General features: G+C 33.4%; 35 protein-coding genes and 1 other RNA gene. 22 read left to right on the plus strand and 14 right to left on the minus strand.

Features of this window, described 5'->3' with window-relative positions; all coding sequences use genetic code 11:
* The first annotated feature begins 108 nt into the window (after positions 1-108).
* The gene (locus tag PLA12_06910) at positions 109-1,083 is read left to right on the plus strand and encodes a hypothetical protein (GenBank protein ID HOQ32224.1); all 975 of its coding nucleotides are present in this window, start codon (positions 109-111) and stop codon (positions 1,081-1,083) included.
* 8 nt (positions 1,084-1,091) lie between these two features.
* Here the strand turns inward: PLA12_06910 and PLA12_06915 are convergent, their stop codons facing one another.
* The 7 genes from PLA12_06915 to PLA12_06945 form a co-directional block, all read right to left on the minus strand.
* On the minus strand, positions 1,092-3,071 hold the full coding sequence (locus PLA12_06915) for an alkaline phosphatase family protein (protein ID HOQ32225.1): 1,980 nt from the start codon (positions 3,069-3,071) through the stop codon (positions 1,092-1,094).
* A gap of 9 nt (positions 3,072-3,080) precedes the next feature.
* On the minus strand, positions 3,081-3,428 hold the full coding sequence (locus tag PLA12_06920; protein HOQ32226.1) for a J domain-containing protein: 348 nt from the start codon (positions 3,426-3,428) through the stop codon (positions 3,081-3,083).
* 39 nt (positions 3,429-3,467) lie between these two features.
* Positions 3,468-3,974: a rhomboid family intramembrane serine protease gene (locus PLA12_06925; GenBank protein HOQ32227.1), complete on the minus strand. Its 507-nt coding sequence runs from the start codon at positions 3,972-3,974 to the stop codon at positions 3,468-3,470.
* 238 nt (positions 3,975-4,212) lie between these two features.
* Entirely contained in the window at positions 4,213-5,322 is a 1,110-nt protein-coding gene (locus PLA12_06930; GenBank protein ID HOQ32228.1) for a hypothetical protein, read from the minus strand.
* A gap of 11 nt (positions 5,323-5,333) precedes the next feature.
* Positions 5,334-6,551, minus strand: a complete 1,218-nt coding sequence (gene glgC / locus PLA12_06935) for a glucose-1-phosphate adenylyltransferase (GenBank protein HOQ32229.1) — start codon at positions 6,549-6,551, stop codon at positions 5,334-5,336.
* A 9-nt stretch (positions 6,552-6,560) separates the two neighbouring features.
* Positions 6,561-7,274, minus strand: a complete 714-nt coding sequence (locus PLA12_06940; GenBank protein HOQ32230.1) for a Crp/Fnr family transcriptional regulator — start codon at positions 7,272-7,274, stop codon at positions 6,561-6,563.
* 50 nt (positions 7,275-7,324) lie between these two features.
* Positions 7,325-7,915: a superoxide dismutase gene (locus PLA12_06945; protein ID HOQ32231.1), complete on the minus strand. Its 591-nt coding sequence runs from the start codon at positions 7,913-7,915 to the stop codon at positions 7,325-7,327.
* A gap of 143 nt (positions 7,916-8,058) precedes the next feature.
* On the opposite strand from PLA12_06945, the gene PLA12_06950 reads away from it, so the two are divergent.
* The 3 genes from PLA12_06950 (at position 8,059) to PLA12_06960 (ending at position 11,251) form a co-directional block, all read left to right on the plus strand.
* Positions 8,059-9,285, plus strand: a complete 1,227-nt coding sequence (locus tag PLA12_06950) for a type II secretion system F family protein (GenBank protein ID HOQ32232.1) — start codon at positions 8,059-8,061, stop codon at positions 9,283-9,285.
* A 125-nt stretch (positions 9,286-9,410) separates the two neighbouring features.
* Positions 9,411-9,776: RNase P RNA component class A (rnpB, locus tag PLA12_06955), an RNA gene on the plus strand.
* Positions 9,777-9,883: 107 nt separating this feature from the next.
* Complete coding sequence (locus tag PLA12_06960) at positions 9,884-11,251, plus strand: TrpB-like pyridoxal phosphate-dependent enzyme (protein ID HOQ32233.1); 1,368 nt, start codon at positions 9,884-9,886, stop codon at positions 11,249-11,251.
* Between the two features lie 23 nt (positions 11,252-11,274).
* On the opposite strand, the gene PLA12_06965 is transcribed toward PLA12_06960, so the two are convergent.
* Complete coding sequence (locus PLA12_06965) at positions 11,275-12,633, minus strand: NCS2 family permease (GenBank protein HOQ32234.1); 1,359 nt, start codon at positions 12,631-12,633, stop codon at positions 11,275-11,277.
* A 17-nt stretch (positions 12,634-12,650) separates the two neighbouring features.
* On the minus strand, positions 12,651-14,549 hold the full coding sequence (locus PLA12_06970) for a hypothetical protein (protein ID HOQ32235.1): 1,899 nt from the start codon (positions 14,547-14,549) through the stop codon (positions 12,651-12,653).
* A gap of 64 nt (positions 14,550-14,613) precedes the next feature.
* Between PLA12_06970 and PLA12_06975 the strand changes: the two genes are divergently transcribed.
* The 10 genes from PLA12_06975 (at position 14,614) to PLA12_07020 (ending at position 26,831) form a co-directional block, all read left to right on the plus strand.
* A complete protein-coding gene (locus tag PLA12_06975) occupies positions 14,614-16,773 on the plus strand; it encodes a hypothetical protein (GenBank protein HOQ32236.1) in 2,160 nt (719 codons plus the stop codon).
* Between the two features lie 100 nt (positions 16,774-16,873).
* Positions 16,874-19,294, plus strand: coding sequence for a Tex-like N-terminal domain-containing protein (locus tag PLA12_06980; GenBank protein HOQ32237.1), 2,421 nt, complete (start codon positions 16,874-16,876; stop codon positions 19,292-19,294).
* 49 nt (positions 19,295-19,343) lie between these two features.
* Positions 19,344-19,742: a TraR/DksA C4-type zinc finger protein gene (locus PLA12_06985; GenBank protein ID HOQ32238.1), complete on the plus strand. Its 399-nt coding sequence runs from the start codon at positions 19,344-19,346 to the stop codon at positions 19,740-19,742.
* A gap of 26 nt (positions 19,743-19,768) precedes the next feature.
* Positions 19,769-20,611 (plus strand): prolipoprotein diacylglyceryl transferase, encoded by an 843-nt coding sequence (gene lgt, locus PLA12_06990; protein ID HOQ32239.1) that lies wholly within the window; start codon positions 19,769-19,771, stop codon positions 20,609-20,611.
* A gap of 64 nt (positions 20,612-20,675) precedes the next feature.
* Positions 20,676-22,607 (plus strand): DNA mismatch repair endonuclease MutL, encoded by a 1,932-nt coding sequence (mutL, locus tag PLA12_06995; GenBank protein ID HOQ32240.1) that lies wholly within the window; start codon positions 20,676-20,678, stop codon positions 22,605-22,607.
* Positions 22,607-23,584: a tRNA (adenosine(37)-N6)-dimethylallyltransferase MiaA gene (miaA, locus tag PLA12_07000; GenBank protein ID HOQ32241.1), complete on the plus strand. Its 978-nt coding sequence runs from the start codon at positions 22,607-22,609 to the stop codon at positions 23,582-23,584. The genes mutL and miaA overlap by 1 nt, the downstream gene beginning before the upstream one ends.
* Positions 23,585-23,710: 126 nt before the next feature.
* A complete protein-coding gene (locus tag PLA12_07005) occupies positions 23,711-24,358 on the plus strand; it encodes a 2-oxoacid:acceptor oxidoreductase family protein (GenBank protein HOQ32242.1) in 648 nt (215 codons plus the stop codon).
* Positions 24,355-24,666 carry a 4Fe-4S binding protein gene (locus PLA12_07010; protein ID HOQ32243.1) on the plus strand — a complete coding sequence of 104 codons (312 nt, stop codon included), beginning with the start codon at positions 24,355-24,357 and terminating at the stop codon, positions 24,664-24,666. Before PLA12_07005 ends, PLA12_07010 begins: the two co-directional genes overlap by 4 nt.
* Entirely contained in the window at positions 24,635-25,918 is a 1,284-nt protein-coding gene (locus tag PLA12_07015; GenBank protein HOQ32244.1) for a pyruvate ferredoxin oxidoreductase, read from the plus strand. Before PLA12_07010 ends, PLA12_07015 begins: the two co-directional genes overlap by 32 nt.
* 10 nt (positions 25,919-25,928) lie before the next feature.
* Complete coding sequence (locus PLA12_07020) at positions 25,929-26,831, plus strand: thiamine pyrophosphate-dependent enzyme (protein ID HOQ32245.1); 903 nt, start codon at positions 25,929-25,931, stop codon at positions 26,829-26,831.
* A gap of 4 nt (positions 26,832-26,835) precedes the next feature.
* Here PLA12_07020 and PLA12_07025 read toward each other — a convergent pair whose 3' ends face one another.
* Positions 26,836-28,134 carry an anaerobic sulfatase maturase gene (locus PLA12_07025; GenBank protein ID HOQ32246.1) on the minus strand — a complete coding sequence of 433 codons (1,299 nt, stop codon included), beginning with the start codon at positions 28,132-28,134 and terminating at the stop codon, positions 26,836-26,838.
* Between the two features lie 86 nt (positions 28,135-28,220).
* Between PLA12_07025 and PLA12_07030 the strand changes: the two genes are divergently transcribed.
* Both PLA12_07030 and PLA12_07035 read left to right on the plus strand, forming a co-directional pair.
* Positions 28,221-28,646 carry an amino acid-binding protein gene (locus PLA12_07030; protein HOQ32247.1) on the plus strand — a complete coding sequence of 142 codons (426 nt, stop codon included), beginning with the start codon at positions 28,221-28,223 and terminating at the stop codon, positions 28,644-28,646.
* Positions 28,647-28,734: 88 nt separating this feature from the next.
* Positions 28,735-29,967, plus strand: a complete 1,233-nt coding sequence (locus PLA12_07035) for an aminotransferase class I/II-fold pyridoxal phosphate-dependent enzyme (GenBank protein ID HOQ32248.1) — start codon at positions 28,735-28,737, stop codon at positions 29,965-29,967.
* Positions 29,968-29,971: 4 nt separating this feature from the next.
* Here the strand turns inward: PLA12_07035 and PLA12_07040 are convergent, their stop codons facing one another.
* Genes PLA12_07040 through PLA12_07050 form a run of 3 tightly spaced genes read right to left on the minus strand, consistent with a single transcriptional unit; the run spans position 29,972 to position 32,601 of the window.
* Positions 29,972-30,622, minus strand: a complete 651-nt coding sequence (locus tag PLA12_07040) for a DUF3299 domain-containing protein (protein HOQ32249.1) — start codon at positions 30,620-30,622, stop codon at positions 29,972-29,974.
* 21 nt (positions 30,623-30,643) lie between these two features.
* Entirely contained in the window at positions 30,644-31,939 is a 1,296-nt protein-coding gene (locus PLA12_07045; GenBank protein ID HOQ32250.1) for an ABC transporter permease, read from the minus strand.
* Positions 31,936-32,601 carry an ABC transporter ATP-binding protein gene (locus tag PLA12_07050; GenBank protein ID HOQ32251.1) on the minus strand — a complete coding sequence of 222 codons (666 nt, stop codon included), beginning with the start codon at positions 32,599-32,601 and terminating at the stop codon, positions 31,936-31,938. Before PLA12_07050 ends, PLA12_07045 begins: the two co-directional genes overlap by 4 nt.
* Before the next feature lie 139 nt (positions 32,602-32,740).
* Between PLA12_07050 and PLA12_07055 the strand changes: the two genes are divergently transcribed.
* Genes PLA12_07055 through PLA12_07080 form a run of 6 tightly spaced genes read left to right on the plus strand, consistent with a single transcriptional unit; the run spans position 32,741 to position 41,305 of the window.
* On the plus strand, positions 32,741-36,184 hold the full coding sequence (locus PLA12_07055; GenBank protein ID HOQ32252.1) for a mechanosensitive ion channel: 3,444 nt from the start codon (positions 32,741-32,743) through the stop codon (positions 36,182-36,184).
* Positions 36,171-38,024 (plus strand): excinuclease ABC subunit UvrC, encoded by a 1,854-nt coding sequence (gene uvrC / locus PLA12_07060; GenBank protein HOQ32253.1) that lies wholly within the window; start codon positions 36,171-36,173, stop codon positions 38,022-38,024. The genes PLA12_07055 and uvrC overlap by 14 nt, the downstream gene beginning before the upstream one ends.
* 60 nt (positions 38,025-38,084) lie before the next feature.
* A complete protein-coding gene (locus PLA12_07065; GenBank protein HOQ32254.1) occupies positions 38,085-39,326 on the plus strand; it encodes an alpha/beta fold hydrolase in 1,242 nt (413 codons plus the stop codon).
* On the plus strand, positions 39,327-40,238 hold the full coding sequence (locus PLA12_07070) for a sugar phosphate isomerase/epimerase family protein (protein ID HOQ32255.1): 912 nt from the start codon (positions 39,327-39,329) through the stop codon (positions 40,236-40,238).
* Between the two features lie 27 nt (positions 40,239-40,265).
* Positions 40,266-41,123: a sugar phosphate isomerase/epimerase family protein gene (locus PLA12_07075; protein HOQ32256.1), complete on the plus strand. Its 858-nt coding sequence runs from the start codon at positions 40,266-40,268 to the stop codon at positions 41,121-41,123.
* Positions 41,124-41,161: 38 nt separating this feature from the next.
* Entirely contained in the window at positions 41,162-41,305 is a 144-nt protein-coding gene (locus tag PLA12_07080; GenBank protein ID HOQ32257.1) for a hypothetical protein, read from the plus strand.
* Between the two features lie 4 nt (positions 41,306-41,309).
* Here the strand turns inward: PLA12_07080 and PLA12_07085 are convergent.
* A partial coding sequence (locus PLA12_07085) for a DUF1015 domain-containing protein (protein HOQ32258.1) occupies positions 41,310-41,580 on the minus strand: 271 nt, incomplete at its 5' end.

Genomic DNA, 41,580 nt, shown 5'->3' on the forward strand with positions numbered 1-41,580 from the left:
TATATCTGTCATAATATTTACCTGTCTGTTAGTTTTTATATTCGATATTACTTTTTATAATAATTATATCATAGAGTTTTTACATCTTTAATATATTGGAGTAATCAAATGAATAAACGAATATCAAGAAGAAAGTTTGTTGCAGGTGTTTCTTTATCCCCTATTCTGGCAAATTCAGTCCTAAATCAAGATGATTCAATACCTCTGATTGAAGAACAAGGAGATTTATTAGAGGAACAAGATTATTTAAACACCGTTGAAGACCTCCCGAAAAATATGCCTATGGGTAAAATTAAACATCTTGAAGTTAGCCGATTAATTGCTGGTGGTAATCTAATTAGTGGAATATCTCATAGTAGAGATTTAATTTATGTTAGTGCGTTAATGAAAAACTACTTCACGGAACAAAAAATATTGCAAACATTACATTTATATGAGCAGGCAGGAATAAATACGGCTATATTGAGATTAGATGATAATACATTAAAAATTATCAGTCGCTATTGGAAAGAATATCATGGAAAGATACAATGGATTGCCCAGATAAAACCTAAAAAATCTAATCTTTTTGAGGATGCAGATATAGCAATTGATAACGGTGCAACTGGGGTATATATTCAAGGACAGATAGGAGATGATTTTGTAAAAAAAGGAGATACGAAGCTTTTGGGAAAAATAGTGGACCATATTCGAGATAAAGGTGTTGTAGGTGGGATTGGTGGTCATTCTATTGATGTTATTCTTGCATGTGAAAAAGAGGGTATTTATCCCGATTTTTATATGAAAACATTTCACTCTTTAGATTATTGGTCAGCCCAACCTGCTGAATATCACGATAACAAATGGGATATGAACCCAGATAAAACAAAGGATGTAATGAAAAATGTTAAAGTTCCATGGATAGCATTTAAAGTTCTTGCTGCAGGAGCTATCCCTCCTAAAAAAGGCTTTGATTTTGCATTTAAACATGGGGCTGATTTTATTTGTGTAGGAATGTTTGATTTTCAAGTCAAAGAAGATGCTACCATCGCTATACAAATGTATAACCGTAATAAAGACCGTTCCCGTAAATGGTTTGCTTAGTTATTATTTCAACCTTCAAGAATATTTTTACCCTGCAAATCTTGAGGGACATTTAAATTCAGATAGGATAAAATAGAAATGCCAATATCTTGAATATGGGGTGAATGGGTATTAATACCTTTGTTTGTTACCATCATTCCGGGGATTAATTTGTAATCGGTTGCTACATGGTCTCCACTCCATTTATCTAAATTATCTTCAAATATAGATTGAGGAGCAGAACCTTTGGCAGTTGCTTTAGTGGATTGGTACCCTTCATGATAGCCTAAGATTAAGTCCGGAGCATTTTCTACTTCATTTCCACTAAAATTTTCACAACTGTATACATTACTAATTACGGGGGCACTTGTTTGTGGGTCTTTTACACTTAATAATTTATTTCTTATTTCTTCTCTTAATGCTTTAACTTGTTCCTTTTTAACAATTCCATTTTTTTCTCGACCTTCCATATTTAGATATATAGAACCCAATCCTAAAGCATATGCTTTTGTTTTATTCCAATCATATCCTAAAAGAAAAGCCTGGTCATTGTAAGCAGTTTCTGGATTTGTCTGTCCTTCTACAACAAGGTATCCCTCCCGTATAAGCCATGTTCCCAGATTAAAACCTTTTCGATATGTATTAAATCCGTGGTCCGACATTACAATTAACCAATCTTCTTCCCGTATAGATTTTAGAGCATTACCAATAATTCTATCCATTATTCGATATGTTTCTTCAAGAGCCTCTCCATAGATTTTTGCTTTCTCGGCATTGTATTCAGGATGTTGATGGTCACGAAACCTCCAGAATAAATGGGCTACTCTATCAGTAGCCATCCACATAATCATTAATAATTTCCAATCGTCTTCTTTGTTTAGCTCGTCTAACATCAGTGTTTCATGCCATGCCATTGTTTTCCTTACATCGTCCATGAAAACATCTTCGGTCAAGACATCCTGACGCAAAGCATGTGTATCATAATTCCATCCGATGGTTTTATACAGTCCATACCTTTCTGCTAATTCTTGAGCATATTTAACGGGATGGGTAAAAGGTATATAAGGGTAACGCGGATGAAATTGTAAACAAGACATATAGATATTTACTTCTTCACTTATTTTTTTTACGAAGAATTTACTTATTGCCTTTACGGAATATTTTTCAGTTACAGGGAATTCCCATTCAATCCAATCAGACCAATTTCCTTGTTCTATCTGTAGGGTATTTTGGTTTGGTAAATTAATCGTTACCTTTTTTGATGGTTTATCTACTTTGAAACTAATATTTGCTTCTATAAATCCATTTTTGGGATTAATGGGATTACGAAGGGCAGGTAATTTTACCTCTGCAACGGAATCTTTAAAGTTTAGTTTAATTCTCATCCCACCAGAAATGCTTTGTTTTAATTCTTCATCTGTAAATCTATCTGAAAACACAAAAAATAAACTCTCTGTTCCTCTAATATCTGGCACACCTAAACCGCTTAACATTAAACTATTTTTTAATGTATCGGGGGGATACGAATAAGGCATATTTAGAATCTTACAACGAACTCCCTGTTCATCAGCAATTTTCCAAAAAGGAGTCCCTTTTCGATAGGTTTCAAAGTAAGGTTCTTTTTTGAGATTCCCTTGTTCATCAAATTCAGGAGCATGAACAGAACCTAATGCTAAACCCGGGAAATATGTTTTGGGGTCTCTACGAAGAAAATCATAAATGCCATGTTCTCCGGGATTCTTACATGTAGCGAAACTTGACCATGCAGTTGGAGATTGAGGAGGAATTGTAGATGTAAGGTTAAAAAAATCTCCCTGTTTCATTACTGTTTTAAGATTGGGTAATTGTTCTTTTTCTATCATACCCCTTACGATACGAGGTTCAACACCATCAAAACCAAGAAGAATAACTCTCCTTTTATTATTGTCGGCAAATAAACTCCTTGATTTTGTCATTAAACCTAAAGTAACTGCTGTTGAAAATATAAATTTTCTTCTACTTATTTTCATCAATCTATTTCATTTCCTTTTGTAAATCTTTTTTAACATTTCATACGCTTCATTTAATGCTTTCATGGTATCTTCATCACCACCGAGGTCAGGATGATGTATTTTTGCTTTTCTTCGATATGCTTTTTCTATTTCTTCCCAACTACTACTGGGAGAAATACCTAATAGACGATAGGATATTTCTATGTTTTGTGGATTTATATTGTTTTTTATATTTTTACTTTCACTATCTTTATAACCATCATAATCTCCACGAAATTCCTTAATTGTCCGTATAACAATAGGTAGTATCCCTGTAAAATTTAACAGGATGATAATTATAATAAACATCAAAAATTCTTGGAAACTCGGAAACATATAATAGAAACACCTTACTATATATAACGAAAATATCTGCTATATTACATCAAATTTACTCAAACCGAGTGCTTTTTTTATTTTATGTATAATCCCTAAGTAATCTGCGGAAATGTAAAGATAACCTATTCCCATACCCGCAAAATGTGTCAATACAGAGTATTGGGTTTCCCCTAAAGTATAAAATAAATTCATTAATATCACCAAAATAACGATTCCTCTCGCATTAATAGGAATAGGCAATGGGAACAGAATAAATTCTCGTTCGGGGTTAATATAAGCAAAGGCAATCAGAACTGCCATAATGCTGCCACTTGCACCTATAACAGGAGGTTGGAATCCTCGTATAATATAAGGGATAAAGTTTACCAATACAGAAATAACCCCACAAAATAAATAAAATGTGATAAATCTTTTTTTTGTAAAATATATTTCCACTTCAGGACCGAATACATAAAGCCATAACATATTAAAAAACAGATGCATTAAACTTGAATGGATAAACATATATGTAAAAGGCTGCCATAAAGCACCTTTCATAAACATTGGAACAGTAAAGCCTAACCAATAAAATATGTTGAAATAAGATAAAGATTGACTTATAAAGAAAGACTCATTAAATAGGGAGTTTGATATTGAGATCAATAACCCAATAATTAGTTGAATTACAAATACAGTAATATTGATTAATATAAGTGTTCGAACTCCAGATGTTATAGGAGGACGAAAATAACTTATATTTTCATAATAATAACTTTTTTGATAATAGGACATAATAAAATAATCAGTTTTTCTTATTCTCTGGTTTAATTTGTTGTGGATATAAGGGTGTTTTGTTCTTCTTACCTGAAAAGTTCTTAAAAGGAGATATTAAAGGATTCCTGTATTCTTTTTCAGGCGGATTATTCTTTGCTCTTTTTTGTTCTTCTATATCCTCTTTAATCTCTCCCGAATCAATCTGTGACAAAATATCTTTAACTACTGCACTATCCGGACGTATTTTTATAGCTTCTACAAGACATTCTTTCGCTTTTTTTAGTTCGTTTATGGCTAACCATGCTCTTCCTTCATTTACCCAAGTATAAAAAACTTCATCATCTGTTCGTGCATGTTTTCTGGCACTTTGCCATGCAATAGCAGATTTTTTCCCATCTATGGGTAAATCAAATTGTGCAGCTGCAAAAAAATTTAGTGCATAATCTTTCAACAATTCAAAATCATCTTGGCTTATCTTTGCTGCTTTTTCTGAATAATCCATTGCTTTTTTATAAATTTTTTCTTTACTCCAACCGGTTCTCTCTTGAATTTGATTTCTATAAATTATAAATATCTGTGCTGAATTATATAATATATTAGGTTCGCTCTCGCCATATTTTAATGCATTTTGCAAATGTTCCCAACCTCTATCATATTCACCTATATGAAAATAATGAAGGGCTAAATTATTATTTATACTTGCATCTTTTTCATTAAGTCTATATCCTTGTTCCCATAAACGAACAGAATTTATATAATCTTCTTTATAATCATATAAAAAAGAACCATAATCATCATATACCCTTATATTATTAGGGTATTTTGATAAACCTTCTTTATATATTTCTTCTACCGATAACATTATCTTTTCTATTACATCCTTTTCCTTTCGTTCTTTAAAATAATCTATTAAATTTAACAAATTATTTGCTTTTTTGAGAAAATCTTCAGGGGATTTGTATTCTTTATTTTTGTTTATCTCATTCTCTAAAAAAGTATCTATATCATCAAAGGTTGGTTTCACTGTTATTTCGGCAGTGTTAGGGACATCGGAATAAATTCGTAAAGAGAATCCATATACTCCAATTGCAAGTAAAATAAATATTACTTTATTTCTTTCACAAATATGTATTTTCATAAATAACCGTTTTATTCTGGTTTTTCGACTACTACAACACCTGTGGGTGTAAGACGATATTTTTTAGAATCTTCTTCAAGGTCATATCCAATAACTGTGTTATCTGGTATCTGAACATTTTTTTCGATAATAGCACGGCGTATTTTTGAATGCCGTCCTATGTTGCAGCCATCAAAAAGGATAGATTCTTCGACATAAGCATAACTATTTATACGGACATCTGTTGATAGGACACTTCTCTTAACCATACCTCCACTAATAATACATCCTGGACTTACAATAGAATCTAATGCTACACCGATACGGTGTCCAAAATCAGCAAAGACAAATTTTGCGGGAGGTCGAGATGGAACAACTGTTCTTATAGGCCATTCACGGTCATATAAATTAAACAAAGGGGTTACTTCGACTAAATCCATATTGGCTTCCCAGTAGCTATCTAATGTCCCAACATCTCGCCAATAGGGTATATCTTTTTTGTTTAAATCTTCAAAAGGATAAGCATACACATTGTTTTTCTCTATTAATCTTGGAATAATGTTTTTTCCGAAATCATGGTCGGAATTGACTTTTTCAGCATCTTCTTTTACAGCATTGGTAAGCAAATCTCTATTAAATACATATATCCCCATTGAAGCAAGGCACTTATCGGGTTTATCAGGTATTGGTTTTGGATTGTTTGGTTTTTCCTCAAATCCGATAATTTTATTGTTTCTGTCTATTTGCATAATTCCGAAACGATTACCTTCTTCAATTGGAACTTCAAGGGCAGATATAGTTAACTCTGCTTCTCTTTCCAGGTGGTAACGAATCATTTTTTGATAGTCCATTTTATAAATATGGTCTCCTGCCAAAACAAGAACTATCTTGGGGTCTTCCTGGTCTATGGAATATAAATTTTGATAAATAGCATCTGCTGTTCCACGATACCAGCTGTCATTTATTCGCATTTGTGGTGGGATAATATCTATAAATTCTCCTAATTCTCTATGGACGATATTCCATGCATTTCTTATATGTCTTGAAAGAGAATTTGATTTGTATTGAACAAGAACCTGAATTCTTCTGCAGTTTGAGTTAATACAATTAGAAAGTGTAAAGTCCACAATTCTATAAATACCCCCAAACGGAACTGCAGGTTTGGCTCTATTTTTTGTCAGAGGATGTAACCTTTCTCCAGCTCCTCCGGCAAGCAATACAGCGAGTACATCTTTCATTGATACTTCCATAACTACTCCTTAGTGATTTCCTTTTATTGTATTATTTTTTTCTATCCAATTCTCAAAATTTATTTGATTTTTTATTATTATACTACCCTTTTTCTTCTCAATAAATCCTTCTTTTTCTAAAATCTTTAAACAAACGGTGATGGTTTCTCTACGAATGCCTAATAAGTTAGCCAATTCTTGATGAGTAATAACTAACTTTTTAGTCGGGTTTATTTCCCTTTTTATTTCTCTAATTATTTTCCTTGCTACTCGATTGATAGCACTATAGAAAACACTATCTGCAAATGTTTCTTCATATTCTTTAGCTCTCTCTAATAATTTTTTTTCATAAAGTTTTGCAAATATATGATTTTCTTCTTTTCCTTTTAAGAATTCCATAAGAGGCATTAGCCAGACCTCTGATTTTGTAATTGCTTCTGCATATTCCTCCCTTTGTTTTTTGCTTAATAACGCTTCATCTCCAAATATATCTCCTGTTATTACATGTCTAAAAGTAACTACTTTCCCGTTTTCACTAACTCTCGTAATACGAATTTTCCCTTTATGGACGATATAGACATGTGTAATTTTTTCTTTCGGGAAATAAATAATCTGATTTTTGTCGTATGTTCTTAAATGAATTTTCCTTTTTATATTTTCTTTAAATTCGTTTGATAAATGAGAAAAGAAACTATCGTTTTCAATTATCTTATCAAACTCTTTTCTCTCATTTAGGTTTTGCATAATATCCTTATTATTTTCATACTTACAACTCGTAATACGACAGAAAATCTCTATTGATTTATCGCTTTTATAAAGTTTTCTTCTACAAATACCCAATTAATTAAATTATCAAGAAGATTTTTGACATATTTAGCTCTGTCGTTTCTCACATCAATATAATAAGCATGTTCCCACACATCTATTGTAAACAGGGCAATTTGATTATATTTCATGGGTAAATCGGCATTGCTTGTTTGTGTTATTTTTAACGAACCAGCATCATACACCAGCCATGCCCAACCTGAACCGAATAAGGAAACAGCGGATTGATGTAATGTTTGTATCATTTTTTCTACAGTCCCAAAATTTTTTTCAATTTCTTGTATTAATGCACTGCTTGGTTCTGTTTTTTGGGGGCTTAAACAGTTCCAATAAAATGTATGATTCCACACCTGCGCTGAATTATTAAATACAGGACCCTCTGAATTCATAATAATTTCTTCTAAACTTTTTTCTTTTAGTGGGGAATTTTCTAATAACCTGTTTAGGTTATTTACATAAGCCTGATGATGCTTACCATAATGGTAATTAATGGTTTCTAAACTGATATAAGGTTCTAATGCAGTAGGTTCAAAAGGAAGTTGGGGAAGTGATATACTCATTTTTATGCTCCTTTTTAAAATTAAAAGTTGATATAATTTTTCATTATTTATTGTATAATACTATTATTAATGAGATGGTTATAAAAAATCAATTATGCGTTTTGAAATAGAAAAAAATTAAAATATGTTTTAAGGAGGAAAATATGGCTGTATTTAGTTATGTAGCAAGAGATACCAAAGGCACCAAGCAAAGAGGGACAATTAACGCAGAGAGTAGACAAAATGCCCTCCAACAACTTCAATTGAGGGGATTAGCCGTAGATAAGTTGGTTGAAGAGGAGAAAAAGATTTTGGGCTTTTCCTTAGGAGGTGGAGCCAAATTAAAAAGAGTAAAAACAGCAGACTTGCTTGTCTTTACCCGCCAATTATCTACAATTGTTAGTGCAGGATTACCTCTTTTGCAAGGGCTTGATATTTTAGCTGATCAAACAGAGGATCCGAATTTTGCAGTTGTTATAGATTCCGTTGCACAAGATGTGGAGGCAGGTGAAACATTTTCAGATGCTTTACGTAAATATCCCAGGGCTTTTCCAGATTTATATGTCAGTATGGTTCGCGCCGGTGAAGCAGGCGGAGATTTAGATGGTGTCTTGATGCAACTCGCAGATTATTTAGAAGCATCTGAAGATTTAAAACGGAGAATTCGTTCTGCAATGACATACCCTGTTGTTGCTTTTAGCATGATAATTTTAATAGCAACAGGATTGATTATTTTTGTTGTTCCTCAATTTGCAGAGATTTTCGGAAGTTTTGGTAAAAAATTACCTGCACCTACACAGTTTCTAATTAATTTAAGTCATGCATTAAGGACACCGTATGCATGGTTTATTATAATAGGTTCCATTGTTGGAATAGTTGCCTTCCTTCGTATTTACAGTTCAACTGAAATAGGGCGATACAATCTTGACCAGATAAAATTAAGATTACCTGTATTCGGAGATTTAATCCGAAAGGTATCCATAAGTCGATTTACAAGAACATTGAGTACCCTCATAAGAAGTGGTGTGCCTATTTTACAAGCATTGGAAATTGTAGAGAGGACAGCGGGAAATGAAGTATTTGCCCGTGCAGTTCGCCAGTCGGGTGAAAGTGTTCGAAATGGTGAAGCACTATCTGAACCTTTAGGTCGTTCAGGAGTTTTTCCTCCTATGGTAACTCGAATGATTGCTGTAGGCGAAAAAACGGGTGAGTTAGAGTCTATGTTAAAGAAAATATCTGACTTCTATGATTCAGAAGTTCATGCTAAAGTAGATGGGTTAACAAGTCTTATTGAACCCCTGCTTATTGGTTTGATGGGTATTGTAGTAGGTTCTATTATTGTTGCCCTGTTCTTACCGATTCTGCAGCTATCCAGCCTTGTTCAGGTATAAAAGCCAAATATTGATATAGAAATTGTTTAATATACTATTTTTGTTCTTTGTATAAATCTCTATATTTACTTTCGTTATTTATTTTGGCTAATAAGGAAATTATATTGTAAAATTTTAATACTCTGAGAGTAATCTGGACGGTCGCGGCAGAAATGTCGAGGAAAGTCCGGACTCCACAGGGCACAGTGCTTCGTAACACGAAGGCGGGGCGACCCGACGGAAAGTGGAACAGAAAAGACACAGCCTAAATAGTTATCTTTGATAGCTATCGGCAATGGTGAAAAGGTGCGGTAAGAGCGCACCAGCATCATGGTGACATGATGGCTTGCTAAACCCCACTGGGAGCAATTCCAAATAGGGGAACAATAGCGTGTGCCCGCGCTGTTCCCGGGTAGGAAGCTTGAGGTATAGGGCGACCTATATCCCAGAGGAATGACCGTCTCGAAGGGTTTCCCTTTAGACAGAATCCGGCTTATAGGATTACTCTCAGAGTAGTATTTTATCTTAATTAGATTTTTGATTTTTGTTTTTTGTATTATTTTACATCTAATCAAATATTAACTAAATGTAAAATTTAATTTTCTATGAGGGAAAGGTTATGAAAGATTACTACTACAACATACTTTTAGACCCTGCAAAACTTCCTGACGCATGGTATAACATAAACCCTGATTTACCTTCTCCCCTACCTCCTCCTCTTCATCCCGCAACACAACAACCTATTAATCCTTCGGATTTACAGGCTATTTTCCCAAATGCTTTGATAGAGCAGGAAGTTTCTACTCAACAATTTATTTCTATTCCTGGAGCCATAATGGACATTTATCGTTTATGGAGACCCACTCCGTTACGAAGAGCCTATCGTTTAGAAAAAGCATTAGGAACACCTGCAAAGATATTTTATAAAAATGAAAGTGTAAGTCCTTCGGGTAGTCATAAATTAAATACAGCCGTTGCTCAGGCTTATTATAATCAGCAAGAAGGAATTCATGGACTTACAACAGAAACAGGTGCTGGACAATGGGGAACTGCTTTATCTATCGCATGTAGCATGTTTGATATGACCTGTATCGTATATATGGTTAAGATTAGTTTCCAACAGAAACCTTATCGTAGAACATTAATGCAAAGTTATGGTGGAAAAGTTATTGCGAGTCCGAGTGACACAACTGACTTTGGAAAAGAAATTCTTAAACAGTATCCTGACAGTACTGGAAGTTTAGGGATTGCCATTTCTGAAGCAATAGAAGTAGCTGTAAAAAGCGAAGGGAAAATGAAATATACATTAGGAAGTGTTTTAAATCATGTTTTATTACATCAGACAATTATTGGTGAAGAAGCAAAACTTCAAATGGACAGTGTTGGAGAATATCCTGATATTGTTATAGGTTGTGTTGGTGGGGGTTCCAATTTTGCTGGACTTGCTTTTCCTTATGTACACGATGTATTGAAGAAAGGCAAAAAGATTAAATTCTTAGCTGTTGAACCTGCTGCATGCCCAACAATGACCCGTGGTCTTTATGCCTATGATTTTGGTGATACTGCCGGTATGACACCTCTATTAAAACAATACACATTGGGACATAATTTTATGCCACCCGGAATTCATGCAGGTGGATTAAGATATCATGGTGTGGCGGCACAACTTGCCCATCTAATACGCCATGATATTGTTGATCCTGTAGCAGTTCTTCAGAATCCTGTATTCGAAGCAAATATGCTATTCGCTAAATGTGAAGGTATTATTCCGGCTCCGGAAAGTGGGCATGCTATTCGCGTTGCCATTGATGAAGCTTTAAAATGCAAAGAAACAGGTGAAAGCAAGACCATTTTGTTTAATCTCAGTGGACATGGTCATTTTGATATGACTGCATACGAAGCCTATATAAATAAGAATCTGCCTGATTATGAACTGAGTGAGGATATATTAAAATCTGGTTTTGCAAGTATTCCAAAAGTAGAATAGCCAATTTAGAGACTGATTATATTTTATTTTAAGAAAATGTATCTCAATAAAAATGCGATAGCAATGGGATACATCCATATATTGATTTCACGGTGTTTCCCGAGTAGACATTTTATAACAACATAAGAAATACAACTAATACTTATTCCCTCTGTTATTCCATAGCCAAATGCCATAAATATAATGGTCAAAAAAGCGGGAAAACCTTCTGAAATATTCTCCCATAAAATTCTTTTAACACTGCCCATCATTAAAAAGCCAATAACTATTAGGGCAGGAGCTACAGTGGGATACATACTAAAATTAATCCCTTTCATTCCAATTTGCTCGTAGTATTCAGGTCCCGCATTATAGCCTAATATTGATAGAAAGGGGATAAGTGGTATCGTTATAAAAAAACAAATACCTGTAATAATAGAAGCCAAACCTGTTCTTGCTCCGACAGCAACTCCAGAAGCACTTTCCACATAACTTGTTACTGTTGATGTTCCACATAGTGCTCCAATACATGTTGCTAATGCATCTGATAGAAAGGCACCACCGGCTCTGGGTAATTTTCCCTCTTTAATAAAACCGGCTGTAGTTCCTACACCAACCAAAGTACCTACAGTATCAAATAAATCAAGAAAGAAAAAAATCAAAATCGCCGGAATAGCATCATGCCATCTATCTACTAAAGAATAAAAGTCCAATTGAAAAAATGTAGAAAAGGAGTAATGAAACTCGGGTTTAGTTATAGGAATAATACCTAACAACAAATAAGCAACCGATGAGAAGGATATTCCAACTAATATAGCACCTGTAAATCGGATATTTTGTAAAAAGAGAATTATAAATAAAGAAAAAATCGTTACTAATGGTATAGCCGTTTTTAAATTTCCGACGGATACCATTGTTCCTTGATTTACAACAATGAGTCCCGCCCATTGTAATCCTACAAATGTAATTAATAGACCAATACCTGCGGGTATAGCATTTTTTAAGCAATCTGGAAAGATTTCTATTATTTTTTCTCTTGTTTTAAATAGCGATAGGAAAACAAACAAAAGACCAGATATAAATACAATTGCTAAAGAAGATTGCCATGTAAATTTCATTCCAAGACACAAGGTAAATGTGAATAAGAAATTTTCTCCCATCCCTGGTGCTAATGCGAATGGATAATTTGCCAAAAACGCCATAAGAAAGCAGGCAATAGCGGAGGATATACAGGTAGCAAGGATAACAGAATTATAGTCCATTCCTGCAATTGATAATATTGCGGGTTGAACAAATACGATATAACTCATTGTGCAAAAAGTTGTAATTCCACCAATAATCTCTTTTTTTATGGTTGTTTCTTCCTCTTTTAACCTAAATATACGATTTAATAAAGGATACATGGATTCCACTTTCCTTTTTATTTTGAATCTATCCCAACTAATATTCTACTTACAATAATAACAAAATTTTCATCATTGGGCTCCCAACTGCGGGGTTCTTTGTTATATATTATTAAAACTTTATCCGTTTTTTCGCTTTTATTATGACGAATAGGAGCAAAAATGAACGATTCTGCTTCTAACGATTTTGTCCACAAATTAGAACGATAATCTTGTTGTGCAGACCTGATAGTCAATATCTCAGACCATTCAAGAGTTTCTACAATAAACTTGCAATTATGAATATGACTTTTTTCTTCTTGAACAACTATATAAATAGGTAACAAAATATCTTTTTCAATATCTACCTTCCAAATACCTGCATTTTCTGTTTTTAATGTGTTTTTGACTATGTCTAAAATATCTTTGATTTTTTCTTCGCAGGTTTTGTCCTTGTCATTGGAAATCAAAATAATGTCTCTTAATGCAATAACAAACCCCTGTATTTTTGCTTTTTCTTTTGTATCTATTTCTAACTTTTTTGAGTAATATTGATTTAAGGACTCAATTTGCCTTTGCAGTCTAATATTTTCTCTATACAAACTATTCACCGTTTCAATGGGAATACCTCCTTTCCCTTCTTCCGAAAAAATAAAGACATTTTTATCTTTCTCTGTATTAAATTCTCCTCCTGTTATGTCTGTTTTATCTTTATTTATTTCTGCCGTCCAAAACTTCCAAAAGTATAAAATGGAGTATATTTTATTCATTAATGTTTCAAATTCAACTATCCAGAAATGTATAGGTGATTCTTGCCCTTCAACCTTGGGATTCTCTAACCAAAAGAATATTTCTTTAATAGGATTTGTTAATACATATCCCAAAAGAACCGCTATAAGAACAACTATTAAAAGGCTTATTGCAAACAGGATAATAATATTCCTGTCTGTATTCATTATTTCTGTGCTTTGAGGAATATCAAAAACACATACCAATGGGATGTTATACATAAATAAATATTTTTGAACTACGAGCATACCGTTGGTTGTTTTTTGGAAATAAGGATTTTCTCTTTCCTTTTTTAATAAAATATTTTTTATTTCTTCGGGAAGATTTTGGAGAGATGATGACCTAACAATATCCCGATTTGAAACACTTTCCATTCCCAATTTACAAATAATATATTTGTCATTAAGAATATATGTGTATACAGAATAATCTCTGTAGATATCTGATATAATGTTCTGTAACCACGACCAGTCTATTTCCCATGATATTACTGAAAATGGAGAATCTTCATAACCAACAGCCATAGCCAATCGGGAATTTATAGAAGGTCCAATTTCTTGGATTTCAGGTTGTGTAAACCATATTTTAGGTATGCCTTCTCTATTTTGGGCATTTTGTTGTAAACATAGGGCAACGGATTCTTTATACCAGTCACTATTTGTCATACTCTGGTCTGGAGATACTTCTTCTATTTCTTCATCTAATAATTGTGTTCCGTCTTCCGTCCATGTAGCTACTTTTTTTATGAACCCTTTACTACTACCGGAAGTAAGAGATATCGTTTTCCAACCAGAAGATATAGGAACTATTTTATATTCAAACTTGTTGGGTAATACTAACTCAAAAGATTTTATAAATCGATTTTTTTGTAATATTGTTGCAAAAAAGAGATTTAATAATATCCTGTCTGTAGTGTTTATTGTTTTCCTGGAAAGAGATGTTCTAAGGGTCTCTATAATATCACATAACTGTTCATCAGATTTTTCTATCCTCTCCAGAGATAGTTTATAATTGCTTTCTGTAATTGAATTAAAACTTACAGATTTATAAAAAATAACCTCTTTTTTCCATGATAAAATAAATGCGATACTAACAAATAAAAAACAAATCAAAAAAATTACAACTATAATACTTTTTATACGAACCATAAATATTGCCCTACATTAATTATGTATATATTAAAGAAAATTTAATACGAAAGGAAAATATAATATGTTTACACTTTTATTGTTATCATTATGTTTTTTTCATCAAACCCAAGAAAAACCTATTGAGAATACAATAATAACAAAAGAACCATTTATGAATTTTAATACTTGTTTTCAAACTTCTCAAGGTTTTGACCCTTTAATGGATATAGCATCCGATGTAGCCATTGTATATGGAACAACCCATAAGCTTTCGGAGGAATTAATAAGTTGGAGAGAACAAGGGTATCGGACTGCTTATATGACCGGTATTTCATGGGGCAATTACGATAGTTATTACCAGACAGAAAACGGATTAAAAAAGGAAGAAATACAAACAGATAAAACGGGCAAATTATGGATGCATGGGCATAGTGATACTGTTGGTTATAATGTGCCTACACCGGGTTATGTTGAATATATTAAAAGTATATTAATACCTCCTTTAGAAAATCGCGTAGAAAGTATATATTTAGAAGAACCTGAATTTTGGGCAGTGACAGGATGGAGTAAAGCATTTAAACAACTCTGGGAAAAATATTATAGTGAGCCATGGTCTCCACCCAATCAATCTATCGAAACACAGTATAAAGCGAGTTTATTAAAATATAAGTTATATACAGACGCATTAACGGAAGTTTTTAAATTTGTAAAAGAATATGCTCAAAAAAACAATTTTCAAGTTGGCTGTTATGTTCCAACACACTCATTAATTAACTATGCCCAATGGAGAATTGTAAGTCCAGAGTCCCAATTAACAAAAATAGAACATTGCGATGGCATAATTGCTCAGGTATGGACAGGGACAGCACGCTCCAAGCATCATTATCAAGGAATTTCCAGAGAAAGAACTTTTGAAACAGCCTATTTAGAATATGCACAAATGGTTGGAATGGTGCTACCTGCTCAAAAACATCTTATCTTTCTTGCAGACCCTATTGAGGACAATCCGAACTATGACTGGCATGATTATAAATATAATTATGAATGTACTGTATTGGCTTCATTATTCTTTCCGGAAGTTTCTACATTTGAAGTTATGCCATGGCCTGAAAGAATTTTTAAAGGGAAATATTCAAAATCCAAAGAAGAAAAGGATATTAAAATAAATATTATTCCGGAATTTGCTACAGAACTTCTTGCGGTAATAAATACATTAAACGATATGAAACAGGAAGAAGTTGAATGGATTTCCGGTATTTACCCTATAGGTGTAATGGTATCAGATACTTTGATGTTTCAACGAGCAGAACCCTATCCAAGTCATCCTAATCTGAATTGCTTCTATGGAATAGCAACTCCCTTTATAAAAAATGGCGTTCCTTTAAAAATTATACAAATGGAGCACTTGACAGATTACCAACCTCTAAAAGATATAAAAATCTTATTATTATCATACGAAGGGCAAAAACCGTTAAACAAAGAATACCATAATGTTATTAAAGATTGGGTGAATAATGGTGGAAGTTTGCTTATTATTGATGATAATACAGACCAATATAACGCACTTAATAATTGGTGGAAAAGTGAAGGATGTAATTCTCCCCTGGAACATTTAATCAAAACACTGTTGGGGAATAAAGAACCTGATGACAATATAACACAGGTTGGCAAAGGATATATATGGTGGGTAAAACGCAGTCCATCCGCATTAAGTCTTGACAAAGAAGGTGCTAATCAATTATTAAATTGGGTTAAAGAATTGTCTAATAAATCAGGAATAAATATTGAATATAAGAATTACCTTCATCTCAAAAGAGGTCCTTATCATATTTGTTCTGTTCAGGATGAATCTATTAACGGTTCACCTTATAAAATACAGGGAAGATTTATTAATCTTTTTAATCCCGAATTGAAAGTGGAAGAAGATGTTTTATTAAATCCCTCGAATCGTGCTTTACTATTAGACCTCAATTCAGGCCAATTAAAGAAAGAAAAACTTTCCATAATTGCTTCTGCTGGTAGAATACGGGATAAGAAAATAGAAGGAAATCGTTTCCTTTTTACAACACGGGGGCCATTAGGAATACCTGGAAAAGTTGTTATTTTATGTAATAAACAGCCTGAAAAAATTGCAAATTTAGAGGCACTTGACTTTCAACTACAATACGATAGTAAAAATCAATTACTTTATATTCATTTCACCCATCATGGTAAGGATATTCATTTTGAGATTGACTTGTAATGATTGATAGTATATATATCTTAATTTTGAATTTTTAACAAATGTTTATATTTTAACTTTGTCATATTTTGGGCAAAATGAATTGAAGGTGTAAGAGACTATGCTAACACAAGAACAAATTACCAAATTTACAGAAAAAATTCGTTTTAATCCTCAAAAAATTGAAACTCTTATAAACCTGATTAACAAAGGGAATCATTTAGAATATATATATCACTATCACCGAGATGAAATAGGGATAGACAATTGGGGATTCCTTGTCCATATTATTGATGAATATAGAAAGTTTTCAGAAATTGAAAGTAAGAAAGAGAGTGTATTAACACAATTAGAAAAGAATGAACTTTTAACTGATGAATTGAAGCAAATCATTTCTGATACATCCGATACAGCCTTATTAGATGATTTACTTCTCCCCTTAAAGAAAAAAAATCGCAGTCGCTCCCAAAAACCCATACAGCAGGGGTTGCAGGAATTAGCGGATTTTATATGGCAACAATTACCCGTAAATCAACCTATAGAAGTAACTGCGGAAGCATTTGTCGAATCATCAAAATTGTCTATTACTCCTCAGGAAGCAATTGAGGGTGCTTTAATTATTCTTGCGGAACGGATTGAACAAGATTACAAGGCAAGAACGATTGTTAAAGAAATGTTCTGGAAGAAAGGGCTTTTAGTTTCGACATCAACAAAAACAGCCCAAAGTCAGAAAACACAATTTGAAGCCTTCTATAATTATTCTGAGCCTATTCGTAAAATTAGTTCTATCCGTTTTCTTCAAATTTTAAGGGGAATGCGATTGGGCTTCTTAAAAGTTAGTCTTGAAATTGATGAAAACGAAGCCATTGAAGAATTATCCAAAATATATGTTAAAGATAGTGGGAGTGTGTTTGAACCTTTTATCCGTTTGAGCATTCAAGATGCCTTTCGTAAGCAATTAAAAACGGTTTGTGAGAATAGGGTTTTTACAGAATTAAAGGATAATATAGAACAACAATTCGTGTCTGAGTTACGCGATGATTTAATAGACATATTAATGTTTCCTCCGGCAAATCTGGAGACTGTCATATCTATTATTCCTGGAATTGAGGAAGAATGGGCAGTATGTGTTGTAGACCGCGATGGAAATTTGCTGGAATCTTCCCATATCTCTCCAATGGCTCCCAAAAATGAAATTAAAGAAGCACAGGATATTATCAAATCCTATATTGAAAGATATAAATCGAGACATATTGTAATAGGAAATGGAGCAGGTGTTGAAGAAGCCGTTCAATTCGTTGGAGAATTAGCCTCACAATATACAAACCCGCGTGTGCGTTTTGTAACATTTGAACAAAGATTTGCACAAAGTTTTGCTCGTTCCAAAATAGCAGAAATTGATTTGCCCAATCTTTCGGAAAAAATACGGGAAGCATATTATCTTGCACGCTATTTTAATTCTCCACTTAAAGAACTTATAAAGTTAAATCTTTTGAGTTTGCCTGAGGGTATCCTCCACCGGGAAATAAATGAGAGGAAGTTCACTGCAGTTGCCCATCAAGTAATAGAACATTGTATTAATAGTATCGGTATTGATATTAATCAAGCCAGTATTAATGAATTGCGGCATATCGCAGGGCTAAAACATAATATTGCAGAAAACATCGTTGAATATAGAACCGCCAAAGGAGGATTTAAAAACCGTAAAGAACTCCTTGAAGTCCCTGGTATAAATGAATCTGTATTTCAGCAATGTGCTGGTTTTCTTTATATAAAAAATGGAGATAATCCCTTAGACCAGACTCGTATACATCCTCAATGGTATGAACACATTGAAACTACAGCACAAGAATTGAATATTGAGATTTCCTCTTTATTCCGTTCTTTTAGAAGTGCACGAACATTAATAAGACGGCTTGAAGAAAAAAAGATATTCGGGAAACATACCCTAAAGACGATTTTAAAAGAGTTAAAGTCACCGGCTCGTGACCCAAGAGGATATTTTATATTCCCCAGGTATACTGATGGGATTTATCGTGTATCTGATTTGAAGGTAGGAATGCAGACAGAAGGGATTATTAAGAAAATTTTAAATAATTTGATTATTGTAGATATTGGAATTCCTATTGATGCAATTATTCATTTAAGAAACAACCCTTCTTTAACAAAAACACTAAAAAGAAACTTGCTGGATAAACGAATTGGAGATTTCATAAAGGTCAATATAGAATCCATAGATTTTGACAATCAAAAAGTAATTCTAATACCTTATTTTCCACCTAAAAAAGAGAAAAAAGAAGAGGATAAAAAAGAGAGAAAGGAAAAATCTTTTTCATCTCAAAAGCAAAATACTACAAAAGTAACCGATTCCAAAGAATCGGCAAGTAGTGACAAACCTAAGTTTGAAAGAAAGTTTTCAAAATTTCAAAAACCTAATGTAGAAAAAGAAAGTAAAAAATCGTCATCTATTTTAGAAAACCAATTGTTAAATACTCAGTTAGCAGACCAATTAGCAATACTCAAAGATAAATTACAATCTTGAACCTAATAAAGGAATTGTAAAAATCTGATTATTAAAAAGGAGTAACTTGATGAAGAAAAAAAATGTTACCTCAAAAGGTATAAATAAAAAAGATTACAAATACTTTGAAACATTGCTATTGGCAGAGAGAAAAAAAGTTATTCAGAATTTAACAAATCTGGATACGAGTGATTTGGTAGAAGAAAATTCAGGACCTGGGGAAGATATATCTGATTATGCGGAAACAGGTACCGATGCTTTTGATATACAAATTGCTCTCTCTCTGGCAAGCGGGGAATCTCAACAATTACAAGAAATTGATGACGCAATAGAAAGAATTAGAAATAAAACCTATGGTATATGTGAAATGTGTAAAGAGCCTATCCCACGAAAAAGATTAGAGGCTATTCCTCATGCTCGCTTTTGTGTGCAATGTCAAAGTGAGTATGAAAAACAGCAAGAATCATAATACTAACATACTATTGTCATTACATTATGTATCCCACAATTATAGAATTTGGTTGGCTTAAAATACACAGTTATGGTTTATGTATTGCCATAGCCTTTTTATTATCACTCCATCTCACACAACGCGATGCACGCAAACGAGGAATTGACCCGGAAATTATCCAGAGTGAAGCTATATTTGCTCTTCTTGCCGGTATCATAGGTGCTCGTGTTTTCCATATTATCATGTTTCCTTATGAATACTCCATTACCAATCCTATTGGGTGGATTGCTATATGGCAGGGTGGACTTGTTTTTCAAGGTGCTCTCCCCTTTGCCTTTGGTTATGTTTTTTGGGCTATGCGTCGAAGAAAAGTTTCTTTCCTATTAATATCGGATTGTGCCGTTCCTTACTTAGCATTAGGACAAGGAATAGGTAGGATAGGATGTTTTTTCAATGGTTGCTGTTATGGGAAACCTTCCAATCTTCCCTTTGCTATTTCTTTCCCAGAAGGTTGCCCTGTTTACCAGTCTTATCCTGGAAACAATGGATGGTCTCTTCCTGTTCATCCAACACAATTGTATGCTGTAGTAGGTCTCGTTTTTCTTTGTGTTGTATTGATATATCTTCGTGATGAATGGAATCCATTTACAGGTTTTACCATTCCCTCATATTTATTTTTACATGGATTACTTCGATTCATCAATGAATTTTTCCGTGGCGACCATAACTCTACTGTTTTAGGTTTTGGTGTTTTAAGCGACCAACAAATGTTTTGCATTCTGGAAATTTTACTGGGAATTTTCCTCTTCTGGTTATTACGGACCTATCACAAAATTCAACAAACTTCTGCAGAAATTCAACAAAGTTCCAAGAAAAAGAAAAAATAATCTATTCCCTATCTCTTTTTTTTATAATATTATAATCATATTAATTTTGTAATCAGGTCTTATTATGTCAGACAAAGAAAATAAAATAAGAGTACTTCCTGAAGAAATAACTAACAAGATTGCCGCTGGAGAAGTTGTTGAAAGACCTGCATCTGTTGTAAAAGAACTCATTGAAAATAGCATAGATGCTGGGGCAAAACGAATTACAATTCGTCTTTCTGCATCCGGTTTAAGGCTTATTGAAGTTATTGATGATGGTATCGGAATGTCTGAACAAGACGCCATTCTTGCTATAGAGAGACATGCGACAAGTAAAATTACCTCAGCGAAAGATCTCGAAGCGATACATACCTTTGGATTTCGTGGTGAAGCATTGAGCAGTATTTCTGCTGTATCTCAGTTTGTTTTAACCACAAAACGATTGCAGGATAATACAGGCACGCAAATTGTTGTTAATGGTGGCATATTAAAATCTGTTTCCTCTGTAGGTAGCCCACAGGGAACAAAAATCTCTGTAAATCGCCTCTTTTTTAATACCCCTGTAAGGTTAAAATTCTTAAAAGGCTTAACTACAGAATTAAGCCATTGTATTGATATTGTCCAGAAATATGCCCTTGCTCATGAAGATGTTGGTTTTAAATTATTCCATAACGACAAACTTCTTTTTGATATTCCCCCTGGCATAAATTTATACAATAGGATTTCTCTTATTTGGGGTAAGTCTACTGTATCAGAGATGTTACACATAAAACCTGTAACTCATAATCTTTTCTCTAACGAATCCGAAGTTATGCCTATTACTATTTATGGGTATGTTGGATTACCTTCTCTGACTCGTTCTCATCGTTCCCATCAATTATTTTTTGTCAATAAAAGGCCTGTTTCCAGTCGAACTTTACAATACAGTCTGGAAGAAGCCTATAGAAACCTTGTTATGGTGGGCAGATACCCTGTCGCTATTCTTTTTATAGAACTACCTCCACAATGGGTTGATGTCAACATTCATCCTACTAAAAAAGAAATTAAATTTAGAGATGAAAGAATTATTTCCAAGCATATCGTAACAACTCTTCGTAATCAATTATCCCTCATACCGGGACAAAAACATTACGATTCCCCACAAATAACCCCACAAATAACTGAAAAGCAACAACCCGTTCCTGCTGTTTCGGCTTATTCTAATATAGATACCTCATCTACATTTATCGATAACTCCGATATTGAGGCGATTCCTAAAAGCACTAATGATTCGGTAGAAAATGAACCTGTAGAATCTCAACAAAAAACCATTACAGAAGATACCCATATTTTTTTTAATACGGATAGGGACAAAACACATATTTCTTCAAATGAGAAACAAGCACAAGAGGAGCAACCTTCACTTTTACCCCATCCCATTTTTTCCGAATTTGTTCCGGGAGAAGAAATTCCAATACAAGTTTTTGATTCTTATTTAGTTCTTCCGGAAAAAGACCGTATTTTAATTATTGACCAACATGCTCTACATGAACGATTAAATTTTGAACAGTTAAAGAAAGAATTGCAGGAAAAGGATTTTGTCTTTCAGCAGCTTGTTATACCTATTCTTATAGAAGTTCCATCTAATTATTTTAAGATTTTGGAAGATAAAAAGGAAATATTCCAAAAGATAGGTATTGATATTGAACCCTTTGGAGAAAACACATTTCAAATAACATCTATATGTGAATTATATGATGAAGGTAAAATAAAAGATATTGTTTTTGAACTACTTGAAGAAATGGTACAGGGCGATTTGTTTGAAAAAGAAAATTATTTTGAATCCCTATTGAGTATTGCAACTAAAGCATGTAAAAAATCAGTTAAAGCAGGCGATAAATTAGAACCTATGGAACGATTGTATTTAATAAAAGGATTTAAATCCCTAACACCTCCATATACATGCCCTCACGGAAGGCCTATTTTAATAGAATTAACCTTGCAACAAATGGAAAAAAGCTTCCGGAGAAGACAGTAATGGATGCAATAGCCGTAGTAGGACCCACCGCATCTGGGAAAACAGCTCTTTCTATTCGACTGGCAGAAGAATTTAATAGTGAAATTATTTCCTCGGATTCCATGCAGTTTTATCAAGGTATGGAGATTGGGACAGCTGTTCCATCTACGGAAATAAGGAAAAGAATACCCCATCATTTTTTAGTTTTTGTTCCTCCTGATTTCCGTATGAATGCGGGTATATTTCAGGAATTAGCGAGAAGAGAATTGAATAGAATTAAAAATGAGGGAAAGGTTCCTATTATTGTGGGTGGTTCGGGTCTTTACACATCTGCTCTCATAGATGGATTATTCGAAGGCCCTGCCTCTTCTGAGGATATAAGAAAAAGACTAAAAAAACAATTGGTGGAACAGGGGCCAGAACATCTTGTAAAAATATTAAAAGATGTTGACCCTGTATACTTTTCAAAATTAACAAGTCCTAATGATATTGTTCGTGTTATTCGAGCATTAGAAGTATATGAGTTAACAGGAATTCCCTTTTCTGAATGGCACAGACAACATCAACAACAAGCCCAGCCCCTAAATGTATTACAAATTGCGATAAATTGGGAACGAGATATTTTGTATGAGCGAATTAATAATCGAGTAGATGAAATGATCAAAGAAGGTTGGATAGATGAGGTAAAAATTCTATTAGAAAAAGGTTATGAAAAAGATATATACCGATTAAAAGCATTGGGATATAGAGAAATTGTTTACTTTTTGAAGGGGATGCAAGACATTTCTACGACTATGTGCAATATAAAATTACATCATCGAAGATATGCGAAACGCCAGATAACATGGTTTCGGTCTGACAAAAGGGTAAACTGGATTGATGCAAACCCCATCAAATCTATAAACGACTTATTATATTCTATATATCCTCTTATAGAAAATTTTAATAAAAATAACCTGCCAGAGACATATCCTTGTTTTTTGTTTAGAAATTATTAGTAATCTTTTGTGTTGTTTCTTTTATCATTTAAATCCGTTTTTTTGCAAATTACCTATAAATAATGTTAAATTTTTAATTAAATAACTTCTAAATTATTTTATTATTTATATTAGTTAGGTTTTTACATGGAGCAGTATAAAGAAGTTTCTAATTTTTTCCGAAATTATAAAAAAGACAATATAATACAAATACGATGGCATGGTAGAGGTGGACAGGGTGCTGTAACATCCGCAAAAATTCTTGCAGTGGCGGGATTTATTTCGGGTTACAAAGGTGTTACTTCTGCCCCATTTTTTGGTGCTGAAAGAAGAGGTGCCCCTGTAATAGCAACAACAAAATTAAGTAAAGATGTTATTTGCGATTTCAGTCAGATTGATTCGCCGGATATTGTAGTTATACTCGATAATACATTGTTAAAATCCACAAATATTACTCAGGGATTGAAATCCCATGGATGGGTTGTTTTAAACACTCCGCCGCAATTTGAATATGACTTTTTACAAAATCACTTTAATTTTATAAGGGTAAATGCAACAAAGATTGCAGAGGAAGCGGGGCTTATCTATGCAGGGATACCATTAGTAAACACCCCTATGTTAGGGACTTTTCTTCATATCTTACCGAATATAGACTTTTCACATATTCACAGAGCATTAGAACAATTTTTTTCTCCTAAGGCGGTATCAAAGAATTTTGATGTTATTTCCCGTGTTTATAAAGAATGTATTGTAGAGAAATCAGAAAGTAATTTTCAGGAGTTACAAAAATCATGAATACACGCGATTGTGGACATATAATATCAGGTTCTTCTCCTGCGAAAGGGGAAGCCGGTAAAACAGGTGAATGGAGAACCCAACGCCCCGTTGTTAATAAAGAAAAATGTTTGGCTGCAAAGGCGAACAAAGATATTTGTTATCAATGTTGGGCTTTTTGTCCAGAAGGTGCTATAGAAAGAAAACCGGGGGGACCTGTAGATTTAACATATTGTAAAGGTTGTGGGATTTGTGCACAAATATGTCCTGCGGACGCTATACAAATGGAAAACGAATATGACAGTTCTGAACAACGAAAAAACGATTAATATTCACAATCACTCATCAAATCCTAAAGCATATCCTCCCGGGGAATATGTGCTTACGGGGAATCAATCTGCCGCTATTGGAGCGTTTCTTTGTGGAGTGCAGGTTATCGCCGCATATCCTATCACTCCCCAATCACCCGTTGTAGAAGATTTGGCTAAGTTTGTAGAAGATGGAGAATTACCTGCAGAATTTGTTCCTGTAGAGAGTGAACATAGTGCCATGGGGGTATGTATAGGTGCTTCAATTGCTGGTGCTCGTGTTTTCACGGCAACAAGTGCCAATGGATTGGCATACATGTGCGAACAACTTCATTGGGCATCGGGTTCGCGTTTGCCTATCGTAATGGCTTGCGTAAATCGGGCAATGGCGGCACCATGGAGTGTTCTTAATGACCAACAGGATTCCATGTCTCAAAGAGACGCAGGATGGATACAATTATTTTGTAAAGATAATCAGGAAATAATTGATACGATTATACAGGCATATCGTATTGCAGAAAAAGTATATCTTCCGGTTATGGTTTGTTATGATGGTTATATACTTTCTCACACTGTAATGCCTCTTGAAGTTCCCGATGGTAATAAGGTAAAAAATTTTTTACCGTCTTACACACCCCATACTCCATTAGATATAAATAATCCGGTTAATATCAATCCTGTTACTCTTGCCGAGCCCAGATACAATGCAGAGGGGGTTCTCTGCCATGGATATATGGAACACAAATATCTTCATCATAAAGCCCTTCGGGATAGCCTAAATACAATTGAAGAAGTTGATTTGGAATATAAAGATATCTTTGGCAGAAGTGCCGGAGGATTATTTTCACTTTATAAAACCGATGATGCAGAAGTTGTAATTGTTTGTGCTGGTAGTTTGTCTAAAATGAACATTTTAGTCGTGGACATGTTACGAGAACAAAATGTCCCCATAGGATTGGTTTCTTTAAGGTCATATAGGCCTTTTCCTAATCAAAAACTATCGTCAGCATTAAAAAACAAAAAACTCATATTAACCATTGATAAAAGTCTTAGTTATGGATATCAGGGTCCTATATGTATTGATGTAAAATCCTGTTTGCTTGAAGCAGGTATTTCCTCTATCGTTATCAGTTTTATAGCAGGACTTGGTGGAAGAGATATAAAACCTTATGAAATAGCAGAAACAGCATACGATTACTGGAATAAGTATTTAAATAAGGGATTAACCCCTGAAAATATATACGAATCCCAATGGATTAACTGTAAATATTAGGAAAAGTAGTATGACTTCGATACTTGAATTACCTGTTGATGAATACATGTTGCCAGGCAACCGTTCCTGTGCGGGATGCGGTCTTGGAATAGGTTTGCGATATATTTTAAAGGCATTAGAAGGCAAATGCGTTATGACTGTTCCTGCTTCCTGTCTTACGGTATTAGGGGGAATGTACCCTGTTTCTTCCGTTACGGTACCCTGGATTAATTCCGTTTTCCCGGGCACAGCGGCTATGGCATCAGGTGTCGTAGCAGGATTAAAAGCCTTAAAAAAGGAAGATATTACCGTATTAGCAATGGCTGGAGATGGTGGAACTTATGATATTGGTATTCAGGCTCTCAGTGGTGCAGCTGAAAGAAATGCCAACTTTTTATTTATCTGCTACGATAATGAAGCATACATGAATACAGGGACACAGCGGTCAGGTGCCACTCCTAAAGGAGTTAAAACGACAACAACTCCTATAATTGGGAAAATGCATAGTCCTAAAGATATGGGACAAATTATGGAGGCACATCATATTCCTTATGTAGCAACGACATGTGTATCTTACCCCACAGACTTATATGACAAAGTAAAAAAAGCAAGGGGGATATATGGATTAAGATATATTCATCTCTGCGTTCCCTGTCCCTCTGGCTGGCAATATGACCCTCAAAATACGGTAACAATTGGACAACTGGCTGTAGAAACAGGGGCGGTTGTTCTGTATGAAATTGAAAACGGGATATTTCGCTTGACAGGACGAAGTAGACGACTTGCTAAAGATGGCAAATTAAAACCCCTTACAGAATACTTATCTGCTCAAAAACGATTTGGAAATATCAATTCTGATGTATTAGAGGAATTACAGGAATATATCAACAAACGATGGGAAGAATTTATAGCAAAAGATAAAACGCTTTGTTGAATAATTATATCTCTCTATTCGCTCCACAACACTTTTTAAATTTCTTTCCACTCCCACATGGGCATAAATCATTAGGGTTAATATTAGAAATGGAATTTGTTTTTTGTTTGCCACGAATCTCATTCATAATATTTGCGGGTGCCTGACCTTTACGAAGTTGATTTGCCATATATTGCATATAGGGTTCTGTATGCTTGAAGAAATTAAAATATCCTTTGCATAGATAGTTTTGCTTTGTCACCTCACCTGGAATTTTTATAAAACGATGTTTTGGACAAGCTCCATTACATAAAAAAAGATACTTGCACCTTCGACATTTATTCGTTAAATTTGATTTCTCACGGGCAAAATTATCCTGAAATTCTGAATTTATCATCTCTGATAATGATGTTTCCAATATATTCCCAAGACGATATTCGGGATATACAAAATGGTCACAGGAATATACATCCCCATTCGATTCTAAAATAACAGCTTTGCCGCAATTTTTACTATGAATACATAAAGGAGGTTCGATACCCATCCACCCTGCAAGGGTCATATCAAACATCTGCACAAATATTTTTCCAACATCCTGCCTTACCCATTCATCAAAAATGGCATTCAGGAAATATCCCCATTGTTCTGGTAATATTGACCAATTGGTTATTTCTGCTTCCTCATCACCCGGGTGTACCAATTTTAATCCATCAGAACGACTGTCTCCCATTCTTTCTACAATAGGGATAAATTGCAAAAACTGACTTCCAATAGATTTCAAAAATTGATATATTTCTTTTCCTTTCATCCAGTTTTTTCGATGAACACAAGTAAGTGTATTAAATTCTACTTTCTCTTCCTTTAATAGTTGAACTACCTGTATCACTTTCTCAAATGTTCCCACTCCATTACTATCTACCCGAAATTGATTATTAATTTCTTCCGGTCCGTCAATAGAAATACCTACTAAAAAACGATTGCTCTTTAAGAAATTTGCCCAGTCTTTATCTAATAATATTCCATTGGTTTGTAATGTATTCAATATTTTTTTAGAGCCTTTATATTTTTCCTGCAATTCAACAACTTTTACAAAGAATGGAAGTCCTACTAATGTGGGTTCTCCTCCTTGCCATCCAAAAATAACTTCTTCTGCGGGGTTGCTTTTAATATAATCCTCAATATAACGATTCAGTATTTCATCCGACATTATTTTTTGCTTTTTGAAAATATTTTTCTTTTCGTAATAAAAGCAATAGATACATCTTAGATTACAAGCAGAACTTGCAGGTTTTGCCATTACATGAAAAGGAATTGTTTTATCCATAAAATTTGTAATTTTTGATATTATATTGTTAACTTTGTTATATGATTATAAACACTACGAAACCTTAATTATAAAGGAGATAAGTTATGGGATATGAAATTAAAAAGGTAGATGTTTGGTCTGTAGAAATATTAGACCAGCCCGGTGGCTTAAGTAATGTACTTCAGCCTCTTGTGGAAGTCGGAGCTAATCTTAACTTTTTATTAGCCCGCAGAACCTCTTCGGGTAAAGGAGTTGCATTTTTATGTCCGTTAGAAGGGACAGCTGTTATTAAAAAAGCAAAGTTGTTAGGTTTTCAAAAAAATAAAGATATTTCGGTATTAAAAATAACAGGACCAGATAAAGTAGGTTTGGGTTTACTGCTGGTAAAGACACTTGCATCGGCAGGGATTAATATCCGTGGTATATCTGCTTCTTCTATCGGTAAAAATTGCAGTATATGGATTTCTTTTGATAACAGCAAAGATTCAAATAAAGCACTGAAATTAATCCAAAAGATTCTGTCAAAATAGTAAATCTGAAATACAAATTTCCTTTTTTATTTATAGAGAGGGGTTGTTTTAAAATATCTACATTCCCTTCTAATTTTGGAGTTTTTTTATGAGTAAAAAGAAAACAAAAGTCTTGAATGATAATACAATATTTCATTCTGATACTCTCGGTATGTCAACCCAGTCTGTACATGCAGGAGAAGACCGTACCCGTTATGCAGACTCAATAACCACTCCTATTGTTCAAACCAGCACCTATGTGTTTAAAAATTCGAAAGAAATCGAAGATTATACGAAACACGGAAAAACACGATTTGAATATGGAAGGTATGGGAATCCAACTGAATTAGTAGCAGAACGAAGACTTTCTGCATTAGAAGGTGCTGAAGATTGTCTTGTCTTCGGTTCTGGCATGAGTGCCATTACCACAACAATTCTTGCTCTTGTTCGTAGTAATGACCATATCGTTATTACAGATGATGCCTATAAAAAAACATTGGAGTTTTGTAGTTCCTATCTTCTACGATTTGGAGTTGAATGCACCATAGTCCCCTTTGGTGATTATGATGCTCTTGAAAAAGCCATTCAACCCAATACAAAATTTATCTTTTCTGAATCCCCAACCAATCCTTATTTAAATATATTTGACCTGGAAAGACTTCACAAAATTGCAAAAAAATACGGGGTTTTAACTTTAATTGATTCTACTTTTAGCACACCTTATAATCAAAGACCTTTAGAGTTCGGTGTGGACCTTGTTTTACATAGTTGCACGAAATATCTTGCAGGGCATAATGATATATTAGCTGGAGCGGTATTAGGCCGTAGTGAATTGGTAGAAGAAGTAAGAAAACTCCATAAAGCAATGGGAGGGGTTATTGACCCGCATTGTTGTTATCTTCTTTTGAGAGGCTTGAAAACTTTTTCTTTAAGAATGGAAAGACAAAACAATACCGCTATGTTAATAGCGAGATTTTTAGAAGGTCATCCACAAATTAAAAAGGTATATTATCCAGGATTAGAAAGCCATCCACACCATCAGATAGCCAAAGCACAAATGAAAGGATTTGGCGGAGTTGTAACATTTGACATAAAAGGGAATTTAAATACTGCAAAAAAATTCATGGATTCATTACAACTATGCTATATTGCCCCGAGTTTAGGTGGTGTGGAAACGCTCATTACTCATCCTGCCCTTGTTAGTTATTACGATTACACACGAAAAGAAAGATATGAATTAGGTATAACAGATACCTTATTCCGTCTGGCTGTAGGGATTGAAGAACCTGAGGATATTATTGCGGATATTGACCAGGCATTAAAAAAGAGTGTAAAAAAATAGTAGTTTATTTGTTTGTATTTTCTGTTGTTCCCGTGGAAGATGGGGATTCCACCCCTTCTAATAACTGTTCTTGAGGGGCAGGCTGAACATGCATCATGTGTTGTGGCTGGACAGTTTTAATTGTTAGTTGCCCACCTTCTTTCGCTGGTCCAATACGGGCATCGGTTACAATATAGAAAAACTTAACACCTTTCCCCTTTTGAAGATTTAATGTGCCATTAATAAGAACAGGTTCTCTATATAAGTTGGTCTTTTCATTTTCAGCCATTTGCACAATAACAACATCTCTCATGGGTGGAGCCTGACAAAAATAACATTCTATGGGTAATGGTAGTAGTAAGAATTCTTTTATATTACGGAATTCATTTAAAGGTACCATAAAACCAACAATATGTATATTTTGTTTATCATAAGGTAAAAGTGCTTCATCAAAAGTAGGTCCGGTTCGCATATTTCCTTTTGTCTTTTGTAATAATTTCCATGAAATTATGTCAATACCCTTTTTCTCCCTTTCCTTTTCTACCATCTGTCTCCATTTTTCACTTCGTTCTGCTAAACTGCTTCGTTCAAAAAAGTTATTCATTAAAGCAACAACAGAAATAATAAAAATAACCCCTACAAAAATAGTTAAATCTCTTTTGGCTCTGAATCTCATATCACTCCAAACTACTCTTTCTTATAGTTCCATTAAATCTCTTGCAATGTTTCGCTTATAGGCTTGCCATGCAGGGATTATTCCTGCCAGTAAGCCGACCACTGCTACTGTTGCAAATGATGTAATATGTTCTGATGTTAATATAAAAGAAGTTATGCTTAATCCATATTTTTGGGATAAATAATATCCTACTATATGGGATATAATTCCACTTAAAAAATAACCCGCCAGGATACCTAATACAGTAACCCAGAAAGATTCGATTAGAACAGAACCAAATATTTCTATTCTCGATGCACCTAAGGCTCTCATTATGGCTAAATCCCGTCTTCTTTGGATAATGGCTAAATATAAACCAATCATAATTGATAATGCAGATATTATAACAACTAAGTACCCCACAGCTAAAAGTACGGTCTTGGCTGTCCCTAAAAATTGCTCAAATAATTTTGAAATTTCTTCTACGGGGGTTGCTGCCATCGCAACTGTGGATTCTCGAATCATTTCACGATATTGAAATCGTAATGCTGGACTTTGTAACTGGACTAAAATAGCTGTAATCATAGAATGTGGGTCTTTGCCCCATTCTTCATATTTTATATCACCTTCTCCTTTCGTATTTTGGTTGTCTTCATGTATTTCTTCATGATGTTCCCCATGAATGTCCCAGACAGAATTGACGGATGTAAAAATAGCCCTATCAAAAGGAGAATTAGAAAAATCAAATATTCCCACTACTGTATAAGGATTTTGCTCATGGTTATGTCCCCCCAACATTTCCGGTAATTTAACAAACCCATGACTACTTATAAAAGTATCTCCAACATGTAGCCCTGTCTCTCGGGCTACTAATGCCCCTAACACTGCTTCAAAGGGCTTTTCAAAAACTTTACCTTCTTTTAATTTAAATGGATGCCGCTCCTCTCCTGATATAGGGCTTATCCATTTATGCTCAAACAAACTTGCGTCTGTTCCTACAATCCTAAATCCTTGAAAATTATCTCCAAGAGCAATCGGGTATGCGGATTGAACATATTCTTTATCATTTTTTATCTGCTCGTAAACTGTCCAGGGTATATTTCCTGTAGGGTTGTCCATGAAATATACACTACTCAATACAAGTTGCAAAGGACTTCCTTTAGCACCTACTACTAAATCAAATGCTTGTCCTTCTTCCTCAAATCTTTTTCTCGTTTCCTCTCGAAGGGTCAAAACCGAACTGATAAGTGCAACTGCTAATGCTACAGATAAAATAGTCAGGAAAGTCGTAAATTTCCTATTCCATAAATATCCCCATGCTATACCCCATAAAGTCATACTTCCACCTCCTCACTTACTAAATTGGAACAATCATAAATTTGAGGAAGCCTTTCAGCAATTCCTCTATCATGGGTTACTAATAACAATGTTAACTCTTGTTCTTCACATAGTTTTAGTAATAAATCCATAACATTATTTGCTGTTTTGGGGTCAAGACTACCTGTAGGCTCATCAGCTACAATTAATTTTTGCTTATTAGCAACAGCCCGTGCAATAGCAACTCTTTGTTGTTCACCCACACTTAATTGCGAAGGTTTGTTATTCAATCGGTTTCCCAAACCAACATAATTTAGTAAATTTTTAGCATTCTTTTTCCATTCTGATGACGGAATTGTATCGCTAAAACGCATTCCTAATACCACATTTTGTAATGCGGTAAAAGGTGGAAGAAGGTTAAATGTCTGAAATATAAAGCCTATATTTTCACCTCGAAATTGGTCTAATTTTGATTCAGACATAGATGATATTTCTACCCCATTTACGATAATTTTACCTCTATCTGGTCGTAATAAACCTGAGATTAAATTTAGCAATGTGCTTTTTCCACAACCACTCGGTCCCCAAAGTGCAAGTTTTGATTTGGGAGGAGCATAAAATTTTTCACAATAGAACTTTGTTTTTGGACCTAATTTTACAAAACAATCTTCTACTCTAACCATAAAATCCTCATAAAACTTGTTTTATATAAACGGAACAAATATTTTTTGGTAATACAAATTAATACTTTATATCACGGTAATCGTTTTATTTGCAAATCATGTTAAAATATAAATTTAAGTTATAACAAAAGGTTAATTTATGAGAGTATTTTATCCAATATTTACTTTTTTCTTTCTTCTTTCTCTGTTACTAACGCTATCCTCTTCTTATTCAGAGGAAATAGAAATAAACTCTGAAGCCATTGAAACATTGAGAGGAGAAATTCAAAAAGATACTTCTTTAGCAGATGATTTAAAAAATTCTACTGAAAAAATATTAAACGATACAATAACATTTATACAGTCTGTAAATGATTGGAGTAAAAAATTAGAAGATTTAAATCAAGAAATAAAAAACGCTCCCGAAGAAATTAAATCCAATGAAGATTTTCTTTCTTCTCCCCCTAAAACGGAACTACCCAATACAAAAAATTTATCAATAGATGAAATTAATCAATATTTAATTCAATCGGAAACAGAATATAAGCAAAAACAAACTGAATTTGAAAATCTTTATAAAGAATTTGAGGATAGGAATGAATATCGGAAATCTCTTTTATCAAGAATAGGTGATATAAAAAAGCAACTTACAACATTAAAAGATACAACAATACCTTCACAAGACTCTCCTTTAATTCAAAAAGCAAAACTTTTGTTTAACAATGCTCAAATTTTATCTTTAGAAAAAGAATTAGAATATTTAAACAAAGAATTTGATAGTTTTGAATTAAAAACAAATTTAATTTCATCAAGAATTGAGAAACTTCGCTTTGAATTAAGAGAAAAAGAAAAAACTTATAATTTTTGGAACGATGAATTCAATAATCGGAAACAGGAAGAAGTACAGAAGAATATTCGTGATTCATTAAATCTTTTAAAGTCTTTAACAAAAACAAATTCGCTATTTACAGATGAACTTTCTAATTTAGCACAGGAAAACTTAAAATTGGCTTTAAAAGCTCGTGAATCTGATGGTATAGAGAGTAAAATATCATCTATAAGTGAAGAATATAAGAATTACAATCAAGAATATAAAAAGCAGCAAACACAATTAGATTTATTAAAACAAAAATCTATAGCCGGGGCTTCAACATCGGGATGGGCATTTTCATTACGACAGGAGAAGTCAAAATTAACCAATCCTAAGGAGATAAAAAACTTACAAAAGAAATTCAATAATGAATTGTTATTAATTGAAAATGAATATAACGACTTGTTATCAAGAAGACTAAAAATATCTGAAATTGAAAATCAGTTGTGGAACACATTTAACCAGTACACACAGAATATCTCCGAATTTGAAAAAAAGAACATAAAAAAATCCATAGATGACTTAATAAAAACACAAAAAAATATTCTATCCACATTAATTAGTGACTATGAAAAATATATTTCATTACTTTCTCAAGCAATAGAGACATTAAATCTATGGCTACAACATACTTATGAATTTAATAATTTTATAGATGAAAATATTATCTGGATTCGTTCACCATTTCCTCGTTTAACCTTATTAAAAGCCGAATTCAATAAATTATATGAGATATTACTTCAATTCAATACATATCCCCATCGAGAATTAGCATATAAAGTTATTTTTATCTTTTCCATAGGGTTATTGGGACTTATCATTTTAATTTTTATAAACAATCGATTTGAGAAACAAATAGAATTTACAGCCACACAAATAAAAGTCCCTTTGAATTTTACTATCAGCAAACTAATCCGTTTTATATATCTATTTCTTATACGGATATTTTTAGTTCCGTTATGGTTCTTTTTAATTGGCATGTATTTAGATACCTTTTCATCAGGTATTGAGTTAGTCCATATACTTGCTAATGGATTAAAATTCCTGCTCTTCCCTATTGCGTTTTTTGAAATATTCTGTATTCTTATTAGGATTCCTTCTCTTTCTGAAATAATTCTCAAACCTTTAAAAAATAATCTCAGTGAATTACGATTTAAGTTTCGCATTTCTTTTATCTGGCTAATTATTAATCTATTTGTAATTCTCATTAGTAGCCAACTCATTCCGGAGTTTATGCTTGCAGATATTGTGTTTAGAATTTCCTTTTCTTTGTTTTTATTATCATCTGCCACTATCTCTTTTTATGTTTCTTTTTTATTAAAAAACAAATATCTGCTTCCAGGCTCTAAAAACCGAATTATAAATTTTATAAGTAATTTTTTGATTGCTTTATCTATCATTTGTATTTTTCTCGTTATCTTAAATTTCGTTGGTTACAATTATGGAAGTCTTGAAATAACAAAGAAATTATTTTTTACTCTCTTCCTTATAACCATCCTGTTTATTTCATACCGATTTTCAGAGACAGTATTAAAATACTATCATTGGAAGTTTGCGTTAAATACATCTATAGTCTCTCATACGAAACTTTCACACTCTCTATCCAAGGATTCTACTTCACAAAAATCGTCTTTAGAAACAGATACAAGTGAATTTTTGTTCTATCATGTAGAAAAATTTATTCGGTATTTACTATTCATTTTATTTTTTGTTATAGCCATCTACATCTGGTCTGATATTTTCCCTGCTTTAAGTTATTTAGATAAAATTCATCTCTGGCGGGCATCCTCTGTTACGGAGGTAATTAATACTACAAATATTCAATCAGCACAAGGTAATACGGGACAGACATTACCACCTCCTGTTGTTGAAGAATGGGTAAGCCTATTAGACCTTCTGGCTTCTCTTACTATAATTATTATTACATTTTTAATAATAAAAAATATTTCATTTTATTTCGATTATCTACTATCCAAATACACAAAGATACAGCCTGGTGAAAGATATGCCATCACTACATTATCTAAATATATTATTTTCACAATTGGTTTATTAGTTTCTTTGGGGTTGGTTAATATTACATGGAATAAAGTCCAATGGCTGGTTGCGGGTTTAGGCATAGGTTTTGGATTTGGATTACAAGAAATTGTTGCTAATTTTGTATCGGGATTAATACTCTTATTTGAAAGGCCTCTGCGGATTGGGGATATTGTTACCATCGGAGATGTCTCGGGAAAAGTAAAATCTTTACAAATGCGTTCGACAACTATCGTTAATTGGGATAATAAAGAATTAATAGTTCCTAACAAAGATTTACTTACCCAGCAGTTAATTAATTGGACCAGAAATGAACCCAAAATCCGCTTATGTATTCCCATTGGTGTAAGTTATAATTCCGATATAAACAAAGTTGTTTCTATATTAACAGAAATTGGGCAATCACATCCTTTTGCCGAAACAGACCCATCTCCCCGTGTCTATTTTCTACGATTTGGTCCCAGTGCATTAGAATTTGAACTTCGCTTGTTTACACATTCTTCTTATTATTTAGATTTACAGCATGAATTGTTATGCACAATATTTAATCGTTTCAAACAAGAAAACATTGAGATTTCTTACCCTCAATTAGATGTTCACATACGAAGTAATGATATTTCTTTAGACCCATATAACCATATAAAGTCAAATGTTCTTAAAGAAACTCAAGAATCCCCCAAAAATGAGTCAGAATAAATTTAAGGATAGTATTAATAATTCTCTGATAAATATTGATAAGATTCCTACAAGTTCGGGTTGCTATATTTTTTATGATGAGAAAAGTAAAGTTATCTATGTTGGGAAAGCAAATAACTTAAGGTCTCGAATTCGTTCATATCTCCAAAATACGGATACGCGTTATCATGTTCGTTTCCTGATTTCCAAAACCCAAAAAATTGATTATATGGTTACAGACACAGAACGGGAAGCCCTTTTATTGGAAAATACACTTATTAAACAATATAAACCTCGCTACAATATCCGATTAAAAGATGACAAAAATTATTTGTCTTTACGGATAGACCCATCCGAAGATTTTCCCCGATTAACATTCACTCGAAAACCAAAAAAAGATACTGCTGTTTACTTTGGTCCTTTTCATTCAGCATCTACAATCCGTGATGTTTACAAACACCTTCATTATATAGTTCCGTTGCGGAGGTGCACTGATAACAATTTTCGGAATAGAACTCGTCCCTGTTTATACTATGAATTAGGAACATGTCTGACTCCTTGTGTCCATAGAATTTCCAAAGAACAATACTCTGAACTTGTTCAACAGGCAATTTTATTGCTTCAGGGGAAAATGGATATTTTAGAACAGGAATTTTTGCAACAGATAAAAAAATTTTCCGAAGAATTACAATTTGAACAGGCTGGAATAGTAAGGGACCGTCTTTTCGCTTTACGCAAGATTATGGAACCACAAAAGACCCTGATCTTTAACCAATCCCATAATGTAGATGTATGGGGAATATATATTTCAGATAACCATCTTGTTATTTATATACTATTTTATAAAGAAGGGAAACTTATAGGGTCTCGCACTTTTAATTTGAACATACCCATAGAAATACCTCTTTCTGAATTTTTTGGCTCTTTAATTCTTGAAACATATACACAAAAACTACCTATCCCGCAAGAAATACTTCTTCCTGTAAAAATTAAAGAGACAAAAACTTTATCAGAATTATTTTTCTCTAAAACAGGGAAGAAAGTATTAATCCTATGTCCACAACACGGGGAAAAGGAAGAACTGGTAAAATTGGCATGCAAAAATGCTGAATCAAAATTTCTCGAAGAAAAAGAATTACAAACAAATAAAGGGGCTATACTTCAAGAGATACAAAGAATGCTCCATCTTTCTAAAATCCCAAAGAGAATAGAATGTTTCGATGCATCCACTTATCAAGGCGATAATACAGTTGTGGGTATGGTCGTTTTTGAAAACGGAATTGCCTTCAAATCGCATTACAGAAAATTTTCAATTAAGAAGGAGAATATACATGATGATTATTATTCCCTTCGAGAGGCACTTACACGACGCTTTCGTGACTTGACTGATATCCCATTGCCAGATTTATTGCTTATTGATGGAGGTAAGGGGCAATTGGGCGTTGCTGTTTCTGTGCTGAATGATTTAAATATAAAAGATATTTCATGTGTTGGGATGGCTAAAGCAAGGAACAAGCCCTCTAACAAGAATTTCTTTTCAACACAAGACCGTTTTTTTATTCCTAACAGGTCAAATCCAATTATTATTCAATCTAAAAATTCTCCCGCGCTCTTATTACTTCAACAAATTCGTGATGAAGCACACCGTTTTGCCATACAATATCAACGCAAAAAGAAATTAAAAACAGATTTAACATCAAATATAAAAATTCCTGGAATTGGGACTAATAAATTTAATCAACTACTTTCTAAATTCAAATCAGTTGAAAATCTCAAAAATGCTACTATTGAACAACTTATGGATGTTGAAGGTATTGGTCCCTATTTAGCAATAAAAATATACAAATATTTTCACAAATAAAGAATTACTAAAATATGCCGATTTTATCATAAAATAATAAGATATAAAGAGGAGAAATATATGTTTGGTATTTTGTTTTTTTTATTGGTATTACTACTGTTTATTATTTCTTTTTATGGTTACCTTGTTTGGAATATATCCAATCAAGAGACTTTAAACACAAATGAAATATATTATGTTCGAACAAAGGACTTGTGGGAAATTCGTTTGTGTAGATTTAGAAATAATTCTGAAAAGAACATCCCTATTTTGTTTGTTCATGGATTTGGTTCAAATCAGAATAACTTTCTACTACCCTATGAACAAAGCATTGTTTCATATTTAAAAAATCATAATTTTGATTGCTGGACTATGGATTTACGAGGATGTAAATCTTCCAGACCTCCATTTGGAAAAACGCATTGGGATGCTTCGATTGATGATGTCCTGGTTTACGACCTTCAAGCAGTCATTGAATTTATATTAAAAATGACTGGATACAAAAAACTTTTCTGGATAGGGCACTCTTTAGGCGGTATGCTACTTTATGCGTATCTTATCTACAAGGGAAATAATAAAATTGCAGGTGGAATTACTTTAGGATCTCCCATTGGATTTGTCAATACAAAAATAAATGTTCCTTCCATACTTGTTCAATTCCAAAAATTATTTCCCAATTTTGTCTTTTTGCTTTTCAGAATGTTAATCCCTATATTAAAATTTTTCAAAATAGGCAACTCTGTTTTTCCCGTTAATCCTTCAAATATCAATGTCAATATGAGTGCATGGGATTTGTGTAAAATGGTAGAACCTCCCTCACCGAAAATGGTTGATGAAATGATGGCTTGGATAAATGAAAAGAAATGGGTAATGTTAAATGGTCAATTGAATATTCTTGAACATTTATCGGAATTAAACATTCCTCTTTTACTTTTTTATGCTCCTGATGACCCTTTTGTAAATTTAGATTCAGCGAAAGAATTTTTTAAATCATTAAAGTCCTCCGATAAAGAAATGTTTATACTTAGCACAGAATCAGGTTGTAAACATAATTACAATCATTGCGATTTGGCTTTTGGTGAAAATGGTGAAGAAGAAGTTTTCGAACCTATAAAAGTCTGGTTAGATAAACACCAAGCATGTATTGATGATTTACTGGAAGATAATGAAAAAATAAAATCAAGTAGAGCAGTGAAAAATAGAACTCCAATGACATCGGAAGAAAGAAAAACTATTTTGTCTGGGAAAGCCTATAAGAAGACAACCACAAAGAAATCTAATAAAAATACAAGGACAGATTCTAACAATAAGGAGAATATATAAATGCAATATTTATCCCGAAGAAACTTTTTAACATCTACGGCGTTAGGAACCCTTTTTCTTTCTCACTCGTTTCAAAAGACCTATTCAGAAGATAAAACAAGTCATTCTGAAACTGCTTCTAATAAAATTGTTGTATTTTCAAAATATTTACAAAATCTTGACTGGGAGCAACTGGCGGTTGCGTGTAAGAATTGCGGACTTGATGGTATTGATTTAACTGTTCGAGATGGTGGACATGTAACACCGGAAAAAGTAGAAAAAGACCTACCTAAAGTTGTCGAAATCTTCCGCAAAAATAACATGGATGTAATAATGATAACAACCCGTTTGCTCAATGCTGACGACCCCTACGCGGAACAGATATTAAAAACGGCGGGTTCGCTAAAAATTCCTTACGCTCGTATCGGTTATCATCAATATAAAGATGATTTAGATATTAAAGAACAAATCTCAATAGTAAAAAAAGACTTGCAAAAGTTAATGGTTTTGGCTGAAAAATACAATGTGATTTTAGGGTATCATAATCATAGTGGTTTGAATAATTTTGGAGGACCTATCTGGGACATTATCGAAGTATTTCAAGAAATTAATTCGCCCTATTTGGGTTCTAATTTTGATATAGGGCATGTTAAAGCGGAAGGATTTGGTGGAGCATGGAAAACGAATACAATAGCAATGCTTCCCTGGATACGAATGGTAGCTGTAAAAGATTTCATAGTTGAAAATAACAAAACTGTTTGGGTTCCCTTAGGGAAAGGTTGTGTTCCTGTGAAATCAATACTTGACATTATACTTAAACAAGGCTCATTTAAAGGGCCTATATCTGTTCACATGGAATATGACACAAAGTCTGAAACTGAAAAATTGGACTGTATAAAAAATTCAGCACAAATGATAAAAAATATAATTTAATAACAAATACAGAGAAAGGAAAGTATTATGTATTATTCAGGTATCAGTGATGAAGCTGGGAAATCTATTCAAAAGCAAATACAAGCTCATAAAGAATTGGGCTGGTCCTATATGGAATTGAGAATGGTTGAAGGTGTAAATTTTACTCAAGTTTCAGAAGAAGTATTTCAACATGTAAAAGACGAATTAGAAAAAAATCAGATGAAAGTTTCCTGTTTTGCGAGTGCGATAGCCAATTGGGCTCGTCCTATTACATGCGACCCTCAAATTGACATTAATGATTTAAAAAATGCTATTCCTCGAATGCATCAACTCAATACAAAATTTATCCGCGTTATGAGTTATCCTAATGACCCTAAAAACCCTGTTGATGAGAAAGAATGGAGAACTGAAGCAATACGCAGAATAAAGGTATTAGCCCAAATTGCAGAAGATAATGGGATTATCCTTGTGCATGAAAACTGCAGTGGTTGGGGAGGTTTATCCGCAGAAAATAGCAATATCCTTTTAGGCGAAGTAAATAGTCCTGCTTTAAAGGTTGTATTTGATACAGGTAATCCCGTTACTTATGGACAAAATGCCTGGGAGTATTATCTAAGCGTAAAAAAAGATATAGTATATGTTCACATAAAAGACGCTAAAAAAATAAATGGTGAAGATGTATATTGTTTATGCGGCGAAGGAGATGGCTATGTTCCCGAAATCATTACAGACTTATTGCAATCGGGTTATGATGGTGGTTTTTCTATTGAGCCTCATCTCGCTGCAATTATTCATACAGGACAACAAGCAGAAAGTGAAGAGCGGTTGTACAATTCATATATCCAATATGGAAAAAAGTTAATGGAAATTGTTAATACATCTTTAGAAAAACTATCAAAATAGTTTTTCATATTTACACTTTCACATCAGGAGGTTACTCTATGAAAATAACGAAGGTTCGGGAAGCAATAGCGGGTATAGTTGCTATCCTGTTTGTTCTATTAATGGCAGGTGTAGGTGCAACAATGGCAGGTTGGAATATTCCGATATTAAGCAATATTGTTAAAACAATTATGAGCAAATAAACCGCTATAGACTTTCTTTCGATAGTTCATAAATAACCAAACCACTTGGAATTTTAGGGAAAAAGTAGGTAGCCTTTTGAGGCATAAATTCCCCGTTGTCTGCACATTTTTTAATGACTTCTGGACATATAGGATTGATTAAAAAAGCCAGTTCCGCTTGTTCCATTTCTACCATTTCAATACAACGGAAAGGATTTGTTTCGTATATCAATTGAGTATTAGGTTCTAACTTCATTATTTCTTCAAAAATAAGTTTATGAAGAACATATACATTT

The sequence above is a fragment of the Candidatus Hydrogenedens sp. genome (genome assembly GCA_035378955.1).
In the GTDB taxonomy this organism is placed as follows: Bacteria; Hydrogenedentota; Hydrogenedentia; order Hydrogenedentales; family Hydrogenedentaceae; genus Hydrogenedens.

Bases quoted from the DNA above. Each gene is read 5' to 3' on its own strand.
- PLA12_06960 (HOQ32233.1), top strand. From the start codon at position 9,884: ATGAAAGATTACTACTACAACATACTTTTAGACCCTGCAAAACTTCCT.
- PLA12_07005 (HOQ32242.1), top strand. From the start codon at position 23,711: ATGGAGCAGTATAAAGAAGTTTCTAATTTTTTCCGAAATTATAAAAAA.
- PLA12_06930 (HOQ32228.1), bottom strand. From the start codon at position 5,322: ATGAAAATACATATTTGTGAAAGAAATAAAGTAATATTTATTTTACTT.
- PLA12_06940 (HOQ32230.1), bottom strand. From the start codon at position 7,274: ATGCAAAACCTAAATGAGAGAAAAGAGTTTGATAAGATAATTGAAAAC.
- uvrC (HOQ32253.1), top strand. From the start codon at position 36,171: ATGAGTCAGAATAAATTTAAGGATAGTATTAATAATTCTCTGATAAAT.
- PLA12_06950 (HOQ32232.1), top strand. From the start codon at position 8,059: ATGGCTGTATTTAGTTATGTAGCAAGAGATACCAAAGGCACCAAGCAA.
- PLA12_06915 (HOQ32225.1), bottom strand. From the start codon at position 3,071: ATGAAAATAAGTAGAAGAAAATTTATATTTTCAACAGCAGTTACTTTA.
- PLA12_06965 (HOQ32234.1), bottom strand. From the start codon at position 12,633: ATGTATCCTTTATTAAATCGTATATTTAGGTTAAAAGAGGAAGAAACA.
- PLA12_06945 (HOQ32231.1), bottom strand. From the start codon at position 7,915: ATGAGTATATCACTTCCCCAACTTCCTTTTGAACCTACTGCATTAGAA.
- mutL (HOQ32240.1), top strand. From the start codon at position 20,676: ATGTCAGACAAAGAAAATAAAATAAGAGTACTTCCTGAAGAAATAACT.
- PLA12_07055 (HOQ32252.1), top strand. From the start codon at position 32,741: ATGAGAGTATTTTATCCAATATTTACTTTTTTCTTTCTTCTTTCTCTG.
- glgC (HOQ32229.1), bottom strand. From the start codon at position 6,551: ATGGAAGTATCAATGAAAGATGTACTCGCTGTATTGCTTGCCGGAGGA.
- PLA12_06910 (HOQ32224.1), top strand. From the start codon at position 109: ATGAATAAACGAATATCAAGAAGAAAGTTTGTTGCAGGTGTTTCTTTA.
- PLA12_07045 (HOQ32250.1), bottom strand. From the start codon at position 31,939: ATGACTTTATGGGGTATAGCATGGGGATATTTATGGAATAGGAAATTT.
- PLA12_06920 (HOQ32226.1), bottom strand. From the start codon at position 3,428: ATGTTTCCGAGTTTCCAAGAATTTTTGATGTTTATTATAATTATCATC.
- PLA12_06975 (HOQ32236.1), top strand. From the start codon at position 14,614: ATGTTTACACTTTTATTGTTATCATTATGTTTTTTTCATCAAACCCAA.
- PLA12_07050 (HOQ32251.1), bottom strand. From the start codon at position 32,601: ATGGTTAGAGTAGAAGATTGTTTTGTAAAATTAGGTCCAAAAACAAAG.
- PLA12_07065 (HOQ32254.1), top strand. From the start codon at position 38,085: ATGTTTGGTATTTTGTTTTTTTTATTGGTATTACTACTGTTTATTATT.
- PLA12_07020 (HOQ32245.1), top strand. From the start codon at position 25,929: ATGACTTCGATACTTGAATTACCTGTTGATGAATACATGTTGCCAGGC.
- PLA12_06985 (HOQ32238.1), top strand. From the start codon at position 19,344: ATGAAGAAAAAAAATGTTACCTCAAAAGGTATAAATAAAAAAGATTAC.
- PLA12_07010 (HOQ32243.1), top strand. From the start codon at position 24,355: ATGAATACACGCGATTGTGGACATATAATATCAGGTTCTTCTCCTGCG.
- PLA12_06970 (HOQ32235.1), bottom strand. From the start codon at position 14,549: ATGGTTCGTATAAAAAGTATTATAGTTGTAATTTTTTTGATTTGTTTT.
- lgt (HOQ32239.1), top strand. From the start codon at position 19,769: ATGTATCCCACAATTATAGAATTTGGTTGGCTTAAAATACACAGTTAT.
- PLA12_07075 (HOQ32256.1), top strand. From the start codon at position 40,266: ATGTATTATTCAGGTATCAGTGATGAAGCTGGGAAATCTATTCAAAAG.
- PLA12_07040 (HOQ32249.1), bottom strand. From the start codon at position 30,622: ATGAGATTCAGAGCCAAAAGAGATTTAACTATTTTTGTAGGGGTTATT.
- PLA12_07025 (HOQ32246.1), bottom strand. From the start codon at position 28,134: ATGGATAAAACAATTCCTTTTCATGTAATGGCAAAACCTGCAAGTTCT.
- PLA12_07015 (HOQ32244.1), top strand. From the start codon at position 24,635: ATGACAGTTCTGAACAACGAAAAAACGATTAATATTCACAATCACTCA.
- PLA12_07030 (HOQ32247.1), top strand. From the start codon at position 28,221: ATGGGATATGAAATTAAAAAGGTAGATGTTTGGTCTGTAGAAATATTA.
- PLA12_07070 (HOQ32255.1), top strand. From the start codon at position 39,327: ATGCAATATTTATCCCGAAGAAACTTTTTAACATCTACGGCGTTAGGA.
- PLA12_06925 (HOQ32227.1), bottom strand. From the start codon at position 3,974: ATGTTTATGAAAGGTGCTTTATGGCAGCCTTTTACATATATGTTTATC.
- PLA12_07035 (HOQ32248.1), top strand. From the start codon at position 28,735: ATGAGTAAAAAGAAAACAAAAGTCTTGAATGATAATACAATATTTCAT.
- PLA12_07080 (HOQ32257.1), top strand. From the start codon at position 41,162: ATGAAAATAACGAAGGTTCGGGAAGCAATAGCGGGTATAGTTGCTATC.
- miaA (HOQ32241.1), top strand. From the start codon at position 22,607: ATGGATGCAATAGCCGTAGTAGGACCCACCGCATCTGGGAAAACAGCT.
- PLA12_06980 (HOQ32237.1), top strand. From the start codon at position 16,874: ATGCTAACACAAGAACAAATTACCAAATTTACAGAAAAAATTCGTTTT.